Origin of the sequence: Boseongicola sp. (assembly GCA_014075275.1) — a bacterium.
In the GTDB taxonomy this organism is placed as follows: Bacteria; Pseudomonadota; Alphaproteobacteria; order Rhodobacterales; family Rhodobacteraceae.
Genome location: CP046179.1, coordinates 1,048,997 through 1,106,667, shown reverse-complemented (window position 1 = coordinate 1,106,667; position 57,671 = coordinate 1,048,997). Strand labels below are relative to the sequence as shown.

51 protein-coding genes, 1 tRNA gene and 2 pseudogenes (2 of these 54 running past the window's edge) are annotated in these 57,671 nt (G+C 55.9%); 26 read left to right on the top strand and 28 right to left on the bottom strand.

Going from position 1 to position 57,671, the window contains the following annotated elements; all coding sequences use genetic code 11:
• The 5 genes from GKR98_05525 to GKR98_05505 all read left to right on the top strand — a co-directional run.
• A protein-coding gene (locus tag GKR98_05525; GenBank protein QMU57707.1) for a nitroreductase crosses the window boundary here: on the top strand, positions 1-477 show its 3' end. The gene continues 495 nt to the left of window position 1, outside the view; the window shows 477 of its 972 coding nt (coding positions 496-972); the start codon falls outside the window, past its left edge; the stop codon is at positions 475-477.
• Positions 478-558: 81 nt separating this feature from the next.
• On the top strand, positions 559-3,150 hold the full coding sequence (locus GKR98_05520) for a hypothetical protein (protein ID QMU57706.1): 2,592 nt from the start codon (positions 559-561) through the stop codon (positions 3,148-3,150).
• Positions 3,151-3,255: 105 nt separating this feature from the next.
• Positions 3,256-4,815 (top strand): hydantoinase/oxoprolinase family protein, encoded by a 1,560-nt coding sequence (locus tag GKR98_05515; GenBank protein ID QMU57705.1) that lies wholly within the window; start codon positions 3,256-3,258, stop codon positions 4,813-4,815.
• Entirely contained in the window at positions 4,812-5,921 is a 1,110-nt protein-coding gene (locus tag GKR98_05510) for a DUF917 family protein (GenBank protein ID QMU57704.1), read from the top strand. The genes GKR98_05515 and GKR98_05510 overlap by 4 nt, the downstream gene beginning before the upstream one ends.
• A 46-nt stretch (positions 5,922-5,967) precedes the next feature.
• A complete protein-coding gene (locus GKR98_05505) occupies positions 5,968-6,720 on the top strand; it encodes a hydrogenase expression protein HupH (protein ID QMU57703.1) in 753 nt (250 codons plus the stop codon).
• A gap of 239 nt (positions 6,721-6,959) precedes the next feature.
• Here GKR98_05505 and GKR98_05500 read toward each other — a convergent pair whose 3' ends face one another.
• The 6 genes from GKR98_05500 to GKR98_05475 form a co-directional block, all read right to left on the bottom strand.
• Positions 6,960-8,186, bottom strand: a complete 1,227-nt coding sequence (locus GKR98_05500) for a pyridine nucleotide-disulfide oxidoreductase (GenBank protein QMU57702.1) — start codon at positions 8,184-8,186, stop codon at positions 6,960-6,962.
• Positions 8,187-8,243: 57 nt separating this feature from the next.
• A complete protein-coding gene (locus tag GKR98_05495; protein QMU57701.1) occupies positions 8,244-8,810 on the bottom strand; it encodes an OsmC family peroxiredoxin in 567 nt (188 codons plus the stop codon).
• 116 nt (positions 8,811-8,926) lie between these two features.
• Positions 8,927-9,559 carry a sulfotransferase family protein gene (locus GKR98_05490; protein QMU57700.1) on the bottom strand — a complete coding sequence of 211 codons (633 nt, stop codon included), beginning with the start codon at positions 9,557-9,559 and terminating at the stop codon, positions 8,927-8,929.
• 216 nt (positions 9,560-9,775) lie between these two features.
• Entirely contained in the window at positions 9,776-11,386 is a 1,611-nt protein-coding gene (locus GKR98_05485; protein ID QMU57699.1) for a hypothetical protein, read from the bottom strand.
• A 246-nt stretch (positions 11,387-11,632) separates the two neighbouring features.
• A tRNA-Ala gene (locus GKR98_05480) sits at positions 11,633-11,708 on the bottom strand.
• Positions 11,709-11,782: 74 nt separating this feature from the next.
• Positions 11,783-12,109, bottom strand: a complete 327-nt coding sequence (locus GKR98_05475) for a TIGR02300 family protein (protein QMU57698.1) — start codon at positions 12,107-12,109, stop codon at positions 11,783-11,785.
• 170 nt (positions 12,110-12,279) lie between these two features.
• Between GKR98_05475 and GKR98_05470 the strand changes: the two genes are divergently transcribed.
• Positions 12,280-12,942 (top strand): DUF45 domain-containing protein, encoded by a 663-nt coding sequence (locus GKR98_05470; GenBank protein QMU59980.1) that lies wholly within the window; start codon positions 12,280-12,282, stop codon positions 12,940-12,942.
• Between the two features lie 32 nt (positions 12,943-12,974).
• Positions 12,975-13,634, top strand: a complete 660-nt coding sequence (locus tag GKR98_05465; protein QMU57697.1) for an FCD domain-containing protein — start codon at positions 12,975-12,977, stop codon at positions 13,632-13,634.
• A gap of 22 nt (positions 13,635-13,656) precedes the next feature.
• Here GKR98_05465 and GKR98_05460 read toward each other — a convergent pair whose 3' ends face one another.
• From GKR98_05460 to GKR98_05450, 3 genes are all read right to left on the bottom strand, one after another.
• Positions 13,657-14,094 (bottom strand): YaiI/YqxD family protein, encoded by a 438-nt coding sequence (locus tag GKR98_05460; GenBank protein ID QMU57696.1) that lies wholly within the window; start codon positions 14,092-14,094, stop codon positions 13,657-13,659.
• Positions 14,085-14,912: an S-formylglutathione hydrolase gene (gene fghA, locus GKR98_05455; GenBank protein QMU57695.1), complete on the bottom strand. Its 828-nt coding sequence runs from the start codon at positions 14,910-14,912 to the stop codon at positions 14,085-14,087. The genes GKR98_05460 and fghA overlap by 10 nt, the downstream gene beginning before the upstream one ends.
• Before the next feature lie 310 nt (positions 14,913-15,222).
• Entirely contained in the window at positions 15,223-16,152 is a 930-nt protein-coding gene (locus GKR98_05450) for a LysR family transcriptional regulator (GenBank protein QMU57694.1), read from the bottom strand.
• A 151-nt stretch (positions 16,153-16,303) separates the two neighbouring features.
• On the opposite strand from GKR98_05450, the gene GKR98_05445 reads away from it, so the two are divergent.
• The 10 genes from GKR98_05445 to GKR98_05400 all read left to right on the top strand — a co-directional run bounded on the left by GKR98_05445 (position 16,304) and on the right by GKR98_05400 (position 27,243).
• A complete protein-coding gene (locus GKR98_05445) occupies positions 16,304-19,732 on the top strand; it encodes an indolepyruvate ferredoxin oxidoreductase family protein (GenBank protein ID QMU57693.1) in 3,429 nt (1,142 codons plus the stop codon).
• Between the two features lie 134 nt (positions 19,733-19,866).
• Positions 19,867-20,679, top strand: a complete 813-nt coding sequence (locus GKR98_05440) for a glutamate racemase (GenBank protein QMU57692.1) — start codon at positions 19,867-19,869, stop codon at positions 20,677-20,679.
• A 54-nt stretch (positions 20,680-20,733) separates the two neighbouring features.
• A complete protein-coding gene (locus tag GKR98_05435) occupies positions 20,734-21,762 on the top strand; it encodes an N-acetyl-gamma-glutamyl-phosphate reductase (GenBank protein ID QMU57691.1) in 1,029 nt (342 codons plus the stop codon).
• 6 nt (positions 21,763-21,768) lie between these two features.
• Positions 21,769-22,212, top strand: a complete 444-nt coding sequence (ccmE, locus tag GKR98_05430) for a cytochrome c maturation protein CcmE (protein QMU57690.1) — start codon at positions 21,769-21,771, stop codon at positions 22,210-22,212.
• A 65-nt stretch (positions 22,213-22,277) separates the two neighbouring features.
• Positions 22,278-22,889 (top strand): peptidoglycan-binding protein, encoded by a 612-nt coding sequence (locus GKR98_05425; GenBank protein QMU57689.1) that lies wholly within the window; start codon positions 22,278-22,280, stop codon positions 22,887-22,889.
• Positions 22,880-23,422 (top strand): carboxylesterase, encoded by a 543-nt coding sequence (locus GKR98_05420; protein QMU57688.1) that lies wholly within the window; start codon positions 22,880-22,882, stop codon positions 23,420-23,422. The genes GKR98_05425 and GKR98_05420 overlap by 10 nt, the downstream gene beginning before the upstream one ends.
• Complete coding sequence (locus tag GKR98_05415) at positions 23,412-23,591, top strand: hypothetical protein (protein ID QMU57687.1); 180 nt, start codon at positions 23,412-23,414, stop codon at positions 23,589-23,591. The genes GKR98_05420 and GKR98_05415 overlap by 11 nt, the downstream gene beginning before the upstream one ends.
• 388 nt (positions 23,592-23,979) lie before the next feature.
• Entirely contained in the window at positions 23,980-25,950 is a 1,971-nt protein-coding gene (locus tag GKR98_05410; GenBank protein ID QMU57686.1) for a heme lyase CcmF/NrfE family subunit, read from the top strand.
• The gene (locus tag GKR98_05405) at positions 25,947-26,396 is read left to right on the top strand and encodes a cytochrome C biogenesis protein CcdA (GenBank protein ID QMU57685.1); all 450 of its coding nucleotides are present in this window, start codon (positions 25,947-25,949) and stop codon (positions 26,394-26,396) included. Before GKR98_05410 ends, GKR98_05405 begins: the two co-directional genes overlap by 4 nt.
• A gap of 70 nt (positions 26,397-26,466) precedes the next feature.
• On the top strand, positions 26,467-27,243 hold the full coding sequence (locus tag GKR98_05400; protein QMU57684.1) for a 2-(1,2-epoxy-1,2-dihydrophenyl)acetyl-CoA isomerase: 777 nt from the start codon (positions 26,467-26,469) through the stop codon (positions 27,241-27,243).
• A gap of 72 nt (positions 27,244-27,315) precedes the next feature.
• Here the strand turns inward: GKR98_05400 and gltA are convergent, their stop codons facing one another.
• Both gltA and GKR98_05390 read right to left on the bottom strand, forming a co-directional pair.
• Positions 27,316-28,611 carry a citrate (Si)-synthase gene (gene gltA / locus GKR98_05395; protein QMU57683.1) on the bottom strand — a complete coding sequence of 432 codons (1,296 nt, stop codon included), beginning with the start codon at positions 28,609-28,611 and terminating at the stop codon, positions 27,316-27,318.
• Positions 28,612-28,703: 92 nt separating this feature from the next.
• Entirely contained in the window at positions 28,704-30,116 is a 1,413-nt protein-coding gene (locus tag GKR98_05390; GenBank protein QMU57682.1) for a glutamate--tRNA ligase, read from the bottom strand.
• A gap of 76 nt (positions 30,117-30,192) precedes the next feature.
• Here GKR98_05390 and GKR98_05385 point away from each other — a divergent pair.
• A pseudogene (locus GKR98_05385) lies at positions 30,193-32,238 on the top strand (DUF4131 domain-containing protein).
• Here GKR98_05385 and lexA read toward each other — a convergent pair.
• The 5 genes from lexA to GKR98_05360 all read right to left on the bottom strand — a co-directional run bounded on the left by lexA (position 32,232) and on the right by GKR98_05360 (position 36,338).
• Positions 32,232-32,924 (bottom strand): transcriptional repressor LexA, encoded by a 693-nt coding sequence (gene lexA / locus GKR98_05380; GenBank protein QMU57681.1) that lies wholly within the window; start codon positions 32,922-32,924, stop codon positions 32,232-32,234. The pseudogene GKR98_05385 and the gene lexA overlap by 7 nt on opposite strands.
• A 90-nt stretch (positions 32,925-33,014) precedes the next feature.
• Positions 33,015-34,187, bottom strand: coding sequence for a molybdopterin molybdenumtransferase MoeA (locus tag GKR98_05375; protein ID QMU57680.1), 1,173 nt, complete (start codon positions 34,185-34,187; stop codon positions 33,015-33,017).
• Positions 34,184-34,663, bottom strand: coding sequence for a cyclic pyranopterin monophosphate synthase MoaC (gene moaC / locus GKR98_05370; GenBank protein ID QMU57679.1), 480 nt, complete (start codon positions 34,661-34,663; stop codon positions 34,184-34,186). The genes GKR98_05375 and moaC overlap by 4 nt, the downstream gene beginning before the upstream one ends.
• Positions 34,663-35,478, bottom strand: coding sequence for an indole-3-glycerol phosphate synthase TrpC (gene trpC / locus GKR98_05365; GenBank protein ID QMU57678.1), 816 nt, complete (start codon positions 35,476-35,478; stop codon positions 34,663-34,665). Before trpC ends, moaC begins: the two co-directional genes overlap by 1 nt.
• 212 nt (positions 35,479-35,690) lie before the next feature.
• Entirely contained in the window at positions 35,691-36,338 is a 648-nt protein-coding gene (locus GKR98_05360) for a uracil-DNA glycosylase (GenBank protein ID QMU57677.1), read from the bottom strand.
• A 212-nt stretch (positions 36,339-36,550) separates the two neighbouring features.
• On the opposite strand from GKR98_05360, the gene GKR98_05355 reads away from it, so the two are divergent.
• From GKR98_05355 to GKR98_05325, 7 genes are all read left to right on the top strand, one after another.
• Positions 36,551-37,987 carry an aldehyde dehydrogenase family protein gene (locus GKR98_05355; GenBank protein ID QMU59979.1) on the top strand — a complete coding sequence of 479 codons (1,437 nt, stop codon included), beginning with the start codon at positions 36,551-36,553 and terminating at the stop codon, positions 37,985-37,987.
• A 56-nt stretch (positions 37,988-38,043) separates the two neighbouring features.
• On the top strand, positions 38,044-39,078 hold the full coding sequence (locus GKR98_05350; protein QMU57676.1) for a zinc-binding dehydrogenase: 1,035 nt from the start codon (positions 38,044-38,046) through the stop codon (positions 39,076-39,078).
• Between the two features lie 140 nt (positions 39,079-39,218).
• Complete coding sequence (locus GKR98_05345) at positions 39,219-39,941, top strand: succinate dehydrogenase/fumarate reductase iron-sulfur subunit (protein QMU57675.1); 723 nt, start codon at positions 39,219-39,221, stop codon at positions 39,939-39,941.
• Complete coding sequence (locus GKR98_05340; protein QMU57674.1) at positions 39,941-40,612, top strand: hypothetical protein; 672 nt, start codon at positions 39,941-39,943, stop codon at positions 40,610-40,612. Before GKR98_05345 ends, GKR98_05340 begins: the two co-directional genes overlap by 1 nt.
• Position 40,613: 1 nt before the next feature.
• Positions 40,614-42,368 (top strand): FAD-binding protein, encoded by a 1,755-nt coding sequence (locus GKR98_05335; protein ID QMU57673.1) that lies wholly within the window; start codon positions 40,614-40,616, stop codon positions 42,366-42,368.
• Positions 42,368-43,324 (top strand): fumarate hydratase, encoded by a 957-nt coding sequence (locus GKR98_05330; GenBank protein ID QMU57672.1) that lies wholly within the window; start codon positions 42,368-42,370, stop codon positions 43,322-43,324. The genes GKR98_05335 and GKR98_05330 overlap by 1 nt, the downstream gene beginning before the upstream one ends.
• Before the next feature lie 76 nt (positions 43,325-43,400).
• Positions 43,401-44,066, top strand: a complete 666-nt coding sequence (locus tag GKR98_05325; protein QMU57671.1) for a fumarate hydratase — start codon at positions 43,401-43,403, stop codon at positions 44,064-44,066.
• On the opposite strand, the gene GKR98_05320 is transcribed toward GKR98_05325, so the two are convergent.
• The 4 genes and pseudogenes from GKR98_05320 to GKR98_05305 form a co-directional block, all read right to left on the bottom strand.
• Positions 44,063-44,806 carry a TSUP family transporter gene (locus GKR98_05320; protein QMU57670.1) on the bottom strand — a complete coding sequence of 248 codons (744 nt, stop codon included), beginning with the start codon at positions 44,804-44,806 and terminating at the stop codon, positions 44,063-44,065. The genes GKR98_05325 and GKR98_05320 overlap by 4 nt on opposite strands.
• Positions 44,803-45,704, bottom strand: a pseudogene (locus GKR98_05315) (LysR family transcriptional regulator). Before GKR98_05315 ends, GKR98_05320 begins: the two are co-directional and overlap by 4 nt.
• Positions 45,705-45,817: 113 nt before the next feature.
• A complete protein-coding gene (trpD, locus tag GKR98_05310) occupies positions 45,818-46,837 on the bottom strand; it encodes an anthranilate phosphoribosyltransferase (GenBank protein QMU57669.1) in 1,020 nt (339 codons plus the stop codon).
• Positions 46,834-47,415: an aminodeoxychorismate/anthranilate synthase component II gene (locus GKR98_05305; GenBank protein ID QMU57668.1), complete on the bottom strand. Its 582-nt coding sequence runs from the start codon at positions 47,413-47,415 to the stop codon at positions 46,834-46,836. The genes trpD and GKR98_05305 overlap by 4 nt, the downstream gene beginning before the upstream one ends.
• 128 nt (positions 47,416-47,543) lie before the next feature.
• Here GKR98_05305 and GKR98_05300 point away from each other — a divergent pair, with 128 nt between their 5' ends.
• Complete coding sequence (locus tag GKR98_05300; GenBank protein ID QMU57667.1) at positions 47,544-49,118, top strand: hypothetical protein; 1,575 nt, start codon at positions 47,544-47,546, stop codon at positions 49,116-49,118.
• Positions 49,119-49,134: 16 nt separating this feature from the next.
• Here the strand turns inward: GKR98_05300 and GKR98_05295 are convergent, their stop codons facing one another.
• From GKR98_05295 to GKR98_05260, 8 genes are all read right to left on the bottom strand, one after another.
• Entirely contained in the window at positions 49,135-50,409 is a 1,275-nt protein-coding gene (locus tag GKR98_05295) for a hypothetical protein (protein ID QMU57666.1), read from the bottom strand.
• A gap of 436 nt (positions 50,410-50,845) precedes the next feature.
• A protein-coding gene (locus GKR98_05290; protein QMU57665.1) for an IS3 family transposase occupies positions 50,846-52,197 on the bottom strand; the annotation gives its coding sequence in 2 pieces (ribosomal slippage) (positions 50,846-51,861 and positions 51,861-52,197; 1,353 coding nt in all).
• A gap of 44 nt (positions 52,198-52,241) precedes the next feature.
• A complete protein-coding gene (locus tag GKR98_05285) occupies positions 52,242-52,724 on the bottom strand; it encodes a chemotaxis protein CheW (protein QMU57664.1) in 483 nt (160 codons plus the stop codon).
• Positions 52,725-55,052: a chemotaxis protein CheA gene (locus GKR98_05280; protein QMU57663.1), complete on the bottom strand. Its 2,328-nt coding sequence runs from the start codon at positions 55,050-55,052 to the stop codon at positions 52,725-52,727.
• A gap of 5 nt (positions 55,053-55,057) precedes the next feature.
• A complete protein-coding gene (locus tag GKR98_05275) occupies positions 55,058-55,423 on the bottom strand; it encodes a response regulator (protein ID QMU57662.1) in 366 nt (121 codons plus the stop codon).
• Positions 55,420-55,734, bottom strand: coding sequence for an STAS domain-containing protein (locus GKR98_05270; GenBank protein ID QMU57661.1), 315 nt, complete (start codon positions 55,732-55,734; stop codon positions 55,420-55,422). The genes GKR98_05275 and GKR98_05270 overlap by 4 nt, the downstream gene beginning before the upstream one ends.
• 81 nt (positions 55,735-55,815) lie before the next feature.
• A complete protein-coding gene (locus GKR98_05265; GenBank protein QMU57660.1) occupies positions 55,816-56,781 on the bottom strand; it encodes a glucokinase in 966 nt (321 codons plus the stop codon).
• Positions 56,782-56,886: 105 nt separating this feature from the next.
• Positions 56,887-57,671, bottom strand: the 3' portion of a protein-coding gene (locus GKR98_05260; protein ID QMU59978.1) for an NAD-dependent epimerase/dehydratase family protein. It continues 106 nt past the right edge of the window; 785 of the gene's 891 nt are visible here — the last part of the coding sequence; the start codon falls outside the window, past its right edge; its stop codon occupies positions 56,887-56,889.

Here is a 57,671-nt window from a genome sequence, read left to right as displayed (position 1 = left end):
GTTGATGACGAGATCATCGCGCGCGTTGTGCGCAATACCCAGCAATGCCCGTCTGTGTGCAACCGTCAGACCTGCAAGGTCTATGCGATCAACAATCTCGAAAGCGTCCAAGCAGCGTTGGCGTTTCAAGCTGGAAACGCTGGGTTTCGCCAGGATATTCAGACCGTTTTTGTTGTGACGTCGAACGTGAGTGAGATGAACCTGATCGGCGAGCGCTATCAGGGTTGGATAGATGGCGGCATTTTTGCGATGACGCTGGCTTTGGCGATACATGCCGAAGGGCTTGGGGCCTGTTTCCTGAATTGGAGTGTCGAGCCTGCTCAAGACCGCGCGATGCGTAACCATCTTGGAATTGCCGACGACGAACTGGTGATCACGATGATGTCCGCCGGCCATCTCAAGGAAGCGTTTTCGGTCCCTGTTTCGCATCGAAAACCGCTGGAAGACGTCTTGACACTGAATCCCTCCAATTCTTGACAAGCCCCTCAGTCTCTCGTCAACTTCCAATGGGCGGATGCTGCACCGCGCTACGGGGAACGCCTTTCGGGGGTCTGGGACTTGAAACCAAAGATTCTGAATCGCAATCGCTTGACGGAACGGTTTCTGTCACGCATGGACCGCCAGTTGACGTTGGTGGAGGCACCTGCCGGCTATGGCAAAACCACGTTGTTGAGATCTTGGTACCGACACCTGAAGGACATGGGTGCGGTAACAAGCTGGATTTCTGTCGATCCGTCAGTAGAAGACTTCACAGATGCCCTGGAAGCAGCCCTGGCCACGCGGGCCCGTCAAGGCTCACACTACCCGCTTGGCAATGCGGGACCGGACAACTTGTCACCCTGGGGTGCATTTCTCTTTATCGATGACTTTCAGGACACGAGTTCGTTCGCCTCCGATTGGATCGGGAGCCTTCTGCAGCGGCGCGAAGAGAACTTGCACATTGTCATAGGGACGCGACTTTCCCCGGCCATTGCGCTGGCAAAACTTCGCCTCGAGGATGCTGTGACGGACTTTGGCATGGATGACCTCAAATTCCACCGTCAGGAGGCAGAAGCGCTATTCGGTGAGGGCTTTCCGCTTGAGAAAGTACATCAATATTATGACGTTGCAGAAGGCTGGCCCGCCGCACTTCAGTTGATGGTCATGTCATCAGCCAGGGGCCATGCGCTTGATTTTGGCAAGAACAGCGCCTCGGCGCTGGATTTGGGCAGCTATCTCAATGAGCAATTCCTGAACAGTTTGAGCGACGCCCAAAACCGGTTCCTCGTGGAAACGGCCCATCTCAATCCGATCAACGGCGATTTGGCTGATTACGTGCGAAACTCAACCGACAGTTGGGACACGCTGGCGTCGATCAGCCAAGCGCATTCACTGGTTTACCAACAGACTGAGATGGATTTCGGATGGTACAGGTATCACCAGCTTCTGCAGGATTATCTGTTGCGTCGCCAACAGTCGCTGGGCGAAGAGGTGCGCAACGACCTACGGGTCAGAGCGGCGCATTGGCTCAACGATCATGGCCGCTTTTACAGTGCGTCCAAGCTTGCGATGGAAGCAAACGAAACCGAACTTGCCGAGCGCATCATCCTGGAGGCGGGAGGGATCGAAATTGGCATTCTCCATGGGGCGCAGCGGCTTGAGCCCTTGATTGATCTGCTGCCGCTCAATTGGGTGAATAGCTCGCCACGGCTGAGCCTCGCGCGCGCTTACCTGCTGTTGAAGTCTGGCAGAACCGGGGAAGCCCAACTGCTAATTCAGGATGCACGCGACAACTCAAATAGCGATGACCGAGAGTTGCAACGTGAAATCGTGCTGCTTGAAGTTCATTTGCGGCTTTATGAAGACCGCAACATCACTCGGGCGCAGGTGTCGTCACTAGAATATACTGCGCAGAACACGCCCCTGAAGGACCAGCTTCGTCGTGGGGTTCTGCATAACTTCCTGTGCCTGTTTTATATTCAACTGGGCGACTTGGAGAAGGCGCGCGCGGCCGGCGAAACGGCAATGGCGCTTTATTCGGATCTCGGCTGCCACCATCTGATCTTCTTCATGAACGTCAATCTCAGTGTCGTCGATATGGATCTTGGCGATTGTGCGAAGGCCTATAAGCGCCGCAAGATCGCCTGTCAGCTTCAGGCCGAACACTTTGGTCACGACGCTAACCTAAGTGCGATTGCGACTATCATGCTCGCCGAGTCGGCCCTCGAAGCCAATGAAGCGGTCGCGCTCGAAGCTCCGCTTATCAAAGCGCTCAACGATGCCGACAGTCGCGAGGGTTGGAGCGAGGTGTTCCTTGCAGGCTACGAGACCTGCTTGAGCATGAAGCTTCAGACCGAAGGTTTTCGTGACGCAATGAGCTTGGTGTCGCAAGGCGAGGCCATGGCGTCACGTCGCAGCCTGCAGCGCTTTAGCCGCTTGCTAAAGATCCTAGAGCTTGACGTGGCTGTTCGGTCCGGACGTGAAGCCGAGGCGCGACGCCTTTCTGGCAGTGTGAAGCTATTGTTGCGAGAGACGGGGGACGCCAAAGGGTTTCGGTGGCGCAGTAGGCTTCTTGCGCGTCTAGGACTTACACAATTCGAAAGCCGGTTTGGTGACCCTGAAACGGCATTTGACCTTTCCCTCGCACTGACGTTGGATTGCAGGAGATGGGGTCTGCGACGGTACGAATTGCGCGCACTGGTGTTAAATATGATTGCCTCTGTCGCGCGCAGCGACACCAGTGGCGCAGCAACTATCCTCCGCGACGCGCTGGCGCTCGGGCTACGCCACAACATGCAGGGCGCCTTTATCCGTGAAGGCGATCGTTTCGGCCAAGCCGCACGCACCATAGTACGCGAACGCGGCGTCGCGGGCTTCAGCCAGGACGTTTTGTCCTTTTTGTCCACACTCCTTTCCAGGGTAAAGGACACAGACGACCCCGAGAATATCTTGAGCGAGATTCTGACCAAGAAGGAATTCGCGGTTCTCTCCAGCCTCAGCGAAGGCAACGCGAACAAGGTCATTGCGCGTGCACTGGACCTGAGCGAACCGACGGTGAAGTTTCATTTGCAGAACGTCTACCGTAAGCTTGGCGTGAACTCCCGAAAGCTGGCCATCGAGCTTGCGTCGCACTACGGCCTTGGATCAGCGGAGGAGGCTCCGCAGCCTTAGCCACGTGACCTATCCATCTCGCTAGTCATCCTAGCCGTTCTGATGCTTGTTCCGGCGTATCGGCCAATCGAGACTTGCTGCAATAGGATAGAACAGAGGCAAGTGATGCATATTGGCGTTGACGTGGGCGGCACCAACACGGATGCGGTATTGCTGGATGGAAGTCGGGTCGTAGCCTCGGTCAAGTCGCCCACCACGCATGACGTGGGATCGGGCATCGTTGCTGCGATCAGCAGCATTCTGAAAAGTTCCGGCTGCGCCGTGACGGAAGTAAGCAGTGTCATGATCGGCACGACCCAGTTCACCAATGCCTTCGTCGAGGGCAAGAAGTTGGTACCCGTCGCTGTGATCCGAGCCGGCCTGCCGGCGACCCGCGGCGTCATGCCTATGACTGAATTCCCACCTCATCTGATTAACCAGATCGGACGGCAATCATACCTCGTTGAGGGGGGCTACGATTTCGATGGATCCGAGATCAACAGGCTCGACGAAAGGGCTGTTGCTAAAGCCGCTCGCGATATCAAGAAGCGTGGCATTGCGTCTGTTGTCGTTTCGGGCGTCTTCACCCCGATCAACGATGCGATGGAAACACGCATGGCAGAAATCCTGTATGAGGAGATCCCGGGAGTCGAGGTTACCCTGTCGAGTGAAATCGGTCGTATCGGGCTTATCGAACGCGAAAACGCAGCGATCATGAACGCGTCGCTTACAGACCTTTCGACGGCGGTGATCGAAGCGTTCCGTTCGGCACTGAACAAACTCGATATCCACTGTCCTTTCTTCGTAAGTCAGAACGACGGCACGCTTATGACCTCGGAATTCGCCGAGAAGTATCCGGTTCTCACCTTCGCTTCAGGCCCCACGAATTCGATGCGCGGTGCGGCGTTTCTGTCGGGCGTCGAGAACGGCATCGTGGCGGACATCGGCGGCACAACAACAGATGTTGGCGTGCTTATCGGTGGCTTCCCGCGCGAGTCTGCCATTTCAGTGGACGTGGGGTCGGTCCGGACGAACTTTCGGATGCCCGATGTCCTTGCCGTGGGCCTTGGGGGTGGCAGTATCGTGCGGCAGACAGACACCGGTGTGACGGTTGGCCCGGATTCCGTTGCCCTTGATCTTCTGAGCGAGGCGCGGGTGTTCGGCGGATCGACGCTGACGACCACTGATATCGCTGTGGCTGCGGGCTACGCCAACATCGGAACGCGGTCCGGAGTCTCCGACCTTGACCCTTCCGAAGTGGAAGCCGCCGTCGATGCCATTCACCGCCTTCTGGAAACAACGGTTGATCGGGTCAAATCCAGCCGCGGAGACGTGCCGGTCATTCTGGTCGGCGGCGGAAGCGTTCTCATTGATCGCGGCATAAAAGGGGCGAGCGAAGTCATCCGACCGGAGTTGTCCGGGGTCGCGAATGCGATCGGTGCTGGTCTTGCGCAAGTCGGTGGCGAGATCGACAGAATATACTCCTACAATGACTTAGGGCGCGAGGAATCCATCGCGCAGGCTAAGGAGGACGCCATCAATCGCGCGGTCAGCGCGGGGGCATCTGCTGCAAGCACCAGTATTGTCAGTGTAGAAGAAATGCCGCTCGCCTACCTTCCTGCGGGGGCGGTGCGGCTGAAGGTGAAAGCGATCGGCGATCTCGACAAGATGGAAGCCCTGCAATGACCCGGATCACGATGGAAAACCTTTATGATTTCATTCGCGGCACGGCGATCCTTGGAACTGGCGGCGGCGGCGACCCATACGTCGGCCGGCTGATGCTGGAACAGGAACTGGTCAAATGCGGTGGCATTGATCTGATCGACCCTGACGATGTTCCCGATGACATGTTCGCGATCAGTGTCGCTTGCATGGGCGCGCCGACAGTTTTCGTAGAGAAACTGCCGAACGCTCAGTCGACCATCACGGCGATGCGAAAGATCGAAAAAGAGCTGGGCCGGAAATTCAATGCCATCATCCCGCTTGAGGCTGGCGGCATCAACGCCACGCTTCCGCTTGTCGTTGCGGCGCAAATGGGACTGCCGGTGATCGACGGCGACGGAATGGGACGGGCTTTCCCGGAATTCCAGATGACGACCTTCAACATCTACGGTGTCAACTGTTCGCCTTTCGTGATGGCCGACGACTTTGAAAACACCATTGTACTAGAGACCGACAATGCCCTGCGCACCGAGGTCTATGGCCGCGCGGTCTGTGTGAAAATGGGTGGGATCGCACAGGTCGCGAGTTACGCGATGACCGGTGAAGAAGTGCGTCGAACCTGCGTGCCGCGCACAGTGTCGCTTGCCGTCGATATCGGGCGGACCGTCCGCGAATTGCGGGTGGCTGGCAAGGAAGACATCTGCGAGGGCCTGGCGAATTACTTCGCGACATCCGATCCACCTCGGTTCGCGCGCGTGCTTTTTGATGGCAAGGTTCAAGACGTGATCCGTGGCACCGATGAAGGCTGGACTGTTGGCAGTGTCACCATGTCGTCGGGCGACAGTGACGACGAATTGTTCGTGTCCTTCCGGAACGAATACTCGCTGGCCAAGCTCAACGGGAAAACCGTGGCCATCGTTCCTGACCTTCTTTTCATACTCGACCGCGAAACCGGCGAGGCGATCACGGCTGAGACCCTGCGATACGGCCAGCGTGTCAAGGTGATCGGAGTTGCTGCGACTGAAGAGATGCGTTCTGAGCAAGCCATTGAGGTGATTGGACCCAAGGCGTCGAAGATTCCCGATCCTTTCGTCAGGCTGGAAGACTTGGCATGGAACGGGGAGCAGTGATCGCCATTGCGCCCCGCCCGTGCCTGGCTTCGGCATTGGAAACGCCATGACGCACATTCGCATCATAACCCCGATCATCACCAAGGGCTTTAGGGACGCAGATGCGATTGACGCACTTGCACCGGATGGCGTGGTGCTCTCGCAGGTGACCCTTGAGCGCGGGCCGGCATCTGTCGAGTCGGCCGTTGATGAAGTCCTCGCTGGTCCCGGCGTCGTGGACGCCGCGTGTAGGGCCCAGGCCGATGGGGTCGATGCCGTCGTCATCGATTGTATGCTCGACCCGGCGCTGGAAGCCGCACGGGAAGCGGTGTCGTTTCCGGTAATTGGCTGCGGGGAAGCAGGTATTACAACAGCAGCAGAGTTTGGCCGCTTCTCGGTTGTGACGGTCCTGCAACGTCAGGAACACGCGTTTCAGCGTCTTGCTGCGGGCCTTGGCCTGTCGTCCAAGCTGGCCTCGGTTATTGGCATTGGCGTGAGCGTCTTGGCTTTGGAAAATTCGCGCGAGGACGCAATCGCGGCAACTGTAGAAGCCGCGCGCCTCGCACGTGACCGGGACGGGGCCGGTTCAATCGTGTTTGGGTGTACTGGCATGCTTGGCTATGCGCCCGATACGGCCGATGCGCTGGATTGGCCGGCAAATCGCGTCATAGACCCTCTGGAAAATGCCATCGCCGCCGCAGTCCAAACTGTAAGGTCCGGCCAGAAACCTGACAAAGAGCGGTTTCCCTTTCCCGAAAGAAAGCCCGTGTCTGGATTTGACGCCTGGACAGACTTGGATGAGATCATGCGCCCGATCTGAGCGCGATCGCCGGCGTTGTCAGATGGTAACGTCGATTGTTGCTCTGCGCTGTAAACGCAATCGGACAAGAGCTTCCGTTCAATTTCGGACGGTGAAAGCCCGGTTTGTCCCGGTTGTGTGAATTCGAACGTCTAAAGATTTTGCACTCGCAGCGAATGTCTACTATGGCGAGCCGCGGTGCAGCAAAATTCGCCTTCGACGGACGGCGGCTTTGGGCCGTTGATGTCTGACCATTGCATCTAGGCTGCTTTAAAAAGTCCATGTTGCATGTGGTTGGCCAATTCCGCAGCATCGCTGCTTGCACCGTGTAACAAGGTCGAACGCCGATAGCGCATATATGGCAGACCCATCACATAGAGGCCTTGGGCCACGACCCCTCCGTCGTGTAGAAGCTGTCCTTTGCGGTCAAAGTAGGGCGCACGAAGCCAACTGAAATTTGGCGTGAACCCTGTTGCCCAGAGAATCGAGGCATAGCCCTCTTGTGCGAGGTCGATGCTAAGCCTTGGGTCATCTGGCAGAAGTGTCGGCGCCGGCGGCAGCGGTGTGCCGTGGATTCCATCGTGCGTGTGTGCGCTCTCGTAGGCATCAATCGACGCAAGCAAGCGAGCCATCTTTAAGTCAGCAGATGCGCAGATATTGGCGAGGCTGCCCGAAAATTGCACGCGTCCATCTTCCAGGCCTACGCAGCGTCCGACAAGTTCAACCCCAAGCTCTTGAAGTTTGTTCAGATCCAAACTTTCGTTTGCGGTCAACGATGGCGATGGCAGACGCCTTAACCGATCGATGTCAGGCGCGTCCGAATAGAGAGTGTTTGTAACGCCGATCCGCGCCATCCACTCAAGGATATCACTGCCGCGATAGCTCCTCGGCATTCGGGTGTGATTGCCAACCGCCAACGTCACCTGCCGACCAGAACATTGTAACTCCTTTGCCAGTTGCAGTCCTGAGGCCGAGGCGCCGACAACTAGGGTCTTACCATGGGGTAAATCAGATGGGCGCTTGTAATGAAGCGGGTTCGTTTGGACGATGTCTTTTGGGAAAGCATGCGAAAATGCCGGAATCTTGGGGTGCACGTTGGCGCCCGTGGCCATAACCACGATTTTTGCCTCGATTGTGCCCTGGTCAGTTTGAACGATATACCCTGACGAGAGTGGTTTGACCGAAAGCACAGTCGTCCCCAATTGGACTGGAAAGGCCGTCTTTTTGAGGCAGGCGTCGAAACGATCGATCAATTCAGAAACGCTCATGAACCCGTCGTTGTCCGGCCCGTCATACGGTACGCCGGGAAGGTTGTTCATCCGATTTGGTGTTAACAGTCGGAGGCTGTCCCAACGCTCGTGACGCCAGGAGTTGGCGACTTCGCCACGCTCGAGGATGATGTGGTCGATGCCTCTGTTCATCAGCTCAAAGCTCATCGCGAGGCCTGATTGCCCTGCTCCGATTATGACGGCGGTTGTGCGTTTCATGGCGGATGTTTCCTTTTTTGGGGCGGCGCCGTTTTTGGGCACCGCCACCGTTTTGGTTCACGCAATCGACGTGCGAACGTTGCTGGGGTTGGTGATGACATCGTAGATCGCTGAGCGCTTTTGCGACTGTGAGACGATGCCCGCGATTTCCTCGGGCGTCGCATCGGCGTCGATGTGGAACTTTACCCGAATTGCGTTGAAGCCGTTGCGCACGTCCGGGTCGATCCCCAGAACACCGGACATGTCCATGTCGCCCTCAACTTCGACCTGCACCGAATTCAGTTGAACGCCGCGATGCTGAGCAATGGAGGCAACGCCGCCAGTCAGGCAGCTGGCCAGGGCCGCAAGGACAATCTCGAGAGGCGTTGCGGCATTGTCCGAGGCTGCAAACAGCGCCGGGTGATCGCTTTCGACGGCGAAAACCTCGTCGCGCGTTTGATCTTCTCCAAGGCCGAAAAATCCGTTGATGGTCGAGCGGCTATGCGCCCCATCAAGCCATTCACAATTCGCGCGCCAGGTGAACTGTGCGGCGGGTGGGGCTTGGGTCAGCGCTTCGCGTGCACCCAAAAGGGCTTCGACGTTGACACCATTGTTGACGGGTTTGGTCAGAGTTGTATGTTCCATGTTGTTTCTCCAGTTGGTGCGGCCTCAAATGGCCAAGTTGTTTGCCTGACTTGTCATCAAGCTCGAGCGATGGATCGCCAGGCGGGAGTGCCTGGCGAGATTCGGGATTGAGATGCTTAGGCCAAGACGGCCTCTCGCTGCGCCTGGGCGCGGTCGATATTGTCGACGAATTCGTCGGCCCGGTTGCCCCAGGGATAAGGGACATCGGGAACGTCGATTCCAAGGAACGCACATAGCGGATCCCACCCTGCGCCGACCTCCAACTCTAAGAGTTGATCGGACGGAATTGCGGCCTTGACCGCAGCATTGTGTCGCAGGAATGTCTCGATCACATTGTCGCGGTCGTCGATATCGCCGCCGAAGGTGCGAGAAATGAACATCTGGTTAGCCAGTGAGTTCGGATCGACCGCCGTCTCGCGAAGCAAAGGCAGAATTGTTTTCGCCATGCTATCATACCAACGCTCAGGTTCCCGTGTTGTCAGAATGAACTTTGCGTCGCCGTAATGCTCAGCCAGTTCGCGCCAGAAAAAAGCGCCGGGCCAATCGACGCTCGCGTGATAGCCCGCGAAAGTCTTGTCCCAATCAGGCGTCTTGCCTTGAACCAGCGAAACCCATTCATCTACGCGGTTTTGATGCGGTAGCACTTCGAACATGTGATAGCATGGGCCGCAGCCTAAAATTTCGAGCGCCTTTTTCAGTGACTCGGTTCCGGTGCGCCCGAAACCCAATCCTAATACTGACAATGTCATTTCCAATTTCCTTACATCGTTTTTCGATGCGTGGACTTTGCCGCAGTCAGATCTGAGCCGCTTGTGCTGGCCTTGAGGTTTTCATGTTTTTTTCTGATTTTTAGCTTATAAATTTGTTATCTAAGAATTTTTTATAGTTCTTGGTGCTTGATTAAGACACGAGTCAGGTTCGTAGGTGCAATTCATGAGCTGGATGCGCCGAAATACGAAAGATTCTTATTCCACCAAGCCGGCCTTCGCCAACAGATCGCACAATTCATCGCGATGCGCATCTTGCGCGTAGGGAACCGTCCGGCGAACGAACCCTACGCTGAAGTCAGGGCTAGCTCTGTTGAGCTCAGAAACTGTTTGAACAGCTTGGTCATGACGCCCAAGCTTTTCGTACCCTACAGCAAGCAGCGCTAACACATGCGCAAGTGTCGGCAACTCAACAGCAGCCCGTTGCGCATCAGCGAGGGATTCTTCGTAACGTCCTTCGACGAAATGCGCGCGTGACCGGTGCTCGAGATACATGGCTGGATAAAGCGGATTAAATTGCATCGCGCAGTCCAGTTCTTTAATGGCCTCATCGCCGCGCCCCATGTAGGGCAGCATAGCCCCCAAATGCGCGTAAAAATGAGCGTTTGATGGATTGAGGCTAATCGAACGCCTGATCACATCGTCGGCGCGATCGAAATCGGGCTTCTCATTGTTCCACCAATACGACAGGCCCAGGATATTGTACCCCCACGGTTCATTGGCATCGGCTTCAACGGCCGCTTGAGAAGAGGACAGCGCTCGCTCAAACGCTTCATCTATGTTTAAGTGCCACCCGTTTGTGGCTTGGACATGACACGCCCACGCCAAAGTGGCATGCGCACGGGCCAGATGCGGGTCCAACTGAACCGCTTTCTCTGCCTCCTGTCGGGCCAGCACCATGCCTATTTTCGAGAAGCGCCACATATGCTGCTGAGCCTTCAGGGCATGGTCATAGGCAGACGTCGATCGCTCTCCATTGCCAAGCACGCGTCGATAATGGCGCTGCTGGACCTTGCCGGCGAGAATGTTGACAATAACGGTGGCGGCCTCTTCTTGTACATCAAGAACATCTTCAACCCGCCTGTCGAACTTCTCAGCCCAAAGCGTTTCTGCAGACGATACGTCAACAAGCTGCGCAGAAATCCGCACCCTATTTGCCGATCGTCGCACGCTGCCTTCGACCAAATACGCCACGCCAAGCTCCATCGCAAAATCCAAAGCAGTGCCTGCGCGCTCATGAAAGGCAAAGGCGGACTGTCGGGCAATGACTTTAAGTTCCGAGTAACGCGACAGGTCGGTAATCACGTCTTCAGCGATGCCGTCAGAGAAATAGGATTGCTCCGGGTCGCCAGAGAGGTTTTTGAACGGAAGAACGACAATCGACGGTCGTTGACCTCCTTCATCTGTTGCCTTGGGTGCGGCAAAGCCCTGGCCTTTGCGTTTCTCTTCAACCGCCCGATCACCAAGGGGCGCATCGGGAACGAACAAAAATCCCTTCCGCGGAATAGTCTTGATTATGTCTTGGCGCGCACCGTCATCTCCTAGCGCCTTGCGAGCGGATTTTATCTTGGTCGATATCGCCGCGTCAGACACGATGCGCCCGCCCCAAATCGCGTCGATTATCTCGTCGCGATTAAGCACCCGCCCTGGATGCTGCGCAAAATAGGTGATTAAGTCGAAGACTTGCGGCTCAATTTCAATGCGCTCTCCGTTATCCCGCAGTTCCATGCGGCGGAGGTCAATTTCGAAAGAACCAAAAGCGATAATATTGGCATTTTGCTTTTGCATTGTCGCTTCATGTTCTCGCATTCGCCTCTGTTACGCAACACGCGCAACTGCTTCGCTAGCAGCGAATGGCCGCAATGCGGGCTGCGATCGCAGCATTTGAACACAATGTTCAAGGTCGGCAATGGGCCGTTCTTTCGGTGAAGTTCAAATTTCACAGATGACCCGATGGTGACCCGAGACTGCATGTAGAATGGTGACCGTATGGGAAAGAGGTAGCGAAGTACCGTCTAACCCATTCTAAGATATACTAAACATCGTTTGAAGTAATGGTGGAGCCAAGGGGAGTCGAACCCCTGACCTCTTGCATGCCATGCAAGCGCTCTCCCAACTGAGCTATGGCCCCATCTTCGCGGGCAGTCGTTGCCTGCCCGCGTGAATTACTGATTTCGCAGTTTCACTGCAAGTCAAAAATCGAAATCAGCTATCGTCGTCGCTGCTTGCAACGTCGGCAATTTCGTCCAGCGAAACATCGTCGTTGTCGTCGTCATCATCGAGAACGTCATCGCCCAGATCGACATCTGAGTCATCGTCGTCTTCCAGAACGACGTCCTCTTCGACGGCGTCCTCTTTCTTTTTGGTTTCGGCATCGGGCTTGTCGGCAACCATTGTGCGGGTTGCCTTGCCTGTGTCGATGTTCACCACTTCGCCAGTATAAGGACTGACGATCGGGTTGGCGTTCAGATCGTAAAAGCGTCGGCCGGTTGTTGGGCAAAGGCGTTTTGTGCCCCATTCTTCCTTCGGCATGGGTTTCCCTTTTTCGCAGGATTTCCGTGGAATGCCGCGCCAACTGCCATATGTGCGCGGGACTGTCAAAGGCTTTTGGGTTGTCGGTGGGATAGGTTGCTGTAACGTCGCGATCAAGAGCAGGAAAATGGTTAGGGTTGCCAAGCAGGATGTCAAATGCAGTAGCCGATATGGCTGGGCTTGAGGGGGTGGTTGTTAAACGCTCGGCACGAGCCCGGCGAATGACGCTGCGCGTGTCCCGTTTGGACGGAAAGGTGACCCTGACACTTCCACGGCAGATCCGCGACCGTGTGGCCGTGGATTTCCTGAAAGAAAAGGCCGCTTGGGTGGCCGAGGCCCAGCAGTCGGTCGCACCGACAGAGCAAGTTGGAATAGGCAGCGAATTGATGGTTGAGGGTCGTCGGGTTCAGGTGAAAGCCGGACTGAGACGGGTGGCGATGTTGTGCGACGGTATTGTTGAGGCTCCGCCCGCAAAGACTGCTGCGGCGCTGAAAACCTGCCTAGAGGCGGAGGCTCGGAAACGTTGCGAAGAACATGTGGAGCATTACGCAGCGAAAATAGGCCGGTCTGCCAACCGAATCACGATGCGCGATCCGAGGTCGCGTTGGGGGTCGTGTTCGAGTGAGGGTAATCTGATGTTTTCCTGGCGTCTGATTTTGGCACCACCAGAGGTGTTGGATTATGTCGTTGCCCATGAAGTTGCGCATCTGGACCAGATGAACCACTCGGCAACATTTTGGAATCTCGTCGCGGAGTTGGCTCCGGAGTATCGCCGATGGAAGGCGTGGCTCGGAACAGACGGCCCAGATCTACACCGATACCGGTTCGATTGACTTTGTATGAAATTCTGTGATCACACTCGGCCATGCTAAGCCGTCCAAATGATCCGCTTCCTGCCGCGCATGACCGCGTCTATCGACAGCTTCGTAGTCGCGTGATGTTGGGGGAGATTGACCCGGGAACTGCGCTGACATTGCGCGGCATCGGCAAAGAGTTTGGAGTATCAATGACTCCCGCCCGGGAAGCGATAAGACGCTTGGTTGCGGAAGGTGCGTTGTCGTTATCTTCGTCGGGGCGTGTATCGACGCCGGAACTGTCCAATGATCGGATCGAAGAATTGGCGTCTTTAAGGGCTTTGATTGAACCGGAACTGGCTTCGCGTGCGTTGCCGAGGGCGCATATGGCGCTGATTGACAGGTTGACGACGATCAATCAGGCAATTTCGGAAGCAGTGGTCAAAGGAGACGCCGTTTCTTACATGCGGCGAAATCTGGAGTTTCATCGAACGATGTATTTACGGGCGCAGGCGCCGGCGATGTTGGCGACGGCTGAAACGGTATGGCTTCAAATGGGGCCAACAATGCGCAAATTATACGGCCGATTGCAGCGTACGGACGTTTCGGCACATCACCGATTGATCCTGGCAGCGCTAAGCGCCGGTGACGAGCCGCGATTGCGCGTGGCGGTTCGCAATGATGTGGTGCAGGGATTACGCATGCTGACAGCCGAGAACGCTCAATACTGATCGGGTCTGTCGCGGAGGGTGATCAGCGCAAAGCCCGATCCAGCGCATCCAGAAATCGGGAGCGGTCGCTTTTCGTGAAGCCCTTGCCACTGCCGGAGCGGAATGGGTCAGCTGCACGCAAGTCTGTCATCAGATCGCGCGTGGCCAAGACATTGCCGATGTTTGCTTCTGTCAGAGCTTCGCCGTTGGGACGTAAAACGCGGGCCGAGGCTTCGACGCATTTTGCCGCCAATGGGATATCGTTCGTCACAACGACGTCTCCTGCGCCCACCTGATCCGCAATCCATTTGTCAGCCTCGTCTGGCCCGGCGGAAACGAACACGCTTTCAATCAGTGGGTTTGGGCTGGGTCGGATGCCGCCGTTTGACACCATGAACACCTTAACATTGCGCCGTGTCGCCACGGTTTCGATCTCGGATTTGACCGGACAGGCGTCAGCGTCAACGTAGATCACGCCCAAAGAGCCTCGGAGTGAAAATCGACGTGATCGGACATGAATGTCGATACAAAGAAATAGCTGTGGTCATAGCCTTTCTGAGGTCGCACGTTAGAGGCGACCCGTCGACGAGCCAGGGTTTCTGTAAGAGCTTCGGTTTTGAGTAAATCACCAAACTGATCGTCGGTGCCGGTATCGATCAAAAGCGGAATGTTCAGCCCCGACTGATCAATAAGGCAAGTGGCGTCATGAGCTTTGCCGGCTTCAACACTACCGAAATAGGCCTGGAACTGTTTCTTGCCCCAATCGCTTTCGGTTGGATTGCAAATTGGCGAGAAAGCGGACACCGAGCGGAAGCGGCCAGGGGACTTTGCCGCCAGGGTTAGGGCACCGTGACCACCCATCGAGTGGCCGGTGATGCTTTGGCGGGTGTCATCCAGAGCGAAGTTCTGGAAAATCAGTTCTGTGAGATCGTCTAGGATGTAGCTTTGCATCTTGAAATGCCGTGACCAGGGGCTTTCGGTGGCATCCAGATAAAACCCTGCACCCTTTCCAAGGTCGTAAGCATCATCATCTGCAACATCTTCGCCACGCGGCGAGGTGTCTGGGAAGACGACAGCCAGGCCCTGCTCGGCGGCCCAGGCCTGCGCTCCGGCCTTGGTCATGGCGTTTTTGTGTGTGCAAGTCAGACCCGAGAGAAACCACAAAACCGGAACCGGGCCGCTATTGGCGTCTTCCGGCAAGAACAGACCGAATGTCATGTCTGTGCCAGTGGCCTTGGAAGCGTGAGAGTAGACGCCTTGAGTGCCGCCAAAGCACTTGTTTTCAGCCTTCGTTTCCATAAGATTTTCGCACCTCTAGCATCGGTTAAATTCCAGTGTTCTGGTCGTCATCATTTAAATGGCGCGCGATATCAATCCTGAATTCGATTGAGCTTGATTAGATTGGATCATCTCTTACATCGTTTCTGGACCGGATCGAAGATAACGCCCTGTGATACATCGAAAAAAAAGGCCGGACTAATAAGTCCGGCCAGTTCAACAGGGAGGTAGAATGCAGCAGCATCGCCGCCGCGTTCAAGTTTTGATTTATGCCTGGTTGTGCATCCATTCAAGAATAAACGGCTAAAATAAGGGCAAAGCGGCTATGCGCTCACTGCATGGCTGTGCCTTGCGCGCGGGCCAAAGCCTCGGCTTTCATCCGCTTTCTGTGCGCGATTATTTCCTCGGTGACGAAGTCGCGGAAAGCTGCAATGCGCTGTGATTGGCGAAGCTCTTCCGGGTAGGCGAGGAAAACCGGAATTTCGCGAGATTCGACCTCTGGAAGTACGCGCTGAATTTCAGGGAAGTCCTCGATGACGTAATCTGGCAGAACGCCAATACCTAAGTCAGAACGAACGGCCTGAAGAACGCCGAAGTAGTTGTTCACTGTCAGCATGGAAGGAATGTTGTGGGTCAAAAGTTCTTTCACGAGATTTGAACCAGCACTGACCTGGGTTGTTTGGATATCCTGCGCAATGAGGCGATGATGTTTCAGGTCTTCCAGTTTCTCAGGGGTTCCGTGCTTTGCAAGGTAATAGGGCGCCGCATAAAGGCGCATATGCACCGTCATTAGTTTTCTGCGGATGAGGTCCGCCTGACTGGGTTCTTTCATTCGGATAGCGACATCGGCTTCGCGCATGGGAAGGTCGAGCACGCGTTCTTCGAGCATCAGGTCGATCTTCAGATCGGGATACTTGTCGTAAAGGTGTTGAAGTCTGGGGGCCAGCCAGAGAGAGCCGAAGCCGGTTGTCGTGGTTACGCGCAATTCCCCAAAAACTTCATCTTCGCTGTCGCGGATGCGTGCTTCGGCAGCGTCGAGACGTTTGTTCATGGCTGACGTAGCATCAAACAGCAACTCACCTTGTTCGGTGAGGATCAAACCGCGCGCGTGGCGATGAAAAAGCGTGGTATTAAGGCTTTCTTCCAGTGCGCGTATTTGACGTGAAACTGCGGATTGGCTGAGGTGAAGTGTATCACCGGCATGGGTCAGACTGCCCGCATCTGCAACCGCGTGAAATATTCTTAGTTTGTCCCAGTCCATAAAATCTCTTGTCCGTCAATGTTTGCGCTGACACTTAAGCATGCCTTACCCTTTGGGGTGACCGTAATGCAAATACACAGATGATGGATAATTCATTTTGTAGGTCAGAAGAATTGACCTATGTTATGGTCAAATGTGCCTGGAGACTTGAATGAGCCGTTCCTCTGTCACTTTGAATGACAAGTATGACCTTTCCAAAACACGCGTTTTGATGAACGGAAGTCAGGCATTGGTTCGTTTGTTGCTGATGCAGTCCGAGCGGGATCGGGCCAATGGATTGAATACTGCCGGATACGTGAGTGGGTATCGCGGTTCCCCGCTTGGTGCGTTGGACATGCAAATGCATGGGGCCAAGACATACTTGCAAGAACGCTCGATCATCTTCGAACCCGGCATCAATGAAGATATCGCAGCGACGGCGATCTGGGGCACACAGCAGGCGGAACTTCGAGGCGAGGGCAAACACGATGGTGTTTTTTCGCTTTGGTATGGGAAGGGGCCGGGTGTTGATCGCGCGGGAGATGTTCTGAGGCATGCCAATTTGGCCGGAACGTCACCGACTGGCGGTGTGCTTATGGCCATGGGCGATGACCATACCGGCGAAAGTTCGACCACCTGCCACCAAAGCGATTTCGCGGCGATGGATGCTTATATTCCGGTTCTGTCACCTGCTGGCGTTCAAGAGATATTGGACTACGGACTTTATGGCTTTGCACTTAGCCGATTTGCAGGGGTTTGGAGTGGTTTGAAGCTGATGAAAGACACGGTCGAAGTGACTTCGGTTGTGGATGCAAGTGTCAACCGGATGCAGTTTGTGACACCGGAGTTTGAGATGCCAGATGGCGGGCTGAACATCCGATTGAACGACCATTGGGTCCAGCAGGAAGTGCGGATCGCACATTATAAGCGTTTTGCGGCTGAAGCTTTTGCACGGGCAAACAAGTTTGATCGACGCTTTTGGGGGCGCAGTGGTGCGAAGATTGGCTTTACCGCTGCAGGGAAGAATTGGCTGGACCTGGAACATGCGCTTGGACTTTTGGGGATTGATGCTGTTGAGGCTGAACGGCTGGGCGTCACGACGTATAAGATCGGGCAAACGTTTCCGTTGGATGTTGCTTCGTTTCAGGAGTGGGCAGATGGGCTGGATCTAATTGTTGTCATTGAAGAAAAGCGCAAGCTGATCGAAGTGCAGGTGAAAGAGGCGATTTTTGATAACCCGCAAGGGCGGCGGGTTTATGGATGGCACAAGGGCGGTGTTGGCCTGCGCCATGGTGAAGAGTTGTTCCCAGTCAGCCAGACCCTTGATCCGAGTTTCATTGCTGAGAGGATCGGCGCGATACTTCAAGAAGAAGGGCGTGGAACTGAGGCTATGAGCGGCGCATTGCGGCGATTGGCGGAAATGCGTCTGCCAGAGTCCCAGACCGACATCGCGACGCGCCAAGCCTATTTTTGTTCGGGGTGCCCTCACAATTCTTCGACCAAAGTTCCGGAAGGTAGTCGCGCTTATGCCGGTATTGGTTGCCACATCATGGCTTTGTGGATGGATCGTGAGACGTCTGGTTACACAAATATGGGAACCGAAGGCGCAAACTGGATCGGTGAAGCCCGATATTCATCGCGTCAGCATGTTTTTCAGAACATGGGCGATGGCACCTACAATCATTCGGGTCTGATGGCAGTGCGTGCCGCAGTCTCGTCCGGGGTCAATATGACCTACAAAATCCTCTACAATGACGCGGTAGCCATGACCGGTGGACAGATCAACGACGGTGATCTTCCGCCCGAAAAGGTCGCGCACGAGATGCGGGCCATGGGCGTCAAGCGAATAGCGATCGTTTTTGATGAAAAGGAAGAACCCAGGCGCGCCGATTATCCAAGCGATGTAGATTGGCATCCGCGGAGCGAACTGGGGGAAGTGCAGGAAAGATATCGCCAGATTGAAGGCGCTTCCGGCATCATCTTCATTCAGACCTGTGCGGCTGAAAAACGGCGGCGGCGTCGCCGTGGCGAATTTCCCGATCCAGATAAACGTGTGTTTATCAACACCGACATTTGCGAAGGCTGTGGTGACTGCGGCATTCAGTCGAACTGCGTCTCGATTGTACCGGTTGAAACAGAGTTCGGGCGGAAGCGCGCAATAGATCAATCGTCTTGCAACAAGGATTTTTCGTGCCTGAGTGGGTTTTGCCCGGCCTTCGTTACCGTCGAAGGAGGGGTTCTGCAAAAAGAGCCGACCTCGGAGATCGATATTGGCGATCTGACGGATCCTAAGCTGCCGGCAATTTCCGGTAGCCATAATTTTGTCATCACAGGAATTGGAGGAACCGGGGTCATCACGATTGGCGCGATCATCTCGATGGCGGCGCATCTTGAGGGCAAGGGCGCTGGTTTGATGGAGATGGCCGGGATTGCGCAAAAGGGCGGCGCGGTCCACATCCATTGCAGGATTGGCAATAGCCCGGAAGATGTGGGCGCAATTCGTGTGTCATCAGGTGAGTGCGATACGTTGCTTGGTGGCGATTTGGTTGTTTCGGCTGGGCGCGAGACGTTGGCGTTGACGGTTAGTGATCGTACATTGGCAGTCGTGAATAACCACGAAACGATGACCGGAGATTTCACTCGCGACACGATGTTCAGAATTCCCGGCGAAGACCTTAAGTCTCGCATACGGTCGCGTTTGGACGGCAGCGCATCATTTTTGGATGCAACTGCTCTGGCCCAGAAGGCGCTTGGCGACGCGATCTATTCGAACATGATCTTGTTTGGAGCTGCTTGGCAGATGGGGCGTGTGCCACTGGAGCAGAACTCAATCGAGAATGCCATTGAACTGAATGGCAAGAGTGTCGAGGACAACAAGCGTGCATTCCACATTGGTCGTTGGGCAATTGGGAACGCACAGGCAACCGACGACTTGCTTAGGGGCGGGGGGTCGGGTCAATCTTCTTCGTCTGTGGATGCTATTTCCCATCGTGCGGCGCATCTTATCGAGTACCAGTCGCAAGGCCTGGCCAAACAATATCGAGAATTCGTTGATCAGTTCGATGATCCAACTTTTAGGCTGGCGGTGGCCAAAGGCTATCACAAAGTTTTGGCATACAAGGACGAATACGAGGTTGCACGCTTACTGAGCGGCACAAAGGCAAAAGCCAGTGATGAATTTAGCGGGAATTTGCGTCTGAAGTATCATCTTTCGCCGCCGTTTCTGTCGGGAACGGGTCCGGATGGCCGAACCAAGAAGCGAGCATTTGGAGACCGAATGGAGGTCTTGTGGCACATGTTGGCACGCTTGAAATCCGTTCGTGGAACGGCGTTTGATCCCTTTGGATATGCCAAAGAGCGCCGCATGGAGCGAGCACTTATCGATCAATATGAAAACGATATGAAATGGGTGTTAAAAGCTGGGCGGGGCGGTAACCAAGCTGCTGTCGCTTTGGCGGAACTGCCATTGCAGATTGCTGGATTTGGCCCGGTAAAAGCCGAAAACGCGAGAAAGGCAGCATTGCGCCGCGATAAGTTACTGGACGAACTTGAAGCTGCGGGCAGGGAAAGCGCCGTTGGCGAGACGCAGGAAGCAATTTGACGGGATACTCGTTGTCTGGGCCAAATTTAGGGTGCCAAGATGGACATTTCATTTTGAGAGACTTATGGCGAGGCACGAGAAATAGTTGAACGCATGCGCCGAATTTAAGATCGGCAGCAAAGGGATTTGAACCGATGGCCGTCGGGATATTTGATAGCGGGCTGGGTGGCCTGACCGTATTGAAAGCCGTCATGGAACGGTTACCGGATGTTCCGTTTGTCTATTACGGGGACAACGCACATACGCCTTATGGGACGCGTGACGTCGAGGATGTTTATAACCTGACGGTCGCTGGCACCGAGCGGTTGATGGCGGCCGGGTGCGATTTGGTCATTCTTGCTTGCAACACAGCCAGTGCTGCGGCGCTAAGGCGGATGCAGGAAAGTTGGGTGCCAGAGAACAAACGGGTTCTGGGTGTTTTTGTGCCTCTGATCGAAGCTCTGACAGAACGGGAGTGGGGCGATAACTCGCCGCCGCGCGAAGTCGACGTAAAACATGTCGCCTTGTTCGCGACGCCTGCAACAGTCAGTAGCCGGGCTTTTCAGCGGGAACTGGCGTTCCGTGCAATAGGTGTTGATGTCGAGGCGCAGGCTTGCGGTGGCGTGGTTGATGCTATTGAAGACGGGGATATGATCTTGGCGGAAGCCCTTGTCAGAAGTCATGTCGACGCCCTGAAACGCAAAATGCCGAACCCTGACGCGGCCATTCTGGGTTGTACACATTATCCGATTGTCGAGGCTGATTTTCAGGCGGCACTTGGCCCGGACGTGAAGGTTTACAGTCAGGCATCTTTAGTTGCTGAAAGTTTGGCGGATTATCTAAGGCGACGCCCCGAGATGGTCGGCCCCGGTAAGGTTTCGATGTATCTAACCACTGGTGATCCGCAGCGCGTCAGTGATCAGGCCACGCGGTTTTTGCGACGACGCATTGATTTTCACGCTGCGTGATTGCGGCGACGTCGACATCGTCATACATCTGAGAAAATCCAAGGGAGCGGCCCTATGCCCCACAAAATCGCCATTCTGGGCGCCAGCGGTTACACTGGCGCAGAACTTGTCCGGCTTATTGCCACCCATCCATCGTTCGAGATTGTGGCGCTGACGGGGGATCGCAAGGCCGGGCAAACGATGTCTTCTGTCTATCCGCATTTGCGCCACCTGGACTTGCCTGATCTTTCCAAGATTGCAGAAGTGGACTTTTCTACAGTGGATTTGGCGTTTTGTGCGTTGCCTCATGCAACGTCCCAGTCCGTTATCGCAGGGCTGCCCGCCGATCTAAAAGTTGTCGATCTGTCGGCTGATTTTCGACTGCGCGACCCCGATGACTATGAGACTTGGTACGGCCAACCGCATGGGGCAGTGGAACGTCAGCGCGAGGCGGTATACGGGCTGACAGAATTTTATCGTGACGTCATCGCAGGGGCGACCTTGGTTGCTGGCACAGGTTGTAACGCAGCGACCGGACAATTTGCGTTGCGGCCGCTGATAGAAAAGGCGGTTATCGATCTTGATGATATCGTCATGGACTTGAAGGCGGCGGCTTCTGGTGCCGGTCGGTCTTTGAAAGAGCATCTGTTATTTGCCGAGTTGTTTGAGAATGTTAAGGGCTACTCGATGGGTGGTAAACACCGGCATTTGGGCGAATTTGATCAGGAATTTTCGCTAATTGCTGGACGCCCTGTACGGGTTCAGTTTACGCCGCATTTGATCCCGGCCACGCGGGGCATCTTGTTGACGAACTATCTTAAGGGCAATGCCGAAGTCGTGCATCGGACGTTGTCTGAGGCTTACGCGGGCGAGCCGTTCATTCAAGTGTTACCGCTCGGCGAAGTGCCCCAGATGAAAGACGTACGCGCGTCGAATTACTGTCATATCGGCGTCGTGGGTGATCGGATCGACGGTCGGGCGACTGTCGTTGCGACATTAGATAACCTCACAAAAGGTTCAGCGGGTCAAGCAATACAGAACGCGAACCTTATGTTAGGGGAAGACGAAACTGCGGGGCTCTTGGCGGCTCCGGTATATCCTTGAGGGCACATGAAGGGTTTAAAGAAACAACGCCGTATTCAGATCATCGCGCTGGCCGCGATTTCCCTGGTTGCGGCATTTACGGCATTTTACATCGCAGCGCCGAATGCGCTGCAGTTTTTTCGCTCGCCAAGTGAGGTCGCCGAAACGCCGCCGCCGCCGAATGAAGTTTTCCGAATAGGCGGGCTGGTCGCCGATGGAACGCTAGTGCGCGGTCAGGGTGAAGTCATTTCCTTCAGCGTGACGGATGGTGGCGCGGTAATACCTGTCCAATACACTGGTGTTTTGCCTGATCTATTTGGTGAAGGTGAGGGCATGGTTGGCACGGGTCGCTACATCGATGGCGTCTTTCAGGCGAGCGAGATTTTGGCGCGCCACGACGAGACTTATATGCCGGCTGAGGTCATTGACGCCCTGAAAGAACAAGGCGTCTACAAAGACCCGAACGGTTAGTTACTGTTCCGTTAACAGTTATGCAGGACCTTGTGCGGCAGTTGATCCCGCACAGGTCTGAAATTATGTCGAGAGTCGAAACCATTGCCGATGCAATCATTGCGCGCGAAGGCGGGTATGTGGATGATCCGGATGATCCCGGTGGCGCCACAAATTTTGGTGTGACAATCCATACCATGCGGCGCTTGGGGCTTGATGTGACGGGCGACGGGCAGGTGACGGCTGACGACGTGAAACGCCTGACGCGCCTTGAGGCAAGACGCATATTTATCGACGAATACTATCATCGACCGCGCATTTCATGGTTGCCTATAGCAGTCCAACCAAGCGTTTTTGACATGCAAGTAAATGCGGGAAACCATGCTGTCCGCCTGCTTCAGAAGCTGTTGCTGAAGATGGATTTTAACATCGCGGTTGATGGCCATATCGGGCCAGCGACCAAAATGGCGGCAGCTTCAGCGGCAAAATCGGCAAGTATTCTTTTTGTGGACGCATACGGAATAGAACGGCGCAACTATTATTACGCGCTGGCAGATCGCCGGGCAGCCAGCCGGAAATATGCGCGTACTAAGCATGGTGGCAAGGGCGGTTGGATCAAGCGCGCTGAGACGTTCATTTCCCCAAGATTTCATCTGAGCGACACGGGACATCGCGAAAGGATCAAGGCATGGGGATGATTGGACAGATCTTAGGGGTGATCTTTGGAAGTCAGCGCAATGTCATTCGCGACACCGTCGAAGTGTTCCGTCCAAACGCTGAAGCTGAAGCCGTTCGGGATGCCGAGTTGGCAGCGTCCGTGCTCGCACAATTTGCAAGCGAATTTTCGCACCCGCGCCGTGGCGTTTTTGATCGCTTCATGGATGGATTGAACCGTTTGCCAAGGCCAATGCTCGCATTGGGAACCTTGGGGTTATTTGCCGCAGCAATGACCGACCCGGTTTGGTTTGCGCAAAGAATGCAGGGGGTCGCTTTGGTGCCTGAACCACTTTGGTGGCTAATGGGGGCGATCGTTTCGTTTTACTTCGGCGCGCGTCACCAAAGCAAATCTCAGGAGTTTCAAAAGGGAATTGCCGACGTGTTGGCGAATACGCCTCTGGTTGCCTCAAATATTGCAGCTTTGGGTCAACTAAAGGCAACGGTGTCGGGCGACGAAGACGCAAATGCAGATAATCCAGCCCTTGAGGAATGGAGGCGCAAGCATGGAAAGTGAGCAATTCATAAGGGCAGCAGCAGAGCACGGGCCTTGGGTGATGTTGGTATTCTTTCTTTTGTGGAGGGACGTGCAGAAAGAACAGGCTACACGCGCTGTTCTGGATAAAAATGCAGTGGTTTTGACCGAGATCGCGACCGAGATCCGAGAGCGTATGCCGAGGACCTAAATCATGATTGTTCGGATGAGAGATTTCGCATGGAGGATACTAATTGGCGCAAGACTGCACGGAGCAATCCAAAGGAATGAAGTTGCTGTACGTTCCCTGACTGCCGCAATTCGCGGGACTGCGCAGAAATGATGGGGCTTCATCTATTTTGGTTAACTTGTTGCTGGAGTGGGTTAACGCTTGCTTGGCTGGTTGCACTTAAATCGGACCGTTACATTCCATTGACTCCTTGCCTAGTCGCTGGATTCTGTGTGTTCGTTGGGTGGTTGATCGCCTTGGTATTGCCTATTGCCTTGTCGGCTAGGGAGTTGCCCTTCGTATTCAAACTCTTGCGATGTCGCAATTGTAGTCTTGGCCTTCTACCCTTGAGCGCTTACATCTAGCGGCAATGATTGTAGAGCTTGGACATTTCGCACTGCTGCTGGCGCTGATGGTGGCCGTTGTGCAGACAATTCTGCCTTTGGTCGGCGCGCACAAAGGGTGGCGGAGCTGGATGGCCATAGCAGAACCTGCAGCGACTGCGCAGTTCCTGCTTCTGGCGTTTTCATTTTCGGCGTTGACCTATGCTTTTGTGACCTCTGATTTCTCAGTTCGGCTGGTTACGGCCAATTCGCACACTTTAAAGCCGATGCTTTACAAAGTGTCCGGCGTTTGGGGAAATCATGAAGGCTCGATGCTGTTATGGTGCCTGATACTGGCATTCTTCGGGGCGTTGGCCGCGTGGTTTGGGAGCAATTTGCCGGATCGTTTGCGGGCGCGTGTTCTTGGTGTTCAGGCGTCCGTTGGCGTGGCGTTCCTGGTATTTCTAATCTTCACATCCAACCCATTCCTTCGGCTGGAGTTTCCACCGATGAACGGCCAGGATTTGAACCCACTTTTGCAGGACCCTGGTTTGGCATTTCATCCGCCGTTTCTTTACATCGGGTATGTCGGGCTATCGATGGCGTTTTCATTCGCTATCGCTGCATTGATTGAGGGCAGGGTGGATGCGGCGTGGGGGCGCTGGGTTCGGCCCTGGACGTTGTTGGCCTGGCTCAATCTAACCATCGGTATCGCGCTTGGGTCCTGGTGGGCATATTATGAATTGGGTTGGGGCGGATTTTGGTTTTGGGACCCGGTCGAAAATGCATCTTTCATGCCTTGGCTGATCTCGGCCGCATTGCTGCATTCGGCCATTGTCGTTGAAAAACGCGAGGCGCTGAAAAGCTGGACCATTCTGCTGGCAATCCTTGCCTTTGGTTTTTCGCTTATTGGCGCATTCATTGTGCGATCTGGTGTGCTGACGTCCGTGCATGCGTTTGCCAATGATCCTGAGCGTGGGGTCTATTTACTGGCAATCTGTGTCTTTTTCATGGGGGGCGGTTTGACGCTCTATGCTGCGCGCGCCGGTAACATGCAGGCGAAGGGCGTGTTCAGCGTTGTTAGCCGCGAAAGCGCATTGGTGGCCAACAACGTCCTATTGGCTGTTGCAACGTTTTTGGTTTTCGTTGGAACGATTTGGCCGTTGGTTGCAGAGATGCTCTGGGATCGGAAACTGAGCGTAGGACCACCATTTTTCGACATGGCGTTCACACCATTTATGATCCTTTTGGCGGTGTTGTTGCCGGTTGGTTCGATCCTGCCATGGAAGCGCGCCAAATTTGCCAATGTCATGCGCCCGTTGTGGATTGCGGCGTTGGTAGCTTTTTCGGTGGCGGCCTTGGTGTGGGTAGTGCAGACGGAACGGTCCATGCTCGCCCCAGTTGGTGCCTTGTTGGGAGCTTGGCTTGTTATGGGTGCCGCCGGTGATCTTTGGCTGCGCAGTGGGCGTGGTGGCATTGGCGACAAGCTGAGACGTGCTGTGCGGCTGCCGCGTGCAGATTTGGGCCGGGTCGTTGCACATTCGGGCTTTGGAATAACCATTATTGGCATTGCAGCGATGACCGCTTGGGAAATCGAGGATATCCGAGTGGCCAAAATTGGAGAGACTTTTCGCGTGGGTCAATTCGACGTAACGCTTGTTGATGTGATCGATGTAGATGGCCCGAATTACGTTTCGACAATGGCCGAACTGAATGTTTCGCGCGATGGCAAGTCGGTTGCGGTGATGTTCCCAGAGAAACGTATCTATCCGGTGGCGGCAATGCCAACGACCGAAGCGGCCATCGACAACGGCGTGCTGCGGGATCTGTATCTTGTTATTGGCGACCCGCAAGTGAATGGCGGTTGGGCCGTTCGCACCTATATCAAACCGTTTGCTAATTGGATTTGGGCCGGTGCAATTATTATGGCCGTAGGCGGCGGGCTGTCACTGACGGATCGACGCCATCGGGTGGGTGCCGCGGCCAGGCGCAAAGTAAAGGCGGTGCCAGCAGAATGATCCGAATTCTGGCAGCGATATGCCTGTTGGCATCAGGGCCAGCTTTTGCGGTGGAACCAGAAGAAATACTTGCTGATCCAGTGCTTGAAGAGCGGGCCAGAGATTTGTCCAAGGGGTTGCGTTGCTTGGTGTGTCGCAACGAAAGTATTGACGAATCCAACGCCGAGTTGGCGCGGGATTTGCGCTTGCTCGTGCGCGAACGACTGCTAGCGGGCGATACGGATGATGAAGCGATTGGTTTCATAGTTGCGCGATACGGCGAATATGTGTTGCTGAACCCAAGGGCGACTGGCGTCAACTTATTGCTGTGGGGAGCCGGGCCGTTAATGTTGTTATTTGCCGGTGCCGTTGCGGTGGCCTATGTCCGCAAGCGACGCACCGGAACCGAAGAAATTGAACTGAGTTCCGAAGAAAAAGAACGTCTGGCCGCACTAATAAAAGATTAACGCGCGTATTCCCCTTTTCCGAACTGTTTAGTTCACTTATGTGAAGGGGAACGATTGCGGGAAAGACCTTATGGACTATCAGACAATTCGACTGACACGGCAGAACGGGTATGCGGTCATTTCATTGGACCGGCCTGAAGTAAAAAATGCAATGAACACACAAATGCGGGCGGAGATCCTGCACGCGTTAAAAGATGCGCAGCGGACCGAGCGGGCAATTGTGATCACCGGGACCGGCGATGCTTTTTGTTCGGGTCAGGACCTGGGCGACAAGGCAACGGTGGCCAACACTGACCTCGAACGCACGTTGCGTGATGAATACTTACCGATGATCCGCGCGATTACAGATAGCCCGGTGCCCACCATTGCGGCCGTTAATGGCGCGGCGGCAGGTGCAGGGGCAAACCTTGCCTTAGCGACTGACGTTGTGGTTGCTTCTAAAAGTGCGGTTTTTCTACAGGCATTTACGCGCATTGGCTTGCTGCCTGATGCCGGTGGTACCTATTGGCTTCCGCGACAAGTTGGATTTGCTCGCGCGATGGGGGCGGCTTTGTTCGCCGACCCGGTTTCGGCAAAGCAAGCTGTTCAATGGGGTATGATCTGGGAAGCCGTCGAAGACACTGACTTTGAATCGACGTGGCGCGCTCGGGCCGAGAAACTCGCGAATGGGCCGACGGTGGCCTATGCGGGCGTGAAAGAGGCAATGCGCAGCAGTTTAGGAAATTCGCTAGACGCGCAGCTGCTGGTTGAGGCCAAATTGCAAGGCAGATGCGGCAAAACTCGTGATTTTCGTGAAGGTGTTCTGGCGTTTATGGAAAAACGGCCTGCGGAATACGAAGGACGCTAACTTCCGATTGAAATAATAAAGGCCCGCGCCATTTGAGCGCGGGCCTTTATTATTCTGTTAAAAGGCAAGACCTTACCGATCTTTCACATCCACATAGTCGCGGCCAGGATTTCCAACATACAGCTGGCGAGGGCGGCCGATTTTCATTTGTGGATCGCCGATCATCTCTTTCCACTGGCTGATCCAGCCAACGGTCCGGGCAACCGCGAAAATTGGTGTGAACATCGACGTTGGGAAACCCATCGCATCCAGAATGATGCCGGAATAGAAGTCGACGTTGGGATAGAGCTTCTTTTCCTTGAAGTATGGGTCTTCAATCGCAACTCTTTCGAGTTCTTTTGCAACCTGAAGCGTCGGATTGTTGTCGATACCAAGAAGTTCGAGAACTTCATCGGCCGACTGCTTCATTACCTTGGCGCGCGGATCGAAGTTTTTATAGACGCGGTGACCGAATCCCATCAGGCGGAACGGATCCTGTTTGTCTTTGGCACGGTCAATGAATTCAGGAATGCGATCAGGCGTGCCAATCTCGCGCAGCATCTCAAGGCAGGCTTGATTGGCTCCGCCGTGGGCAGGGCCCCAAAGGCAAGCAACACCAGCAGCAATACATGCGAATGGATTTGCGCCGGACGAGGACGCCAGGCGAACCGTTGATGTCGATGCGTTTTGCTCGTGGTCTGCGTGAAGCGTAAAGATCCGGTCCATCGCGCGGCTGAGGATTGGATTTACTTCATATTCTTCGGCCGGAACAGCGAAACACATGCGCAAGAAATTTGACGAATAGTCAAGATCGTTGCGCGGATACACGAAGGGCTGCCCGATGTGATATTTATAGGCCCAGGCTGCAATCGTCGGCATCTTGGCAATCAGACGCACCGAGGCGACTTCGCGCTGCCATGGGTCAGAAATATCGGTCGAGTCGTGGTAGAAAGCTGACATTGCGCCAACAACCCCGACCATGATCGCCATAGGATGGGCGTCGCGACGGAAACCACGGAAGAAATTCACCATCTGCTCGTGCAGCATGGTGTGGTTCGTCACGCGGACTTCGAAATCTTCGAGTTGCTCCGCGGATGGCAGTTCGCCGTAGAGTAATAGGTAGCAAACTTCGAGGAAGTGAGACTTCTCAGCCAGTTGGTCGATCGGATAGCCGCGGTGGAGCAATTCGCCCTTGTCACCATCAATAAATGTGATGGTTGAATCGCAGGATGCGGTTGAGGTGAAGCCCGGATCATAGGTGAATACGTCGCCCAGAGCATAAAGCTTGCGGATATCAATGACATCCGGACCTGCAGTGGGCGAATGAATTGGAAGCTCGACTTCTTTACCGTTGAAGCTGAGGGTCGCTGTCTTGTTTTTATCGGCCATGGTCATCCCTGTCTCTTTGCCCGCTGGGGCGGGGGTGGTGGTCGGGCGGCACGCAAAGGTGCTGCCAAGGATAACCCCATGCCTCGCTGGGACTACCCGTTCTTGTCTGCTGCGTCCGTTAACCGAAGGATGGTTTCATCCCGGCCCAGCACGAGCATCATATCGAAAACACTTGGAGATACTGATCTTCCGGCAAGGGCTGCTCTGAGTGGCCCCGCGAACTTGCCGAGCTTCATTTCATGAGCTTCCGCAAGGCTTTGCACAATCGCCTCTAGTGTGTCGCGGGTCCAGCTAACATTTTGCAGGTGCGGCGTCAATTCGATGAGGAGCGACTGCGCTGTTTCGTCCAGCACTTTCAAAGATTTTTCGTTCTGTTCAACTGGACGACCTGAAAGGACAAATGATGCCTTTTCAAGGAGTTCCGGATAGGTTTTGGCGCGGTCCTTCAGGCAGAACATGGAGTCTAGGAGCTTGGATGCCTGAACTTCAGACAAGGGGACTTTGTCGGCCGCGACCAGATAGTTCTGAATTTCTGCTACGAGTGCAGCATCGTCCATTTGTGCGATGTGCTGACCGGAAAGATTCAGTAATTTTTTGGTGTCGAAGCGGGCGGGGGCTTTTCCGATTCCTTCCATGCCAAACCATTCGATGGATTGTCTGGTAGTGAAGAATTCGTCGTCGCCGTGGCTCCAGCCTAGACGCGCGAGATAGTTGCGCATGCCGGCTGAGGGATACCCATCGGCCTGCCATTCTTCCACGCCGAGCGCTCCATGGCGTTTTGACAGCTTCTTACCGTCCTCGCCGTGAATGAGCGGGATATGGGCCCAGATGGGTATGTCCCAGCCCATAGCATTGTAGACAAGCATCTGGCGCGCGGCGTTATTGAGGTGATCATCGCCGCGGATGACGTGCGTGACGCCCATATCATGATCATCTACGACGACCGCCAGCATATAGACCGGCGTGCCGTCAGAGCGCAGGACGATCATGTCGTCCAGTTGATCGTTGCGGATTGTGACATTGCCCTGAACAGCATCGTGGATCACCGTGCTTCCATGGCGGGGCGCCTTTACGCGAATGGCAAAAGGGGCGTCAGGATGATCCCCTGGGGGAACATCACGCCACGGCGAGCGAAAAAGTGTTGATCTGCCTTCGGCGCGCGCCTTTTCGCGGAACGCAGAAATTTCGTCCTGCGTTGAAAAGCATTTATAGGCGGTGTCGTTCGCCAACATCTGACGTGCCACCTCGGCATGACGGGCGGCGCCTTCGAACTGGCTGACGGCGTCACCGTCCCAGTCAAGGCCGAGCCAGCGAAGACCCCTATAGATGGCTTCGGTTGCTTCGGGAGTATAACGAGCGCGATCCGTGTCTTCGATACGCAACAGGAATTTGCCGCCGCGTCCGCGCGCAAAAAGCCAATTAAACAAGGCGGTTCGCGCACCGCCAATGTGCAAATAGCCCGTTGGAGACGGGGCAAAGCGAGTCACGACGGGGCGATCAGACATCTTTGATTAACCTTCTGTAAACCGTGAGCGGCTTAACGTCGCCCGGGTGTAATCAACGCGCCCAAGGGAGACAAGGGTGCGTTTCAGTCCCTCACTTATCGGCATCTTAGACAGGCAACGCGGACATTTGTTTCCCTGGGCACCCGTTGCTTTGGCGTGCGGCATAGGCACGTATTTTTCCCTTCCACGTGAGCCGGAGTTTGTCGAACTGCTGGTATTGATCGCGATGGCTTTGGGTGCCTGCCTCTTTGGCTTGGTCGCGAGGGCGGAGTTACGCCCGCTTATTGCGGTGATTGCCTTGTTTTCGGCGGGCATAATCTTGGGTGTTTTGCGCGCTAACGATGTGGCTTCTGAGAAGTTGTCGTATCGGTTTTACGGGCCGATTGAAGGACGGATCGTTGCAATTGACCGATCGCAGTCAGACGCGGTTCGATTGACGTTGGATCAGGTGGTTCTTGGGCGCATACCACTTGCGAAAACTCCAGCCAAGGTGCGGATATCGCTTCATGGTGATCAGGGTTACTTTGTCCCACGCCCGGGGCAAACTATTGGAATGACGGGACATCTTTCCCCGCCGTCGGGGCCGGTTGAACCCGGAGGATACGATTTCCAGCGCCATGCATGGTTCCAGGGTATTGGTGCAGTCGGATACACCCGCACACCGGTTTTGCTGATGAAGAGCGCGACATTGGAGGGCATGGGCCTTTGGATTACCAGCTTCAGGATGCGTATTTCGAGGGCTGTGCAGCAAGCGCTTCCAGGACGGTCAGGGGCCTTTGCCGCGGCAGTGACTACTGGCGACCGGTCTGGAATGGATCAGGACGTGTTGGTAGCGCTGAGAGCATCTAACCTTGCTCATCTGCTTGCCATTTCTGGTTTGCACATGGGTTTGTTGACGGGGTTCATATTTACCGCGCTTCGATATGGACTGGCGTTGGTTCCTTCATCTGCGGCCAGATTTTCGACCAAGAAGATCGCCGCAGTCGTCGCGGTATTGTCGGGGGCGATTTATCTTGCGCTGTCAGGCGGCAATGTTGCGACAGAGCGCGCATTCATCATGGTCTCGGTGATGTTTGTCGCGGTATTGGCGGATCGCCGGGCCATAACGCTGAGGGCTGTTGCTATTGCCGCCCTTATTGTGCTGGTTTTGCGACCAGAGTCGTTGTTGAGTCCCGGATTTCAGATGTCATTCGCGGCAACGACCGCCTTGGTGACAGTGTTTGGATGGATGCGCGATGCTGAGTATTCGGATCGGCATTGGCCAAAACCACTCAGAATCTTCGCTTCGGTCGCTATCTCATCCGCGATCGCCGGATTGGCAACGGCTCCAATTGCGGCGGCGCATTTCAATCAGATGCCACACTATGGGTTGTTGGCAAACATCCTGTCAGTTCCGTTGATGGCGGCAGTTGTTATTCCCGGAGCAGTGTTGGCGGCAGTACTTTGGCCAGTTGGATTGCAAAGCATTGGGCTGCTTCTGATGAAACCCGCCATTCTATGGATATTGGCAGTTGCAGAGACCATTGCAGGGTTTCCGGGGGCATTGAGCCTTATTCCTGCTCCCAGTTCAGCGGTGGTTCCGCTGATGGCGCTGAGCGGGCTCTGGGTGGCCGTGTGGCGGGGATGGGGCAAGTCGCTTGGAGGTGTTGGTATGGCGGCTGCAATGGTGCTCTGGGCAGCAACTGAGCGGCCTCCGGTGTTGATTGGCGATTCTGGTGGGCTGGTAGGCATCCTGACAGTTGATGGCCGCGCTTTGTCAAAACCATGAGGAGACGGGTTTTCGGCGTCGGGCTGGTTGGAAAACGATGGAGATCCGGTGGCTCAACGACAAGCGGCGTCCAGAGATATGTTTGCGGAAAAGGATCGACTACGCATCGCAACCTTAAGAAATAATGTAATTATCCATGCTACAGGCAAACGCGCGGCGGCACTGGCATTGGAGGAGTGTCGGGAAGGTGACTTGGTCGTCGTCAATGTCAAAGTTGAACAACAGCCTGAATGCGACGTTATGGATGTGGTCCATCTGCGTGAAACCGGGTCGATCGCGCTGTGGATTGAAGGTGAGACGTTGCGAAGAGAAACCGCGCGCCAAAGGCAGGGCGCGCGGCTGTGGACTCAGTAACTGCGGATCAGACCGACCAGCCGGCCCTGAACCTTAACTTGATCATCTCGGTAAAGACGTGTCTCGTAGGCTGGGTTGGCAGCCTCGAGTGCGATGGTGTTTCCGGATTGGCGGAACCGTTTTAGTGTTGCTTCTTGGCCTTCGACCAATGCCACGACGATATCACCATTTTCGGCAGTTTTGGATTCCAGAATGACCACAATATCGCCGTCGTTGATGCCAACGTCGATCATGGAATCGCCTTTGACTTCAAGGGCGTAGTGATGTCCGCGTCCTGAAAGCATCTGGCCAGGAACGGCAACACGACCGCTGACTTCGCTAATGGCTTCGATGGGAACACCAGCGGCGATGCGACCCATGACGGGCAACTCCATTGCCTGAGCTTCGATGGGCATGGCCTGCGCTGGTGGAGCGCCAGACGGGCGGTCACCGTCGATCACTTTGGGAACGAAGGTGCTTCCCTTATCTAGGGCGTCGGGTAGTTTGACGATCTCGATCGCGCGGGCACGGTGGGCAAGGCGGCGAATAAAGCCGCGTTCTTCCAATGCGGTGATCAGACGGTGGATGCCAGACTTGGAGCGCAGGTCCAAAGCCTCTTTCATTTCGTCGAACGAAGGCGGAACGCCGTCGCTTTGGACACGTTTGTGGATGAATTCCAACAAATCCAACTGTTTGCGGGTCAGCATTTACGCAAACCTCCTCTGCTCATGTGGGCTGGTCCGCCCATCTGTTCAAGGAATGTTCTATGCGTGTTCTCTTTTTGTGTCAACGCTTTGTTAAAGCTGGACGACGTCGACCATGGAACCCGAAGCGCGCTCTGGATCATTGGCGGCGCGCACTATCAGTGCGTTGGAGCGCGATAAAACGCTAAGAAGGCCACTGTCCTGGCGACCGGCGGCCTGAACCTTGTTGCCGGTAAGGCTGGCGCGCATGTAGTGCTCGCGAGGGCCATTTGCCTTTAGAGGGGCGGAGAGCATGACGTGCTTGGTTGCTAATGGTTCGGCAGGCAGACCCTGCATCGCGGCCAGGGCAGGCTTGATGAAGACATGGCCGCAAACGATTGATGAAACGGGATTTCCGGGCAAGCCAATCATCGGAGTGCCGTGAATCATGCCCGCCATCAGCGGCTTGCCCGGACGCATGGCGACTTTGTAGAAAGATCGTTTCATGCCCATGCTTTCGGCGACCTTGCCCACGAGGTCGTGGTCGCCGACCGATGCGCCGCCGATGGTGACGATGAGGTCCGAGTGAAGGGCAAGTTCAAAAGCGGCGGCGAGGGCGGCGTCGGTGTCGCGGGCGATGGGCAGAATGCGAGGGATGCCGCCGGCGGCTTCAACGATGGCTGCGAGACCAAAGGCGTTGGAGGCAATGATCTGGTCGTCATTTGGCACCTCACCGGGCATGACAAGCTCATCTCCGGTGGCCAGGATTGCGACTTTGGGTTGTTTATAAACGTTAACGTTTGGGGCGTTCATCGCGGCCGCGAGCGAAAGCTCTGAGGCACCGAGCTGTCGGGGAGCCTGAAGCGCGTCATTAACTTTAAAGTCGGACCCTAACAATCTGATATACATATTTGAATCAGCGTTCGGAGATACTTCAATCATATCTTCCGTTCGGGTGACATCCTCTTGGATTAATACCCTGTTAACCGTTTCGGGCACTGGCGCGCCTGTGAAAATGCGTATGGCCTGGTCTTTTTCGACTTGGCCCGCGAACCTGTGACCCGCTGCCGCTTCGCCGATGACCCGGAAGGTCTGTCCGGGTTCAACGGTCAAGTCAGCAATTCCGTATCCATCCATGACCGAGGTGCGAAACGGCGGCTGGTTTCGCGTAGCGATGACTGGTTTTGCCAAAACCCGTCCATTGGCCTGACGAAGATTGACGTTTTCTATGCCAAGCGGCTGGACCAGCTTGAAAATTTCATCCAGCGCCTCGCGAACCGAAATCACTTTGCAGCCTCGAAACGACCGGAACGGCCACCGTCTTTCAAAAGCAGGCGAATGTCTTCTACTGCCATAGTTTTGTCGACAGCTTTTAACATATCATAAATAGTGAGGCCCGCAGTTGTGACGGCAGTCAGGGCCTCCATTTCGACACCAGTTTGGCCAGTGGTTTTTACCGTTGCTTCAATGCGGATGCCGGGGCGATGACGGTCTTCTATAAGGTCCACGGCAACTTTGGTGATGGCCAGTGGGTGGCAGAGCGGAATAAGGTCCGACGTCTTCTTGGCACCCATGATGCCAGCCAGGCGTGCGATGCCAAGAACGTCGCCTTTCTTGGCAGTGCCGTTCATAACGATTTCAAGGGTTTCCGGCAGCATCTTAACAAACCCTTCTGCCACGGCGATGCGATCGGTATCGTCTTTTGACGACACATCAACCATATGGGCCTGGCCCTGTTTGTCGAAGTGCGTGAGGCCTGACATTACGCGGCACCCCGCGCAGGAATGGGGTTGGCGAGGATGTTTTGCGTTGCTGTGGTGACATCGGATTGACGCATCAGGCTTTCGCCGATGAGGAAGCAGCGAGCGTTGTGAGCGGCGAGCCGGGCGAGGTCGGCAGGAGTGGACAGGCCGCTTTCGGCGATCAGTGTTTTGCCGTCAGGGACCATTGCGGCAAGGCGTTCGGTGGTGGCGAGGTCGGTTTCGAAGGTTTTCAGATTGCGGTTGTTTACGCCAAGAAGTGGAGAGGCGAGCGCGAGGGCACGGTCGAGTTCTTCTTGGTTATGAACTTCAACCAAAACATCCATATTCCAATCGTTTACGGCGTAATCCTCAAGTTCTTTGGCCTGTGCATCCGTGACGCTGGCCATGATGATGAGGATGCAGTCGGCACCCCAGGCGCGGGCTTCGGCGACTTGATACGTATCGTATAAGAAATCTTTTCTAAGGCACGGTAAAGACACGGAATTTCTGGCCTGCGTCAGAAATTCCGGTGCGCCTTGGAAGCTGGGCGTATCGGTGAGGACCGACAGACAGGTCGCGCCGCCGTCCTGATAGGCTTTTGCCAGTGTTGGGGGATGGAAATCGGCGCGAATGAGGCCCTTGGATGGGCTGGCTTTCTTGATCTCGGCGATAAGGCCGTAACCGTTTTTTGCGCTATTTATCAGGGCGTTGGCAAAGCCGCGCGTGGGCGAGGCATCGCGGGCCTGTGCCTGGACATCCTGAAGGGGTCGCGCAGCTTTGGCTTCGGCGATTTCCTTGAGTTTATAGGCTTTGATGCGATCGAGAGCTGTGGTCATGGGGTTCAGATACAATGGCTGGAGGAAGTTGAAAACCCGTGTCTGTATCGCGTTGGTATCACGTCGGTATTACGTCGGTGGACCCGCACGGTGGTTTAGGGCCCCGTTAACTTTCAGGTAACCGGATTTCCACACGAAATCCGCGACGCGCGCCGGGCGCGCGGGCCTTCGGCGAGGATATTTTTGGGCCGATAATAGCCGTGTTTGGTGCTTCAGGCCCAACGTATGGGCGTGTGGCCGCGGGCGGTCAGCCAGGAATTAGTTTTCGAAAATGGTTTGGAGCCGAAGAAGCCGCGGCGGGCGGACAGCGGCGAAGGATGGGCCGATTCAATGATGAGGTGATCGTCTCCTGCGATGCACTGGCGATAGGCCTGGGCTTTGGCGCCCCAAAGGATGAACGCGCGGGGGCGGTCTGAAAGCCGTGCCATGACCTGGCGCGCAAGGACGTCCCATCCGAGGCGGGCGTGACCATTGGCGTCGTGAGCAGGAACCGACAGCGCAGTGTTGAGAAGGAGCACGCCCTGATTGGCCCAATGGGTGAGATCTCCGTTGTCCGGGATCTGGCCGATGTCAGTTTCCAGTTCCTTGTAGATGTTGGTGAGAGATCTGGGCAGGCGAACATCGGAAGCAACGGAAAAGGCAAGCCCGTTGGCATGGCCGGGTGTCGGGTAGGGGTCTTGTCCAAGAATTAGAACACGAGTTGCTTCAGGCGTGACGTGTTCCAGGGCTGCGAAACGTTGTGGAGACGGCGGCAGGATTGGCTGGATATCGGTTTCGATGGCGGATTGAATGGCGGGCCATTGTTCGGAGAAAAATGGCAGCTCGGACCAGGGGCCGAGATTGGCAAGTGAATGGGACATGGAGAACCGGTAACTGGCTGGCCGGGTATCGGCAAGGGGGTGCCGGGGGGTGTGAGGCGCTTGGGTAAGCCGGGCTTTCAGATAGATAAAACTTTATTGGCTTTTACGCCTAACCATTGGTGCCTAGTGTCAGGGCACCTTTTCCCCCTTTGGGATAATCAATGATCAGCGGACCTAATCAGGAAAGATGCGTGATGAATACTTTTGACGGCATGTTGCAGCAATCGAACTTGATCGGCGGCACCTGGAGCGGCGCAGACAACGGTGGAACGCTTGCGGTTCACAACCCGGCGACCGGGGCGGTGTTGGGGCATGTGCCGGATTGCGGTGCAGAAGAGACCAACCGGGCCATCGCGGCGGCAAGTTCTGCCTTCGTGGACTGGAGCCGGAGCAATCTGAGTGAGCGCGTTGGGCTGTTGCACAAGCTATACGATGCGTTGATGGATAATCAGGAAGCGCTGGCGCAGCTTTTGACCGCTGAGCAGGGGAAACCTTTGGCGGAAGCGCGCGGTGAGATCGCCATTGGTGCGGCCTATATCCGGTGGTTCGCCGAAGAAGTGCGCCGTGCCAAGGGTGAAATTGTGCCATCGCCGACGAATGACCGCCGGTTGATGGTGACCCGCCATCCGGTCGGGGTTGTGGGTGCGATTACGCCCTGGAATTTCCCATCATCGATGCTGGCGAGAAAATTGGGGCCTGCGTTGGCAGCGGGCTGCACTGTGGTGGCCAAGCCTGCAACGGCAACGCCCTATTCGGGATTGGCCTGGGGCAAACTTTGTCAGGATGTCGGGTTTCCGGATGGTGTTGTGAATATTCTGACTGGATCGGCGCGCGCCATTGGCGGCGCCATCATGGACAGCCCCGATGTGCGCAAGGTGACGTTCACAGGCTCGACCGATGTGGGCAAAGTGCTGATCCGGCAGTCGGCGGATACCGTAAAGAAAGTGTCGATGGAATTGGGGGGCAATGCGCCGTTTATTGTCTTTGATGATGCCGATCTGGGTGCGGCGATCGAGGGCGCGATGATCGCGAAATACCGGAACATGGGGCAGACTTGTGTGTGCACCAACCGGTTTTATGTGCAGGCCGGTATCCATGATGCTTTCGTTGCGCGTCTTAAGGAGGCGAGTGAGGCGCTTGTTGTGGGGGATGGCGCAGAGGCGGGTGTTCAGCAGGGGCCGATGATCGACGAGGCCGGTGTCGAGAAGGTTGAGGCGATGATCGCGGATGCGACGTCTAAAGGCGGTGAAGTCGTGGCCGGAGGCAAGCGGCATGTGAAGGGCGGCACATTCTTTGAGCCGACCGTGGTGACCGGGGCGACGCAGGAAATGCAGTTTGCCACCGATGAAATTTTCGGACCGCTGTCGGCGGTGTTCAGGTTTGAGACTGAAGACGAGGCAATAGCGGCGGCCAATGCGACTGAATTTGGATTGGCGGCCTATGCCTATACGCGGTCCCTGGGACGGGCGTTTCGATTGAATGATCGATTGGACTATGGGTTGATTGGTATCAACTCGGGCCTGATCACCACTGTCGAGGCTCCGTTTGGGGGGCTGAAGGAAAGCGGTATGGGCAAGGAAGGCGGCAGCCAGGGATTGGAAGATTACCTTTCGGTCAAATACATGTGTGTGGCTGGGTTGGACGATTGATTATTAGGTGTTGGTTTGGATGGTTTGAGGGCCTGATCGGATAGAAGGAGTGGATCATGCGTGCTGCCGTTGTTCGTGAATTCAACGCGGATCTGTCGATTGAATCGGTGGCGGACCCGGTATGTCCTGAGAACGGTGTGGTTCTGGAGGTTGCGGCCTGTGGGGTTTGCCGGTCGGACTATCACGGATGGGTCGGAGCGCATCCGAAGGTGATCCATGGCTCGATCCTGGGGCATGAGTATTGCGGTACCGTGGTTGAGGCGGGGGCGCGGGCGAAACATCAGGTCGGGGATCGGCTGATTGCACCTTTTATTCTGGCCTGCGGGGCGTGCCCGCTGTGTCATGCAGGAACGTCGAATGCTTGTGAGAGTGCGATTGTTCCAGGATTTGGTGCGCCGGGCGCGTATGCGGAATATGTCGCCGTGCCGTTTGATCACAATCTGGTTCATTTGCCTGAGACGATGTCTCCCGCCTTGGCGGCTGGTCTGGGATGCAGGGTGACGACTGCCTGGCATGCTTTGACGGATCGTGCCGCCGTTCGGGCCGGTGAGTGGGTTGCGGTGCATGGCACGGGCGGGATCGGGTTATCGGCCATGCTGCTGGCCAAAATGCTGGGCGCGCGGGTTGTGGTTGTGGATGTTGTCGAAGAGAAACTTGTGCATGCCAAAGGGCTTGGGGCAGACGCCGGGGTGAATGCGGCGCGGGAAGATGCTGCGGCGGCCATACGCGAGATCACTGGCGGCGGAGCGCAGGTTTCGATTGAGGCGCTGGGGGCCGAGGTGACGACGAATGCCTCGGTCGAGTGTCTCGCGACGTTGGGGCGGCATGTTCATGTGGGGATGCCTGCCGGCGATGGTATGATGCAGGTCAATATGCGGGCGATCTATGGCAAGCAGCTATCGTTCTTTGGGACGCGAGGGATGCCGTCGTGGAAGTATCCAACGCTGTTGGGGCTGATTGCGCGGGGTGATGTTGATCTGAGCCCGATGCTGGACCGTGAGGTGGCGCTTTCAGGGGCGAGCGCCGAGTTGCGGGCGATGAAGGGGGCGACGCCGCCGGGAACTGCCGTGATTACGGATTTTACGCGTTAAAGGGCCGCTTATCGTCGGTTGATAGAACGGAATTTTCGAAAGTGGGGCTAACAGAAAGTGAAAGAAATATTCGCGTTCATTAAGGCGCGCTGTCGGATACACTGTTTGCAGCACGTTCGAGACCGAAAGACTGCTGAGCCATGACCGCGAAGACGCTGAAAGTGACCATCGAGCGAGACGCCGCCGCGCCGGAGGTTCAAAGGGTGTTCGATGTCCCGGTCTATGACAATCAGACAGTTCTGGATGTGATCAGTTGGGTGCAGCAGAATGCCGATCCGACGTTGAGCTATCGTTACGCCTGCCGGGTCGGGATGTGCGGGTCTTGTGCGATGATGGTGAACGGCGTGCCGCGTTGGACGTGCCGGACGCATATTTCCAAAGTTCTTGACGGCGGCGAGGTGACAGTCGGGCCGCTACGCAATCTGCCAGTGATCAAGGATCTGGCGGTGGACATGGATCCGTTCTTTGACAAATGGATCGCGGCGGAAGGCGTGCATCATGGCGCGTTAACGCGGGATGATCCGATTGAGCCGATTGATGCGGAAAACACCGCGCGGGTCGAGGCCAATGCCGGGATCGAGTGTATCAATTGCTCGGTTTGCTACGCGGCCTGTGACACGGTGGCAGGTAATGCGGAATACTTGGGGCCAGCCGCATTACAACGGGCGTGGACGCTGTTGAATGACGCCAAAGATGGCGCACGCGATCAGATACTAGACGCGGTTTCGCAGACGGGTGGATGCCATAACTGTCATTCCATCGGATCATGCACGGCCTATTGTCCAAACGAGCTTGATCCGATGTCGGCGATTGCCGGGTTGAAGCGTGAAACGGCGAAAGCCTTCTTTGGTGGGAAGCGCTAATGCTGAATTTTCGCCTGTATATGCTCCAAAGGATCACGGCGCTGGTTATGGCGCCGTTGGTGTTGGGGCACCTCGGTGTGATGATCTATGCGGTTCAGGGGGGATTGAGCGCGGGCGAGATTTTGGGGCGCACACAGGGCTCGGCCCTTTGGTTTCTGTTTTATGGCATGTTCGTTCTGGCCGTTTCGATCCACGGGGCGATTGGCCTTCGGGTGATCATTTTTGAATGCGGGGGCGTTCGGGGTCGCGCATTGGACATTCTGATGTGGGCGGTTGGATTAGGTTTGTTTGCGTTGGGGGCGCGGGCCGTTTGGGCCGTGAGTGCGGCGCGCGGGATCACATCACGGGCGCATCCGCTGTGGCTGGCTTATGTGTTGCATCGGCTGTCGGGGCTGGCCTTAGCCTTGTTTTTGCCGGTGCATTTTTGGGTGCTGGCCATGGCCGTGAGCAATCCGGCGCAATTGGACGGGTTTTTGGCATTGACCGACATGGGCGTGGTTAAGTTGGCCGAGTTCGGATTGGTGTTCCTTTTGGCGGTGCATATGTTCGGCGGTTTGCGCGTGATGGCGCTGGAATTTCTGCCGTGGTCGGCTTCACAGAAGACCTTGGCAGCGGGCGCTGCGGCGTTGTCATTTTTTGTTGCCGTCCTGTTTCTGTTGAAGGCGGTGTGAGATGCGCCTTTCAGACATCGAGCGCCATGACACTGATATTCTGATCCTTGGCACCGGCGGAGCGGGGCTGTTTGCTGCGCTTCATGCACAACAAAGTGCACCCGAAGGGACCAAGATCACCATTGCCGTCAAAGGGTTGATCGGTAAATGCGGCTGCACCCGGATGGTGCAGGGTGGCTATAACGTAGCGCTAGGGGGTGGCGACACCGTAGAGCGACATTTCATGGATACGATCCAGGGCGGAAAATGGCTGCCCGATCAGGACATGGCCTGGAGGCTGTGCGAACAGGCCGTGGTCCGTGTGCGCGAGTTGGAAAACGAGGTTGGCTGTTTTTTTGACCGCAATGCGGACGGGTCACTGCATCAAAAGGCCTTTGCGGGTCAGACGGCGGACCGGACGGTTCACAAGGGCGATCTGACCGGCATCGAGATCATCAATCGGTTGATGGAAAAGGTCTTGGCCTCGGGCGTTGAAAGGCTGCAGGAGCATCGCGCCGTTGGCCTGATCCCGACCAAGGATGGCTCGGCTTTGGCAGGTGTGCTGATGATCGATATGCGCACCGGCACGTTTCGGTTTGTGCGTGCCAAGACGGTGTTGATGGGCACCGGAGGCGGGCCAACTATGTATAAGTATCACACGCCGTCCGGGGACAAGACCATGGACGGGCTGGCCATGGCATTGCGCGCGGGTCTGAAGCTGCGGGACATGGAGATGGTGCAGTTTCACCCAACGGGGTTGCTGGCCGGTGATCACACGCGGATGACCGGCACAGTGTTGGAAGAAGGTTTGCGCGGTGCTGGCGGGCAGCTTTTGAACCATGCCGGGCAGCGGTTTATGTTTGATCATGATGCTAAGGGCGAACGCGCGACGCGCGATGTGGTCAGCCGGGGTATTTATGCGGAGATGCGCAAGAACAATAACCCGGCTCAGGAGGGCGTCTTTATCTCAATGGGTCATCTGGGGCCGGAAAATGTGCGGGCGAAGTTCAAGGGCATGGTGAAACGCTGTGAGGACAGTGGGTTTGATCTGGCTGCGGGACAGGTCGAGGTGGTGCCGACGGCGCATTACTTTATGGGCGGTGTCGTCGTTGATGTAGATACCCGAACCGCGCTTGAGGGGCTTTATGTGGCGGGCGAAGATGCCGGTGGCGCCCATGGCTCGAACCGGCTGGGTGGAAATGGTGTTGCAAACTCAACAGTTTATGGCGGTATCACCGGGGATGTGATGGGGGATGACGTGTCTGGCATGAGTCTGCGTGATCCTGATGAGGATGTGCTGGGCGCCGAACTGGAGCGGGCGATCTATCCGCTGACGCAAAAACCGGATCTGGTTTTGCCGCTGCGCAAAGAATTGCAGGACTGCATGTGGGATGAAGTGGGCGTAATGCGCACAAAGGCTGGCATGGAGCGCGGTTTGCTGGGTATCGGGGCGGTTTCAGAAGCGTTGATGGATGTCGGCGTTGAAGGGAGCAATCTGGCGTTTAACCTGACCTGGCATGACTGGCTGAATTTGCGCTCGCTCTGTGATATCTCCGACGTCATTACCAAGGCCGGGATTGCGCGGGAAAACTCGCGTGGGGCGCATTATCGCGAGGATTTTCCCGAGGCGGGTGCCATGGAGGAAAGTGCATTTACGGTGGCGCAGCTTCAAGGTGGCGAGGTTACGGTGAGCAGTGAACCGGTTCAGTTCACGATTGTTAAACCGGGCGAGACGGTCTTGCCCGACGGCGAGCCCGAAACATTGGTGGCGACATAATGATCCCGATACATTTGATCCAGCAGACCGCTGAAACCTTGACGGACAAGGCGGCCATCGAAATCCCGCAGGATTATCTTGATGGGCTGAAACTGGCGGCAAAGACCGAGGATGGTGATCTGTCGTCCTTTGTTCTGAAGGCGATGCTGGAGAATTATGAGGCGGCCAAGGAAGACCGGCGGGCCATGTGTGGTGACACGGGCGTGCCGCGGTGGTTTGTGAAACTGGGCAACGAGGCGCGGGTTGAGGGCGGTATGGTGGCGCTGGAGGCGGCGTTGCGGCGCGCGACCTCAAATGCCACCAATGGAGTGCCATTGCGTCCCAATCGTGTGCATCCTTTGTGGCGAACGGATCATGACAACAATGTCGGCATCGGCGCGCCCGAGATCGAATATGGGTTTGAGCCGGAAGGGGCCTGGGTCGATTTGATTACCGTGCACAAGGGCGGGCTGTTTGGTACCGACTATCGGATGTTGTTTCCGTCGGACGGGGTACAGGGCATCAAGCGGTTTTATCTGGATAGTCTGATGGCCTTTGGAAAGCGTGGGTTGGCCTGCCAGCCTGCGATTATCGGCATCGGGTTGGGTGGGTCGAAAGACATTTGCATGACGCTTGGCAAGCGGGCCTCGACCTTGCGCGTTGTTGGGTCGCGGAATTCGGACCCCGAGATTGCGAAGATGGAAGACGAGTTCAAGGAACTTGGGAACTCGATCGGCATGGGAGCCATGGGGTTTGTTGGCAAGAACATGGTGATCGATTGCAATATTGAGGTTGGATATTGCCATACCGGCGGCATGCCGATGTCGGTGCATGCTTTTTGTCTGTCGTCGCGGCGCGCGGTTGCACGCATTCATGCTGATGGGCGGGTCGAACACCGGACGGACCCGGATTGGTTCACGGATTATCAGCGTCGGGAAACAGTTGAATGGGAACCTGCACGGGAGGCGGCGGAGTGATGCGAAGTCTTACAAAGACTTCGGTGCGGATTTTTCGTAAAAATCCGTCGCGCCAGAGCCGGGACTGGAGCACTACATGAGTCTGCGAGAAGTTCGACTATCTACAACGCCGTCGCCCGAGGCCATTGCGGATCTGCGGCTTGGCGATGTCGTTTATCTTGATGGGCTGATGTATACGGCCCGCGAAGGCGTTTATATGCGGGCGTTGGAAGATCGGGCCAACATTCCTATGGAGTTGCCGGCAAAATCCGCTGCCAACTTTCATTGCTCGCCCGCTGCACGGATCAACGACGATGGAACCTTTGAAATGGGCGCGGTGACGGCGACCGCCTCGTTCCGGTTTACAAAGTGGCTGCCGGAGTGGATGGCCAAGACCGGAGCGAAATTGATCGTTGGCAAAGGTGGAATGACATCAAAGGATTACAAGAGTTACTTCGTGCCAAATGGCGCGGTTTACCTGTCGACTGTGGGGTATGGAACGGGTGCTCTTTTGGGGCGCGGTGTCGAGAAAGTTGAGGCGGTGTACTGGAACGAGGAACTGGGGCTGGCGCAAGCGATGTGGGTCATCAATTGCAATAAGATGGGGCCGTTCATGGTTGCTTCGGATCTGAACGGCGACTGTTTGTTTGAGCGCGAAAACGCCAAGATCGCTGAGAATGTTGCGCGAGTTTACGAGGGGACGAAACCTGCGGTGCTGAAACGCTATGGTGAAAGTGACGACCGCACGGACGAAGTGATTTAGGTCAGGGCGCTGACCATGACGCCAAGGCCCATCAACAGCGTCAGTAGGATCAAAATACGTCGAAAGGCTGTGTCGCTGAGGCGACTAAACACAAAGATGCCGATCTGCGCGGCGATCAACCCAACCGGAACAGTAACAAGTAGGGCGTGAACTGCTGTGCGATCGTAGGCCCCTTTCAAGAACAGGAGGGTAATTGTGGTGGTGAGTATGGCGACGTTGAAGGGCTGAAGGACGGCGCGGGTTTCGGTCTTGGTCCAGGGCCGAATGGAAAGCCAGATTTGTGGGAGGGCCCCTGATACGGCTACAGCGCCGCCGAGAATGCCGCCGAACAACCCGACAGTGCCATCGATACAGGGTGTGCGACCCGAGAATGCGGGTAGGTTCTTGCGAAAGCCAAAATAAAGACCGTAGAGAATCAGCATGGTGGCAATAGCGATCCTCAATGCTTCGCCGTTGATCACACTCAGGAGCGAGATACCGATGGGCACCCCGATCAGGCCGGGAACAACGAACCTGAGAAGCCGGCGCGGTTGTGCCAGGATTGCGCCACGCACGATCCAAAGGCCTTGGAGGCCCACCAAAACCGACATGAGGGCAACGATGGCAACGGCAGTTATCGGATCAAGGACAACAAGATAAAGTCCAAGCGCAAAGAGCGCGGTGCCGCTACCTGCCAACCCGTTGATAAATCCGCCCGCCATGGCACCCAATATGAGAAAGACATAGAATTCGGCGCTCATTTGGAGGTGGTCTTTATGGTTGTGGCGGCGGTTTCGATGGCATTCATCAATGCAGCAAAGAGTTCGTCCAGGGCACGTGCTTTGAGTTGGTTCTTTTGGTGAACGAGGCCCAGTGTTCTTTGTGGCGCGTCGGGGCCGAGACTGAGGCGTTTGACGGGTATGGCGTCTTTTGGTTTGACGGCCAGGTCAGGAACAATGGACACGCCAAGATTGGCATGCACCATGCTGGCGATGGCCTCGGGGCTGTCGAGTTCCATGGTTTCGGAAACCTGAATGCGGTGCGACAGGATCCAGTTGTCGATCAAAGCACCGACAACGGCGGTGCGATCAAACCGGATGAAGGGGCGGTTTTCAGCAGTTCTAGCGGATCGTCTTCGGGTTCATCCGGGGATGCGATCAGTTGCATGGGTTCGGTGGTCAGGTCGCGAAACACAACACCCAGCGGTAAACGGTCGGGTTTGGATATGATGGCGGCGTCCAGGTGGCCGCGCTCGATCTCGGACAGAAGAGTGCTGGTGAGGCCTGGACGGATATGGAGGCCAATCTGCGGATACTTAGCTTTGAGCGATGCGAGGGCCTGGGGGGTTAGCCCGGTTAGAGTGGTGCGCAGCACGCCAAGATTGATGATGCCGCTGAGGCCGCCATCGTTCAGAACCGAGGGAACCAGATTATCATAGTCGGCGATTAGTTGGCGAGCCTTGGCGACGATCTGATGGGCAACAGGGGTCAGTTCGGGGGTTCTTGTGCTGCGATTAAACAGGGCGATGCCCAGATCCGCCTCGAGCGTTTGCATTTGCTGGCTGACGGCGGCGTGGGTCACGTGAACAACTTCGGCAGCTGCGCTGAATGTCTTGGTATCGGCAATGGCCACCAGGGTACGGAGTAGACGGATGGTCATAGTCGCAGGCCATTTTGAAAGGATACCTGTCGATATCAGTCAGCAGAGCGGACTTCAATAAAGGGATGCTTTATATAGATAAGTGCATGGCCTGGTTGGCACGTCAGCAGAATTTATGACGCGCCTTGAGTGACCTTTGCCAATCCTTCGATTTTCTGACGGGCTGCGCCGCTGTCGATGGATTGAGCTGCCAGGGCGACCCCTTCGGGCAAGGTTGCGGCTTTTTCGGCGATGACCAGTGCGGCGGCCGCGTTCAGGAGAACGGCGTCGCGATAGGCCGAGTGTTCTCCATCGAGTAACGCCTGAAATGCACGCCCATTTTCTTCGGGTGTGCCGCCGACGATGGCTTCGAACGGATGAACGGGTAGTTTGGCGTCATCCGGGTGCACGTCAAATTCTGTGATCGCACCGTTTTTCAGAGCAACGACTTTGGTGGGGCCGGTGATAGTGATCTCATCTGTGCCATCTGATCCGTGGACCAGCCATGCGGCTTCGGACCCGAGCGTTTGCAGGGTTTCGGCCATGGGGCGCAGCATCGCTTCGGAGAATGCGCCAGTCAGTTGGCGTTTTGCTCCGGCGGGGTTGGTCAGGGGGCCGAGGATGTTGAAGATGGTACGGGTGCCAAGTTCGGCGCGCGTTGGCATGACGTGGGCGATGGCCGGGTGGTGCATGGGGGCCATCATGAAGGCGATGCCGACTTCTGCCAGGGCTTTTTCCACCACGTCGGGGCCGACCATGACGTCGATACCCATCTGTCCGAGGGCATCTGCCGCGCCGGATTTCGAACTTAGGTTGCGGTTGCCGTGTTTGGCGACGGTGACGCCAGCGCCTGCGACGACGAAGGCTGTCGCGGTTGAGATATTGAGGGTGCCTTTGCCATCGCCACCTGTGCCGACGATGTCCATCGCATTGGCGGGCGCGTTAACTGACTTGCATTTAGCGCGCATGACGGCTGCTGCGGCCGAATATTCTTCAACCGTCTCACCGCGCGTGCGGAGCGTCATCAGCAAGCCGCCGATCTGGCTGGGTGTCGCTTCACCATCAAAGAGGCAACGAAAGGCGGTTTCGGCTTCGTCACGGGTCAGGGGCCGGTCAACGGCGGCGGCGATGAGGGGCTTCAGAATATCGCTCATGCGGGCACCGGGACGTTGGAGAGGAAGTTTTTAAGCATGGCGTGGCCATGTTCGGATCGGATTGATTCGGGATGGAATTGCACGCCGTGGATCGGTTTCGTGCGGTGTTGCAGACCCATGATAGTGCCGTCGTCCAGCCAAGCGGTGACTTCGAGGTCGTCTGGAAGAGTATCGCGGTCGACAATCAGCGAATGATAGCGTGTGGCGGCCAGAGGCGAGGGCAGGTCTTTGAAGACGCTTTTGCCATCGTGGTGCATTTGGCCGAGTTTACCGTGAACGATGTCATCGGCGCGCACGACTTTGCCACCAAAGGCCTGTCCGATGGTTTGATGGCCAAGGCAGACGCCCAAAAGCGGAGTGTTCGTTTCGGCGGCGGCTTCGGTCAGGGCAAGGCAAATGCCTGCCTTGTCGGGGTCACATGGACCGGGGCTAAGGATGATGCCGCTGGGATTAAGGGCCATTGCCGCCTGAACATCGAGCGCATCATTGCGGTGAATCGCGCATTCGGCCCCCAGTTCGCCCAGGAAATGAACCAGGTTGAAGGTGAAGCTGTCGTAATTGTCGATCAGAAGCAGCATTTTGCTAGTCTCGCGCCGAGAAGTGCAGATATGGGGTGTCAGGCGCTGAAAGCGCCGGTATACTTGTTCAGAGGTGTCAGCATTCGTCAAGGCACCCGTGGCATTTGAGCAGAGTAAAGGAGAGGGCGTTGGGACGCGGCTTTCTCGCAGGCATATTCTGGGGCGGTCTGGTCGGGGTTGCGATCCTGTTCGTGGCCAATCAGGCAATGGATCGGCGCGAGCTGAGTTTACCTAAGCCCGAAGCGACCGAAATTGAGGTGCCAGCCGGCACTGAATTCGATCAGGCGCGACCCGAAACGGACCCAGTGGTTCCTGAAGTTGAAACGCGCCCAGAAGCGGATCCTGTGGCCGGTGTAGCAGTGCCTGATGACGCCGTCGAAGAGCCGTCGACGTTCGACACTTCGTCATTGGAAGTGCCGCAGCCAAGTATTGAAAGCCCAGGTGGCTTAGGGGAAACCCCTGAAGTTGCAGACGAAGTCGCGATTGATGTAACCGGACCCGGGGACAGTGCGGCACCGGCGGGCAGCCCGACGTTGGCGCAACCGGAGGCCCCGACGACCGCCCCTGAGACGACAACCGAGGCACCGGACTCAGCCCCGACCGAACCGGAGACTGAAGAGACAGCCGAAGTGGATGCACCGGCACCGACAGTTGAGACCGAGATTGCTATGCCGGTCGCGCCGGAAACAGTAGAGACGGCTGAAGCTCCGTTACCACAAGCCGTTGAATTGGATACCAGCGAGGCACCAAGTGTTCCCGTGGCACCAGCGCCAGCCCCAGCTGCGACTGTTGCGCCCGATATAGATGATTCTCTGAATACGATAATTCGCCCTGATGGAGGCGAGAGCGAATTCTTCCGCCCGGTCGATGATATTACCAACCGTGCCCCCAACGTAGAAACCGACCGTTTGCCACGCATTGGGGCGGCGCCAACGGTGGATGTTGCAGGTGTTCCGGCAGTGCGTCGAATTGGCGAAGAGGAAGAAGAGCCGCTGGATTTGCCAAGCGATGATGATCCGGTACCAGCCGATGGTCCGGCATTGTTGAAATGGCGCATTCCGTTTGATGGCTCGTCTGGCTTGCCGCGACTTGCCTTGGTGCTGGTGCACGACGGCAGTCAGGCCATGCCAAGTGATGTTCTGGACGGTGTGCCAGAATTTGTCGGGTTCGGTATTGATTCCGGAATGGCAGGTGCTGCGGGGATAGCTGCGGCTTATCGCGCCGCAGGGCGCGAGGTCGTGATGATCCCGTCTTTGCCGGTGGGAGCAACGCCTCAGGATGTGGAAGTTGCCTTGCGGGTGAACTTTGACACGGTTCCCGAGGCGGTTGCGGTTATGGATTCATCCGGCGATAGTTTTCAATCGGATCGGGCAGCTGTGGCGCAGGTGGTTGATGTCGTTGCAAACAGTGGGCACGGGCTAATCACTTTCCCACGCGGATTGAACACTGCCCACCAACAGGCTGGTCGCGTGGGCGTTCCGACGGCGCTGATTTTCCGTGATATTGATGGCAGTAACCAGACCATCGAGCAAATCATCCGCGCATTGGATCGCGCTGCGTTCCGGGCGCGTCCGGGGACGGCGGTCGTTCTGGTTGGGCGTAGCGGGGCTGATACCCTGGAAGCCTTGCGCGAATGGATACCGACCAATCGCGCGAGCAGCGTTGTGTTGACGCCGGTATCAGCAGCTTTGTTGGGCGAATAAGGGCTTCGGTCTTTCGTCAGGTAAACCAACTATAACTTGTGATCTTTTGCGCCGAGAGAGGCGTCACTTGGTCGGTGTCGCGGTGGCCGGTCAGATTGCTGGCATGGGCCGTGATTTCATCGGGACACAACGAGACGATGTGAGACCCGGCGCCTTTGAGTGTCGGTGTTTCGGCAAGCCAAAGGTCTGAGTCTGTTTGCGCTGCCTCAACCAGTTGGTAGCCCATACTTTCTGCGGCTTCGGTGATCGCTTCCAGCATCGCCGGGGTTGCCGCATGACGCGCCGTGACAGAGATGGTGAGGGTGCGTGACTGCCGGGTGCCGCGATGCTGGTCTTTGTAAAGCGTATTTTGAAAGTCCGTATGGTCCGGATCTGTGGCGGCATAGCCGAGCAAAGCCTGCTTTTTGACAGCGGCCAGATCAATGGTATCGCGAAACGATTGCCTGAGAACTGCGGCGTCTTCTTCGTGCATGGCAAAGTTTGTTTGCAATTCGATACTGCTGAAACCGGTGCTTGTATGAAGGTTCACACCGGGGGCACGCTCCAAAAGCGCGGTCATGGTCGGATCGATTTGATCAACGAAATCAACTTCGCCATTCGTAATAGCGGTCTGTCTGGTCAGGGCCTGGGGCATAGCGGCGATCATCAACTGGTTAAAATGACCGCGGGCAGGGTGCCAGTCGTTCTGGTTGCGCGAGAGTGTCAAAACACCGTGTTTGATGGTGTGCATTTGGTAAGCACCGGAGCCCGAGAGCAACGAGGCATCCTGTGAGACTATGATATAGGCGGCTTGTGCAAGTTGGTGCGCGAATTGAGGATCGCGCCGGTTTAGTTTGACGATCACTTGATGGGGTGAGCTTGCCCGGATCGATTTCACATTGTCCAAGCCAGCCGCGCTTTGCAGGGATGTAACAACGTGGTCGGCGCTCAGCGATCTGCTATTGTGGAATGTCACACCGCGACGCAGATCAAAGACCCATTGGATAAATGCCGGATCATGTTCGATGTTGTCAGCCAGCGCCGCCCTGACTTGCCCGTCGGGCCCAATGTCGGTCAGTGTATCGCCCAGGGAGTAGCGAAGAACAGCGTTTTGCCGCAGATCGGTCCCACCGAGACCAAGTCTGAACAATCCGCCTTTGCGCGGCACGGCGGCCTCGGCCTTTTCGGCAAGTGAGACGGCAGTAGGCATTGTGACGCCCGTGGCCAGTGCAGACATGATGAACCGGCGGCGATTAATTTGACCCCGCGATAGACGCCGCGCCTGGCGTTTCAGATATGATTCATGCCGCATGTTGTGCCGATTTCACCGATAGACGCGGAACACTAGCGGGGGGAGGCGATGTCGAACAGCGATTTTTTTTGAACTGATACAGCTGGAATTGACATGAATAGACCGGACCAGTGTCTCACGGAACACCGGCCCGGCCCTGCTGCTTACAAAATGGCTGCCTTAAAACCTGGAAACATGGCACCCACACAACTTCGAAATTCGAAGCCTCACTACCGGAATCAAAACGACGAGACCGGGCAATTCAGAACCGACACGAAACCATTGAAATCGGGAGAGAAAACATCGGGAAACTTACCAACGGGGGATGGGCGTTCAATAACGGGAGAACCGTATCAATTGCCATAATCGTTGGTTTTGTTATCTGTCCGTCGTCAGGGTTTTGGGAACCAAGAGTTGCTTAAACAAGTAAAGAGTTTGGCTCGTCTGGTTGATGTTATTATGCGGCGCGCTGTCTGTGATGCAAGCGCCGCGCTTCGAGCGTCTTTCGTTTGATCCTTTCCCGTTGTCTTAGAATGGCTTTGTCACGCCCGAAGTAGACGTCGGCGGGTGTGACGTTGTTCAGGCTCTCGTGGTAGCGCTTGTGATTGTAGTGATCGACGAAGGCTTCGATCTGGGTTTCGAGGTCTCCCGGAAGGAAGTAGTTCTCCAATAGGATGCGGTTCTTCAGGGTTTGATGCCACCTCTCGATCTTGCCCTGTGTCTGGGGATGATATGGTGCGCCCCGAGAATGCTTCATGCCTTTGTCCTGCAGCCATTCAGCCAGATCGCCAGAGACGTAACTGGACCCGTTGTCGCTGAGGAGGCGGGGTTTGTGGATGACGTGAACCTGATCGCACCCTGATGCTTGTAGCGCCAAATCCAGGGTGTCCGTCACGTCCTCTGCCCGCATGTTCGTGCAGAGTTTCCACGAGATGATGTAGCGGCTGTAGTCGTCCAGGATTGTGCTGAGATAGAACCAGCCCCAGCCAAGCACTTTGAGATAGGTGAAGTCGGTTTGCCAAAGCTGGTTGATCGCAGTGGTCTTGTCTTTGAACTCGTTTGCCGCCTTGAGCACGATAAAGGCCGGGCTGGTGATCAGATCGTGGGCCTTCAGGGCCCGATAGACTGAAGATTCCGAGACGAAGTAGCGCTCCCGATCCGTGAACGTCACTGCCAGTTCGCGCGGCGACAGCTCCGTCTCCTGCAGCGCCAGCTTGACGACCTTGCGCCGGACTTCGTCGGGGATGCGGTTCCAGACATGTCTGGGCTTAGGCGCTTGATCCACAAGGCCAGCGTCGCCGCGCTGCCGATACCGATCATACCAACGGTAAAATGTGGTGCGGGGGATGCCCAGCTTTGCCAATGTTCGACGAGCAGACAAATGCGACCCCTCAACAAGCCGGATGATCTCCAACTTCTCAGATGCAGCATACCTCATTCTTGGTCGCCCCCACCGCCGGTCATGCTTTTTTTGAGAAGACGCAGTTCCAGTGTTTGCTCGGCAACGACCTCCTTCAGGTCTCGGGCTTCGCGGCGCAGGTCCTTGACTTCGTCGGTCGTAGCCGCACGCGCCGTATCTCCAGCAAGCCGCCGTTTGCCAGCTTCCATGAAGTCCTTGGACCATTTGTAGTAGATACCTTGAGATATTCCCTCACGACGGCACAACTCAGCAATGCTGTCTTCGCCACGCAAGCCATCCAGCACGATCCGGATCTTCTCTTCTGACGAATACTGTTTGCGCGTCGCGCGCTTGATCTCTTTGACGATCTTCTCGCCGGGGCTCCTGCGAGTTCCAGTTGTCTGTCTCATGTCCCACTCCTCAGTGGTTACGATGAGCCAACAAAACTCTCTTATCAAATTAACCTAATTGGACCCATAGGCGCTGACTTCAGACAGCGAACCATACGATCATCCACGAGTGTAAGAGCCTTGAGGAAGGTTTCAGCTGTATTGGCAGCTATATCGGGAGGGGGTTTTAGCTCGTGAAGTGGAATCGACAGAATATCAGAGACAGCGTCCACACGCATGCCCAGTGTCCGGCCACTGACATCAACCACGATGACAACATTGCGTTCATCGGGCTCGCCAGCTTCAAGACCCAGCCTTAGCGCCAAATCGATCACCGGCAAAACAGTGCCACGCAGGTTGATCACACCGCGCACATATGGAGGAGAGTGCGGAAGCGACGTGGTCTTGCTCCAACCGCGAATTTCTCGCACCGACATGATATCAACCGAATATTCATGCTCGCCAACAAAGAAAGATAGCAACTCGATGGCGTTTTCATTCGCGGCGGGTTCGGTAGGCTGGGACGTTGTTTCACTGGCATCTGGCATTTAACTGGCCTCCTTCATTATGGGAGAAATGCGACTTTGGCCCCTGGCGTTGGTAATCAGATCCGCAGAATCAAGAATAAGGGCGATCTGGCCGTTACCAAGAATAGTTGCGGCGGCGATCCCGGGCACGTGACCGTAGCTGTCTTGCAGACCCTTTATGACGACCTGTCGTTGATCATCGATAGCGTCGATCACAAGGGCAGAACGCGTGCCGTCTTCCTGGGAAATGAGGAGCGCAATGGCGCCGTCGTAGGACTCTCGTGGCCGGCGGTAGTTCAGCTCAACCCCGAGATCCAATAATGGGACAAATTCGTTGCGAACGGCCAAAACGCTGGTTTCCGGCCCCAATCTTTTGATATCGTCAGTTTGGATTGTGAGTGTTTCCGCAATCGCGCTGAGCGGAACGACCAGAGTTTCGCCCTCGACACCGATAACCATGCCGTCAAGAACCGCAAGTGTTAGCGGCAGGGAAATTGAAAAGGTCGTGCCCTTGCCCTTGGTGGATGTGATGGCAATTCGTCCGCCAAGAGATGTGATGGCATTTTTGACCACATCCATTCCGACGCCGCGCCCAGAAAGATTTGAGATTTCGGTGGCAGTTGAAAAGCCCGGCAGGAACAGGAGATGATCAATCTCTGTGTCCGAAAGTTGGGCATCCTCGTGAATGAGACCCTTTTCGATAGCTAACTGACGAACTTTGGGGCGGTTAATGCCGCCGCCGTCATCAGAGATTTCGATTGCGACACGACCGGAACGATGGGCTGCGGAAAGTCGTATGCAGCCTTCGTCGGGCTTGCCGGCCGCACGACGTTCTTCTGTGGATTCCAAGCCGTGATCGACGGCGTTGCGGATCATGTGTGTCAGGGGATCCGCAAGACGTTCGATGACTGTTTTGTCAATTTCGGTCGTTTCACCTTCGGGCACCAAGCGGACTTTTTTGTCGACTGCGGCAGAGGCCTCGCGCACGATGCGCGACATGCGCTGAAAGAGTGATTTTACCGGCTGCGCGCGGATCATCATCACACTTTCCTGAATGTCGCGCGTCAGTTGCTGGAACTCATCAAGGCCAGAGGACACGGTGGAATTCGGCGGTAGGCCAGCTTCGGCGACAGATTGAGACAGCATCGCCTGATTGATCACCAACTCACCGACGAGATTCACAAGGCGTTCAATCCGGTTGAGATCGACGCGAACGGTCGCACTTGGTGTTGCTGCCTTCTTGGCCGGTGCGTTGGCAGGTTCATTGAGTGGATTGAAAGCGGCGGGTTTGGGAGGCACCGTTTGATCTGATGGCGCGAAGTCTTTGGGTTTTTCGGATGGCGGAGAGGATTCCACCACGCTGACCTGTGCGGCGGCGGTCGGATCTTCGTTGGAATCAGAGAGATCAGGTGCAGTCATCAGAATGTCGCGGTCTGGTTGCGTGAATTCAGTTTGCGCGTTTGAACCTGCGTTCTCTCGGGAGAGAGAGATCTCGGTTATTTCGAGACGGCACAGCCCATCAACAAACTCGAATATTTCTCGGACGGCGCATTCGTCTGCGTCAGTGACAAGTGTAATGGTCCACAAAAGTCCTGCAGTTGGTTCGGTTTGGTTGAATTCTTTCGATGGCGTGAAAGTTACTTCGGTCGTGCAGGGACCTAGATCGGCGAGGTTTCGGATAAGGTACAGCGGCTCGTTCGCGCTTTCATATAGCTCGGGCTCGGGGGCGAATTTGATGCAAAGCGCGCGCTGATTGTCTTTGCTTTCGGTTGTTGACTGGCTGCCTGATATTTCTTCTGCGCTCGGTTCATCTTTCGTTGAAGTGTCTGGAAGATCGAGCGCGATGTCGGGAAGACCATCGGCAAAGAAATCGTCATCCCCGGTGATTTCCCCTTCCAGATCACCAAGGTCCAACGACATCGGCTGAAAATCGGGTTCGGGCTCGTCTTTATTGCTGTCATCGGCCCCGCTGTATTCCATCAGCTCTTGCATGACAGGTTTGTAGGACTCGGCGTCGATTGCGGCACCGTCGCGCGAGGCGCACACGAGGTCTGAAAGCGTGTCGCCGCAGCGGAAAAACAATGCGATTAGTTTTCCGTCCGGGGTCAGCGTGCCGTCGCGCACCATATCCATGACGGTTTCAAAGTGGTGGGCAAAACCAACAAGATCTTCGAGGGCAAAGGCACCAGCGCCGCCTTTGATGGAATGAACAGCCCGAAATGCGACGTTTATGGTTTCATTGTCGGTGTCACCATCCGACATCTCTTGCAAGACATCAAAGAGGCTTTCCAGCAGCTCTTCAGATTCTATGAAGAATGAATTCCTGATTTCCTGCATGGGGTCTGACATTGGCGTTACCCGGCGACCATGCGGAGGGCGCGCACCAGCTTGTCTTGCGCGAAAGGTTTAACGATCCAGCCCGTCGCGCCTGCGTCGCGCGCACGCGCCTTCAGGTCATTCGAGCTTTCGGTGGTCAGAACAAGTATGGGGGTGTGACGCGAGTCTGCGCGGACCCGGATTGCATCAATGAATGCGAAACCATCCATTCGGGGCATGTTGATATCGGTAAGAATGACATCCGGCGACAACCCGTCCAGAACTTCCAGACCTTGTTGGCCATCTTCGGCCAAATGAATGTCGAAATCTTCGTCCTTTAACGCAAGGCTGATCATGTCCCGCATTGTCTGACTGTCATCCACAGCAAGAATAGAAATCGTCATGGTGTTTCCCCTGTCGCAAGTGCGTCGGGGGTCAGACCAAACCGCGTTAAACATCCAAGCATGTCCTTGCCCGGCGGGGTCATTTCAATTGAATGCCCCCTGGCGGCCCAGTGGTGGCGGGCGTTCAGCAACACTTCCAGGCAGCGCGCGCCAAGCATCTCGGTCTGCGATGTGTCCAAAGTCAGATCCTGGCCTGCGTTTTCGGACAATATGCGGTGCAGATTGCCTGCGGCGGCGGTATCCATCTTGGGTGGAAGGACAATTACGCCCTTGTCGGTCGCATTGGTTTGTTCGGGAATTTCCGTCTGCATATTGATTCTCTTCGTCGCGATAACGAAGGGCTTAACGGGCTGTCCGTTAAGGTGCGGTTACAGAAACATCGTCAGCTAGACTCAATTCTCAAGAAATGTCGCGAGACCTGTCAGCGCCGCATAGTCGTCTTCAACAACGTGCACGGCAAAGTTCTGCATGAAGCCTGCAAAGCGGCCTTTGTCGCGGAAGGCTTCAGTAAAGCCATGGGACTGAAGGTAAGGGGCCACAGCGCGCGACACACCGCCGACCAGATAAACACCGCCAAAAGGCAATTGCACCAGCGAGAGGTTTCCGCAAACAGTGCCGAGGATCCGAATAAAAACCGCGACAGATTGGCGAGCGACTTCGTCGTCACCGGCTTCGCAAGCCTTCATGATATCTGCCGCGCTGCGTTCAGCAGGCGCGCCGTTTTCGGCGCTACACCATGCGAAAACACGCTCTAATCCGCGACCGGACAGGACGTCTTCTACTGCTGGGAAGCCGTGTGCGGTTTCAACAAACCGCATGAGGCTCAGATCTTCATCGGTTCGGATGGGCAGATTTGCATGTCCGGATTCCGAAGGGGGAACGTGCAGTCCTGCGCCAGTTGCGAACACCGGTGCGGAATTGAAACCTGTTCCGACCCCAACGACCAACCGGGTGCTGTATTTGTCTCCGGCGGGGCCGTTGACAATTGAGCGCAGTTTGGATGCTTCAAGACGCCCAAGCGCGTAGCCCTGGGCCTGAAGGTCGTTTAGAACCGCGACTTGTTTCGCACCAGATGCGCGCGACAACGTTGTTTCGTCGATGGACCAATCGAGATTGGTCAGCACACCTTTGCCATCACGAACGGGACCGGCAACGGCGACTGCGGCACCGTCGATCAGTGGGGTGTTGTTCTGGTCAAGATATGCACGGAGAACGGATTCTAGCCCGGGGTATTCGGTGTTTCGAAATCGGGTGATGCTGTCGGTGTTCAATCGATCGCCCTGTGCCAATGCAACACGCGTATTCGTTCCGCCAACATCGGCGACGAGAAGAATACGGTCATTGGCTTTGGTGTTCACGACACATCTTTCATGGGCAGCACTGTGATCTGGTGGGTTTGTTATGCGGGGTTAGCGAAGATTGGCAAGAGTTTTGCTATTTTGCGGGGCGACAGGAGAGAAACTTCACCCATCCAGAACGTCGCGCCAGCTGTGTTGCGGAGCAAACCCAAGTAAGTCTTTTGCTTTCTGGTTTGAGAAGAAAGTTTCCGTTTCACCAAGCTCGCGGGTGACCGACACGTCCTGATAATAATCGCGCAGAAGATCGCCGGTAGATTCCGTCACGGAGTGTTCATCGTTGGAGACGTTGAAGACCTGATAGCCAAGCCCGTCAGTTGCCAGGCATTTATCGACCATTTGCCCGAGATCGCGGGCGTCGATGTATGAGAAAATGCTGGGGCGTCGTTGGTGCGGATTGGCAAAATATCCGGGAAAGTCCTGTTCATATTCATGGGGTTCGATGACGTTATTAATTCTAAGGCCATAGATATCGATGCCGCTGCGGCGTTGGAAGGCTCGGCCAGTTGCCTCGTTGGCGACCTTTGATAAAGCGTAGCTGTCTTCGGGTTCGGTGGAGTGGTTTTCGTCAATCGGAAGGTAATCGGGTTTGCGCTCGCCGTTTGCGAAAGCAATGCCATAGGTCGTTTCTGACGAGGCAAAGACCACCTTGGGGATACCCAGTTTCACGGCGGCATCAATGACGTTGTAGGTGCTGATGGTGTTTATCCGAAAGCATTCGTTGTCCGGAACGATCATGATGCGCGGAACCGCGGCGAAGTGAACAACGGCATCGAATTTGGGGACCCCATTTCCGGCAAACAACTCGTCGAAGTCCGCAAGGCTGGTCATGGCATCATAAACCTGACCGGCGTCTGTTAGATCAACTATGCGGTTGTCGGCACCGGGCACGT

What these genes read in the sequence shown, in the direction of transcription:
- GKR98_05515 (QMU57705.1), top strand. Translation starts at nt 3,256, where the DNA reads ATGCATATTGGCGTTGACGTGGGCGGCACCAACACGGATGCGGTATTG.
- GKR98_05510 (QMU57704.1), top strand. Translation starts at nt 4,812, where the DNA reads ATGACCCGGATCACGATGGAAAACCTTTATGATTTCATTCGCGGCACG.
- GKR98_05505 (QMU57703.1), top strand. Translation starts at nt 5,968, where the DNA reads ATGACGCACATTCGCATCATAACCCCGATCATCACCAAGGGCTTTAGG.
- GKR98_05500 (QMU57702.1), bottom strand. Translation starts at nt 8,186, where the DNA reads ATGAAACGCACAACCGCCGTCATAATCGGAGCAGGGCAATCAGGCCTC.
- GKR98_05495 (QMU57701.1), bottom strand. Translation starts at nt 8,810, where the DNA reads ATGGAACATACAACTCTGACCAAACCCGTCAACAATGGTGTCAACGTC.
- GKR98_05490 (QMU57700.1), bottom strand. Translation starts at nt 9,559, where the DNA reads ATGACATTGTCAGTATTAGGATTGGGTTTCGGGCGCACCGGAACCGAG.
- GKR98_05485 (QMU57699.1), bottom strand. Translation starts at nt 11,386, where the DNA reads ATGCGAGAACATGAAGCGACAATGCAAAAGCAAAATGCCAATATTATC.
- GKR98_05475 (QMU57698.1), bottom strand. Translation starts at nt 12,109, where the DNA reads ATGCCGAAGGAAGAATGGGGCACAAAACGCCTTTGCCCAACAACCGGC.
- GKR98_05470 (QMU59980.1), top strand. Translation starts at nt 12,280, where the DNA reads ATGGCTGGGCTTGAGGGGGTGGTTGTTAAACGCTCGGCACGAGCCCGG.
- GKR98_05465 (QMU57697.1), top strand. Translation starts at nt 12,975, where the DNA reads ATGCTAAGCCGTCCAAATGATCCGCTTCCTGCCGCGCATGACCGCGTC.
- fghA (QMU57695.1), bottom strand. Translation starts at nt 14,912, where the DNA reads ATGGAAACGAAGGCTGAAAACAAGTGCTTTGGCGGCACTCAAGGCGTC.
- GKR98_05450 (QMU57694.1), bottom strand. Translation starts at nt 16,152, where the DNA reads ATGGACTGGGACAAACTAAGAATATTTCACGCGGTTGCAGATGCGGGC.
- GKR98_05445 (QMU57693.1), top strand. Translation starts at nt 16,304, where the DNA reads ATGAGCCGTTCCTCTGTCACTTTGAATGACAAGTATGACCTTTCCAAA.
- GKR98_05440 (QMU57692.1), top strand. Translation starts at nt 19,867, where the DNA reads ATGGCCGTCGGGATATTTGATAGCGGGCTGGGTGGCCTGACCGTATTG.
- GKR98_05435 (QMU57691.1), top strand. Translation starts at nt 20,734, where the DNA reads ATGCCCCACAAAATCGCCATTCTGGGCGCCAGCGGTTACACTGGCGCA.
- ccmE (QMU57690.1), top strand. Translation starts at nt 21,769, where the DNA reads ATGAAGGGTTTAAAGAAACAACGCCGTATTCAGATCATCGCGCTGGCC.
- GKR98_05425 (QMU57689.1), top strand. Translation starts at nt 22,278, where the DNA reads ATGTCGAGAGTCGAAACCATTGCCGATGCAATCATTGCGCGCGAAGGC.
- GKR98_05420 (QMU57688.1), top strand. Translation starts at nt 22,880, where the DNA reads ATGGGGATGATTGGACAGATCTTAGGGGTGATCTTTGGAAGTCAGCGC.
- GKR98_05415 (QMU57687.1), top strand. Translation starts at nt 23,412, where the DNA reads ATGGAAAGTGAGCAATTCATAAGGGCAGCAGCAGAGCACGGGCCTTGG.
- GKR98_05410 (QMU57686.1), top strand. Translation starts at nt 23,980, where the DNA reads ATGATTGTAGAGCTTGGACATTTCGCACTGCTGCTGGCGCTGATGGTG.
- GKR98_05405 (QMU57685.1), top strand. Translation starts at nt 25,947, where the DNA reads ATGATCCGAATTCTGGCAGCGATATGCCTGTTGGCATCAGGGCCAGCT.
- GKR98_05400 (QMU57684.1), top strand. Translation starts at nt 26,467, where the DNA reads ATGGACTATCAGACAATTCGACTGACACGGCAGAACGGGTATGCGGTC.
- gltA (QMU57683.1), bottom strand. Translation starts at nt 28,611, where the DNA reads ATGGCCGATAAAAACAAGACAGCGACCCTCAGCTTCAACGGTAAAGAA.
- GKR98_05390 (QMU57682.1), bottom strand. Translation starts at nt 30,116, where the DNA reads ATGTCTGATCGCCCCGTCGTGACTCGCTTTGCCCCGTCTCCAACGGGC.
- lexA (QMU57681.1), bottom strand. Translation starts at nt 32,924, where the DNA reads ATGCTGACCCGCAAACAGTTGGATTTGTTGGAATTCATCCACAAACGT.
- moaC (QMU57679.1), bottom strand. Translation starts at nt 34,663, where the DNA reads ATGTCAGGCCTCACGCACTTCGACAAACAGGGCCAGGCCCATATGGTT.
- trpC (QMU57678.1), bottom strand. Translation starts at nt 35,478, where the DNA reads ATGACCACAGCTCTCGATCGCATCAAAGCCTATAAACTCAAGGAAATC.
- GKR98_05360 (QMU57677.1), bottom strand. Translation starts at nt 36,338, where the DNA reads ATGTCCCATTCACTTGCCAATCTCGGCCCCTGGTCCGAGCTGCCATTT.
- GKR98_05355 (QMU59979.1), top strand. Translation starts at nt 36,551, where the DNA reads ATGTTGCAGCAATCGAACTTGATCGGCGGCACCTGGAGCGGCGCAGAC.
- GKR98_05350 (QMU57676.1), top strand. Translation starts at nt 38,044, where the DNA reads ATGCGTGCTGCCGTTGTTCGTGAATTCAACGCGGATCTGTCGATTGAA.
- GKR98_05345 (QMU57675.1), top strand. Translation starts at nt 39,219, where the DNA reads ATGACCGCGAAGACGCTGAAAGTGACCATCGAGCGAGACGCCGCCGCG.
- GKR98_05340 (QMU57674.1), top strand. Translation starts at nt 39,941, where the DNA reads ATGCTGAATTTTCGCCTGTATATGCTCCAAAGGATCACGGCGCTGGTT.
- GKR98_05335 (QMU57673.1), top strand. Translation starts at nt 40,614, where the DNA reads ATGCGCCTTTCAGACATCGAGCGCCATGACACTGATATTCTGATCCTT.
- GKR98_05330 (QMU57672.1), top strand. Translation starts at nt 42,368, where the DNA reads ATGATCCCGATACATTTGATCCAGCAGACCGCTGAAACCTTGACGGAC.
- GKR98_05325 (QMU57671.1), top strand. Translation starts at nt 43,401, where the DNA reads ATGAGTCTGCGAGAAGTTCGACTATCTACAACGCCGTCGCCCGAGGCC.
- GKR98_05320 (QMU57670.1), bottom strand. Translation starts at nt 44,806, where the DNA reads ATGAGCGCCGAATTCTATGTCTTTCTCATATTGGGTGCCATGGCGGGC.
- trpD (QMU57669.1), bottom strand. Translation starts at nt 46,837, where the DNA reads ATGAGCGATATTCTGAAGCCCCTCATCGCCGCCGCCGTTGACCGGCCC.
- GKR98_05305 (QMU57668.1), bottom strand. Translation starts at nt 47,415, where the DNA reads ATGCTGCTTCTGATCGACAATTACGACAGCTTCACCTTCAACCTGGTT.
- GKR98_05295 (QMU57666.1), bottom strand. Translation starts at nt 50,409, where the DNA reads ATGCGGCATGAATCATATCTGAAACGCCAGGCGCGGCGTCTATCGCGG.
- GKR98_05285 (QMU57664.1), bottom strand. Translation starts at nt 52,724, where the DNA reads ATGCCAGATGCCAGTGAAACAACGTCCCAGCCTACCGAACCCGCCGCG.
- GKR98_05280 (QMU57663.1), bottom strand. Translation starts at nt 55,052, where the DNA reads ATGTCAGACCCCATGCAGGAAATCAGGAATTCATTCTTCATAGAATCT.
- GKR98_05275 (QMU57662.1), bottom strand. Translation starts at nt 55,423, where the DNA reads ATGACGATTTCTATTCTTGCTGTGGATGACAGTCAGACAATGCGGGAC.
- GKR98_05270 (QMU57661.1), bottom strand. Translation starts at nt 55,734, where the DNA reads ATGCAGACGGAAATTCCCGAACAAACCAATGCGACCGACAAGGGCGTA.